The sequence below is a fragment of the Escherichia sp. WS1265 genome, from assembly GCF_046487585.1.
GTDB lineage: Bacteria > Pseudomonadota > Gammaproteobacteria > Enterobacterales > Enterobacteriaceae > Escherichia > Escherichia coli.
In genome coordinates this window covers 115,343-173,013 of record NZ_JBJQJE010000007.1, presented here as the reverse complement: position 1 = coordinate 173,013, position 57,671 = coordinate 115,343, and the positions used below count along the sequence as shown (strand labels likewise).

The window sequence follows — 57,671 nt, the reverse complement described above, 5'->3', positions numbered from 1 at the left end:
CAACCGCGCGTAGTCGAACAACGCACAGGTTTGCTCCAGCGCCAGCTCTTTTTCGCGATTCAATTTGCGGGCAATCACTTCCAGCGAATCATCACTGGTAATCGAACTGTGCAGGTGCAGCGCCGTGGCATTCGTTTTCTCCCGGCTAGCACTGTATTCGCCAATTAACGCCATACGCAATTCAGTAAATCCTTGCGCACCGAGCTTCTGGGCAAACTTCACAATACTCGACTGGCTGATGCCGAGCTGTTTCGCCATCTTGCGCGAAGAGACGGATTTCAGCTCACTCACGTTGGCCCGCAGAAAGTCAGCAATTTTTTGCTCGTTCTCGGTAAATTCACTTTCCGCATTGCGTATTTTCGTCAGGTACAACATCTTCCACTCCCTCACCACATCCTGCGCGCAGCATAGCACACGGATTTTGCCCTTTGACGCTCTTCACACTCTGTGATTTCAGACTCAATGATTCCTTTAAAACTAGCAAATTGAGATATATGATTCCATCAATATGCAATTATTTGATTGTGAATACTAAGGTCACCACTGATGCAACTTGAAAAGATGATTACCGAAGGCTCGAATGCCGCCTCGGCTGAAATTGACCGCGTTTCGACGCTGGAAATGTGCCGGATTATCAACGATGAAGATAAAACCGTACCACTCGCCGTTGAGCGCGTACTGCCGGATATTGCAGCGGCGATCGATGTTATTCACGCCCAGGTGAGCGGCGGCGGCCGTCTGATTTACATCGGTGCGGGGACCTCTGGTCGTCTGGGTATTCTTGATGCCAGTGAATGTCCGCCGACCTACGGCGTGAAACCGGGCCTGGTAGTTGGTTTGATTGCTGGCGGCGAATATGCCATTCAGCACGCGGTGGAAGGCGCGGAAGATAGCCGGGAAGGCGGCGTTAACGATCTGAAAAATATTAATTTAACGGCACAGGATGTGGTGGTCGGTATTGCCGCCAGCGGTCGTACGCCGTATGTGATTGCCGGACTGGAATACGCCCGCCAGCTCGGTTGCCGCACAGTGGGAATTTCCTGTAATCCGGGGAGCGCCGTTTCAACCACCGCAGAGTTTGCCATTACACCGATTGTAGGTGCCGAAGTGGTTACCGGTTCTTCGCGGATGAAAGCAGGTACAGCGCAGAAACTGGTGCTCAATATGCTCTCCACCGGGCTGATGATTAAATCCGGCAAAGTGTTCGGCAACCTGATGGTCGATGTGGTCGCCACCAACGAAAAACTGCATGTGCGCCAGGTCAATATCGTCAAAAACGCTACCGGATGTAGCGCAGAGCAAGCGGAAGCGGCATTGGTTGCCTGCGAGCGCAACTGTAAAACGGCCATTGTGATGGTGCTGAAAAATCTCGATGCCGCAGAAGCTAAAAAACGCCTGGATCAACACGGCGGCTTTATTCGTCAGGTTTTAGACAAGGAATAACCCATGGCCAAAGAGATCAGCAGTGAACTTCTGAACACCATTCTTACCCGGGTCGGTGGACCGGGAAATATCGCCAGTTGTGGTAACTGTATGACGCGCCTGCGTCTGGGTGTACATGACAGTTCACTGGTTGATCCCGATATCAAAACGCTGGAAGGCGTGAAGGGCGTCATTTTGACCAGCGACCAGGTCCAGGTCGTTTTTGGGCCAGGTAAAGCGCATCGCGCCGCAAAAGCGATGAGCGAGTTGATGGGCGAAGCACCGGTACAGGATGCCGCAGAAATCGCCGCTCAAAATAAACGTCAGTTAAAAGCCAAACAAACCTCCGGCGTGCAACAATTTCTCGCCAAATTCGCCACCATCTTCACGCCGCTGATCCCCGGTTTTATTGCCGCTGGTCTGTTGCTGGGAATAGCGACGTTAATTGCCACGGTGATGCACGTTCCGGCAGATGCTCAGGGCACGCTACCCGATGCGCTGAATTTTATGAAGGTGTTCAGCAAAGGCCTGTTCACCTTCCTGGTGATTCTGGTGGGCTATAACGCCGCCCAGGCATTTGGCGGCACGGGTGTCAATGGCGCAATTATCGCCGCGCTCTTTTTGCTCGGTTATAACCCAGCTGCAACCACGGGTTACTACGCCGGATTTCACGATTTCTTTGGTCTGCCTATCGATCCACGCGGCAATATTATCGGCGTGTTGATTGCCGCGTGGGCCTGCGCCCGCATCGAAGGCATGGTGCGCCGCTTTATGCCGGACGACCTCGACATGCTGTTGACCTCGTTAATCACCCTGCTGATCACCGCTACGCTGGCCTACCTGATCATTATGCCGCTGGGCGGCTGGCTGTTTGAAGGCATGTCGTGGCTGTTTATGCACCTGAACAGTAATCCGCTCGGTTGTGCGGTTTTAGCCGGGCTGTTCCTGATCGCCGTGGTGTTTGGCGTGCATCAGGGCTTTATTCCTGTTTACCTCGCGTTAATGGACAGTCAGGGATTCAACAGCTTATTTCCCATCCTTTCGATGGCAGGCGCGGGCCAGGTGGGCGCGGCGCTGGCACTCTACTGGCGGGCGCAACCGCACAGTGCATTACGCAGTCAGGTACGCGGGGCGATTATTCCCGGCCTGCTGGGCGTTGGCGAACCGTTGATTTATGGCGTCACCCTGCCCCGCATGAAACCGTTTATTACCGCCTGTTTAGGCGGCGCGGCGGGCGGTTTGTTTATCGGATTGATAGCCTGGTGGGGTCTGCCGATGGGCTTAAACAGCGCCTTTGGGCCGTCTGGTCTGGTGGCGCTGCCGCTGATGACTTCCGCACAAGGCATCCTTCCGGCAATGGCGGTTTATGCTGGCGGGATTCTGGTGGCATGGGTTTGCGGGTTTATTTTCACCACGCTCTTTGGCTGCCGTAACGTCAATCTGGACTGATATCATGAAACGGACAATGCTCTATCTTTCTCTGCTGGCTGTCAGCTGTAGCGTCAGCGCCGCAAAATACCCTGTTCTGACAGAAAGTAGTTGATCAAGTGTATGCGGCGTTAAAGCAGTAATAAAAAGGCCAGTCAGTTGTGTTACTGGCTGGCCTTTAATCAATGAATCAGAAACGCTTACAGCGCCATCAGCTTGTCCAGCGACGGTGCGAAGTAATAGCCGCCAGTGACCGGTTTGGTAAAACGCAACATCGCATCACGTTTGCCATCGGTATCGCCAAACATGCTCAGCAGTTGCTGCTCAATGTTATGCAGACGCGCGCAGTAGGCACAGAAGTACAGACCGTGCGTACCGCTGGCGGTGCCGTACGGCAGGCTCTGTCGAACAATCTTCAGCCCTTTGCCATCTTCTTTCAGATCAACGCGGGTCAGGTGAGAGGTTTCCGGACGTTCGTCGCCGTCAATCTCTTCGTTGGCCTCTTTGGTGCGCCCGATCATCATCTCCTGATCGTGAACGCTCATCCGGTTGAGCTGCTTGAGGTTGTGCTCCCAACGCTGCACAAACACATAGCTGCCGCCTGCATCCACGCCGTCTTTGATAACCGCCACTTCGCGGCGCGTCTCTTCACCCGCCGGGTTTTCAGTACCGTCAACGAAGCCGCTCAGGTCACGCTCTTCAACCCAACGGAAGCCGTGGATCTCTTCTTTCACTTCAATGCAGTCACCAAAGGCTTCCATCGCCGCCTGAGCGACAGAGAAGTTTACGTCGTGACGCAGAGAAAGAATGTGGATCAACACATCGAACTGGGTCGTCGGCGCAAGGCCTTTACCGTAGCCCGGAAAATCTTTCAGCTCTTCGGCCCCAACGCCGCCGCTCAGAGCGCGCCAGGTGTTGTTACCAAAGGCAACCACCGCACCAAGATGCGCATCCGGGAATTTCGCTTCAAAAGTTGCCAGTTTATCGGCAAATGTTTTACTGGCCGCACGCAGGGCGTCAACTTCCCCTTTCACGTTGGCTTCGATCCAAATCGCCGCGCGGCAATGTTCTGGCAAAATGCCACTCTGAACCTGAGACATTGTTCCTCCTGAAAATAAGAATGCCACGCAATCCGTGGCATTGTTGGGCGCTATTTTACGTGTTTTTTCGCGGCGGCGGTTTGTTCAGACGCAAATTAACGCCGCCAGATAATTTTACTGACTTTCCAGTTTTTCAGGGTATCGTCCGAAGGCATTAACCCTTCAGGACCACTCCATTCCCCGCTGAACTGGTAGCTAATATGTTGACTGCCTTCGGCTTTACATTCGACGGCACGATTATCATCACCATCAGCTTTTTGGCAATTGCCAAATGCTTTGCTGTAAAGGTCGCTAAACGGTGTACCGATTTTAACACCGGTGTCAGCAGGAATATCGCTATCCAGCACATCAATGCGGCTGATCGTACCCTGATCGCCGTTAATCACCATCGCCACGTTGTCGCCTTTCATCACTTCAAAAAAGCGCACCACGTTGCCGTTCGCGGTTTTCATTCCGCTGCGCAGGCGATAATCGCCATCAAGCGCATCGGCAATGGCTTGTTCTTGCAGTGGTGTGGACGCCGTTAATTCACCAACGCCCTGCTCGCTCACTTTGGTGGACGACCCAAACCAGTTCCACGGGTTAGCGGCAGACCAGTTAACTGACGACATCGTGGAACAGCCGGTCAGCATCAACGGCATAGCGCATAACATTAAACGCAGCGATTTCATGTCACTTCCTTTGGTTATTCAATAACGTTGCTTGGAGTGCAAATTCACCAAAAAGTGCCGTTATTCTTTTTCTTCATTAAAACAAGCGCGTAAACGTCGATTGGTCAGCAGCCAGATTAACGCCACAATATCCGCCACTACCAGCGACAGACCGATACCGCTAACGGATTCACCGTTCAGCCACAGCCACGGTTGCCAGCAAAGTAAAACCACTTGCGCCAACAGCAACAGAAAATAGAGCACATGCCAGATACGGGGAAATGAAGCCCGCCGACCACTCAGCAAAAACGCCAGCACCGCCGGAATGCCGGGAATCAACCCCAGCCAGAAATTATCGTGATCGGGATAAAACAGATTTAGCAGCGCAGTACCCTGCTCGCGCGACGCACCGGCAATGACAAACAGCACCCAGGTTCGCGCCTGAAGCAATAGCACAAGCCAGAAGAGCAAGGGTAAACGCAGGCGACCGTGCGCATCATAATGGACAGGATGAAACTCAGTACTCTTCATCTTCAATCAAACGCTTACCCAGACTCAGCACGTCGGCGTGTTCATATCCCAGGCGTTCATACATTCCGAGCACCATGTCGTTATCTTCCGGCACATTGATCTGAATTTTCGGGCAGCCGCGAGCAATCAGCTTTTTCTCCAGCCGGTTAAGCAACGCATTGGCAATCCCACGCCCACGAAACTCTGGATGCACGCCAAGATAATAAGCAGACCCGCGATGCCCGTCATAACCGCCCATCACCGTTCCGACCACTTCACCGTTCACCTCAGCGACCAGAAACAAACTGACGTCATGGTTCATCTTACGCTCGATGTCCATTTCCGGATCGTTCCACGGACGCAGCAAGTCGCAACGCTCCCAAAGGGTGATGACCTCTTCGAAATCTTCCTGGCGAAATACGCGTATCTCCATGGTATTCGTTACCTTTTTGCGGGTTAAAAGGCTGATTATGGCGTGAACGGTCGAATTAGCCAATATCTGACGAAAATCGGTTGAAAAAGTGGCATAATGGGGAGTTGTCAACTATTGAAATGAAAAGTAAAACAATTCTCAACAGCAAACCGTCGTAACGGATTACGCGATACGATATAACATCTGGAACTTTATTATTACAACTCAGGCCGTATGAGCACTTTTAAACCACTAAAAACACTCACTTCGCGCCGCCAGGTGCTGAAAGCCGGTTTGGCTGCCCTGACGTTGTCAGGAATGTCGCAAGCCATCGCCAAAGACGAACCTTTAAAAACCAGCAACGGACACAGCAAGCCGAAAGCAAAAAAAAGCGGCGGCAGACGTGTCGTTGTTCTCGATCCAGGCCACGGCGGGATTGATACCGGAGCGATCGGACGCAACGGTTCGAAAGAAAAACATGTGGTGCTGGCGATTGCTAAAAACGTCCGTTCCATTTTGCGTAATCATGGGATTGATACGCGTTTAACGCGTTCTGGCGATACGTTTATCCCACTTTACGATCGCGTTGAAATCGCCCATAAACATGGCGCAGATCTGTTTATGTCAATTCATGCCGACGGCTTTACCAACCCGAAAGCTGCCGGTGCTTCGGTATTTGCCCTCTCTAACCGCGGTGCAAGTAGCGCAATGGCGAAATACCTGTCTGAACGCGAAAACCGCGCCGATGAAGTTGCTGGTAAAAAGGCGACTGACAAGGATCACCTATTGCAGCAAGTGCTGTTTGATCTGGTGCAAACCGATACTATTAAAAACAGCCTGACACTCGGCTCGCATATTCTGAAGAAGATTAAGCCGGTGCATAAACTGCACAGCCGCAACACCGAACAAGCCGCGTTTGTGGTGTTGAAATCGCCGTCGGTTCCTTCGGTGCTGGTGGAAACCTCGTTTATCACCAACCCGGAAGAAGAGCGGCTGTTAGGCACGGCGGCATTTCGCCAGAAAATCGCCACAGCGATTGCCGAAGGCGTGATCAGTTATTTTCACTGGTTTGACAACCAGAAAGCACACTCGAGAAAGCGGTAAGTGATGAAACCCGACGCACACCAGGTTAAACAGTTTCTGCTCAACCTTCAGGATACAATTTGTCAGCAGCTGAGCGCCGTCGATGGCGCAGAGTTTGTCGAAGATAGCTGGCAGCGCGAAGCTGGCGGCGGCGGACGTAGCCGGGTGTTGCGTAATGGTGGTGTTTTCGAACAGGCGGGCGTCAACTTTTCACATGTCCACGGTGAGGCGATGCCTGCTTCCGCCACCGCTCATCGTCCGGAACTTGCCGGGCGCAGTTTCGAGGCGATGGGCGTTTCACTGGTAGTGCATCCGCATAATCCGTATGTTCCCACCAGCCACGCGAATGTGCGCTTTTTTATTGCCGAAAAACCGGGTGCCGAACCCGTCTGGTGGTTTGGCGGCGGCTTCGATTTAACCCCTTTCTATGGATTTGAAGAAGACGCCATTCACTGGCACCGCACCGCCCGTGACCTGTGCCAGCCATTTGGTGAAGACGTTTATCCCCGTTACAAAAAGTGGTGCGACGAATACTTCTACCTCAAACATCGCAACGAACAGCGCGGCATTGGCGGGCTGTTCTTTGATGATCTGAACACCCCAGATTTCGACCACTGTTTTGCCTTTATGCAAGCGATAGGTAAAGGCTACACCGACGCTTATTTACCAATTGTAGAGCGGCGTAAAGCGATGGCCTACGGCGAGCGCGAGCGCAATTTCCAGCTTTATCGGCGCGGTCGCTATGTCGAATTCAACCTGGTATGGGATCGCGGCACGCTGTTTGGCCTGCAAACCGGCGGGCGCACCGAGTCGATCCTGATGTCAATGCCGCCGCTGGTACGCTGGGAGTATGATTATCATCCAGAAGATGGCAGCCCGGAAGCGGCGTTAAGTGAGTTTATTAAGGTCAGGGATTGGGTGTAACTCCCTCACCCCCATTCCCGCATCCGCTGATGCAGCGTCAACGACGGCTTCTCGGCAAACAGCTGCTGGTAATCCGTGGCAAATTGCCCCAGATGCCAGAATCCCCACTGCATGGCGGCGTCTTTTACCGTTGTGCTTTGCGACCAAGGGCTTATCAGTTCGCGGCGTACGGCGTTCAGGCGAATGCGTTTCAGCCACGCATTTGGGCCAATGCCTAAAATAGCGTGAAACGCGTTTTGTAGCGTGCGGCGGCTGACATGCAGTTGATTACACAAGTCCAGCACCGTCACCGGTTCGGACATGTTTTCCAGCACATATTCACGGGCGCGGGAAAGCAACCGACGGTAACTCTGATGACTGATGCTTTCCGCCGTCACCATTGGCTGCGCTTCTTCCAGCATCGCCCCCATCGCCATGAGCAAATTATCCCCCAGCACTTTACGCACAGCAGGCTGATGAAGATTTTCCGGGTTCTCGCAAAATGTCGCCAGCGCCTGTTGGACAAAGCCCCACAGCGCGGCTTTATGCTGTTCTTTCACTTCCAGCGCCGACTGGCTACGCAGCATATGTAATACCCGATCCGGATTATGCAAAAAGTTAGCCTGACGGGTGATGACATCTTCAGAAAGCACTACGCCCAGGATCGTGTAATCGTCCGGCGTACTTAATTCAAACTCGGTGCCGCCAGGGCGCGTCGCAATTTCTGCGCTTCCCAAACATTGCGAACCGATAAATCCCTGCTCACCGCGCGTCGCCGGAATGCCAAACCAGAACGAGTTCGGCCAGACCAGGCACGACTGACGCAGCGCCAGACCGGTGTATTCACGAAAAACCTGAATATCATCGAGTAGAATTTCCGTAAATTCACCATGAAACTTGCCCGGATGCAGCTGATCGTAAATCTGCTGCCAGGCGGTAATCGTCAAAGCATGTTCATAGACATCCGTTGTCTGTCGTTGATGAACATTATCCACTTCGACCTTCGGCGTGAGCTTCAGGTTTTCGGGTAAGGGTTCATGATAAAGATGGTGCAAATTGGCTGTACGGGTCTTTTTCATGATGTTAATGCCGGGTGTTGTAGGACACCCGGCACCTCCGACAGGTTAATGGGGCTTGAGACGATAACGACTACTGCGTTTACGTAACGTCCCGGCAGAAAAGAGCTGTTCGAGCGCATTTCTGGCTTTTTCGAGCGGCCAGCCAAAGTGGGCTGCCACTTCTCCTGCCGTCATTCCCTGACGTACTGATGTTAACAGCGCCAACAACTCGTCAGCAGATTCCGCGACGATAACTGGCGCGTCGGGTTCCTTTACGGGTTGCTTAGGCTGGCGGTTAAAGCCAGTAACCAGCCACTGGGTGTCATCGTCTGGCCGACCGATCTCCTTGCGGCTGATGACACGCCCGGTACGCATCGCGGCAGCACAACCTGCGTCCAGCGCCGCACGACACGCCGCCAGATCGCCTTCCACCACCAGCGTTAGGCGACCAGGGTCAAGCACTTCGTGACTGAGCAGACGAACGTTAGCTGCTTTGAGCATGGCATCAGCTGCATCTATCGCGGCGACCATGCCGTCCACTTCCAGCAATCCCAGTGCATTGATCATCGGCAACCTCCGTTACGCACGCTGGATTGGATTACGCGCGATTTCCAGCACTGCATCGGTAAAGGCGTTACAGGCTGCTTTACACGCGGCCTGGCTACCGGTTAAAAATGCTGCCGAGTAGTTGGTTTCAGACGGCGGCGGGACATAGGTCACCAGCTGCACGTCGGCAGATTTCAGGGCTGCATCAATGCCATAGGTCGCTTCCAGCGGCGGTGCCACCAGATACGCCATCGGATCGCCAAGCGTGATCCCGGCGGTTGATGAGAGATAAGAACCGGTACGCGAAACTACATGTGCCAGGAAGGCTGTATTTTCTGCGTCATTAGCCCACTGGAAAGCAGCGCCATTTTCAATATGCGCAACCATCGCATCCAGACCTGCACGCACTTCCGCCGGGTTTGGCCCACCAAGCATAATCAGCACTTCACCGGCAGTCGGTGACGGTCCGTGTGCAGCGCCCGCATACAGCGAGCGACCATACACCACTTCCACCATCGCCTGTTTGGTCGCTTCGTCAGCCGCAATGTAGGTTACGTCATCGGAGTCGGCAGAAATCAGCCCAAGGCTACGAATATGCGGCGGCAATTTCAGTTCACGCGCAAATTCGGCGTTAACGGAGGCAATCACCCGCATGGCGGTGACCGACGGTCGAATCAAATCTAAAGCTGGCATGATGCCTCCTTATCGGGTCATGTTGATGCCGGATGCTTTCTGCTCCAGCATACGTTTCGCCAAATCCACAATGACGGCTGCGGCTTCAACCGGCGGCGTGCCGCCCTGGTGAATGTTAGAGATACAGGTGCGATCGGCCTCAACGGTGGTTGCCATACGCGGCGAGTAAACGGCGTAGCAGGAGAGGCTTTCTGACTGCCCTAATCCCGGGCGTTCCCCCACCAGCAGGATCACCACTTTCGCGCCGAGGATCTCACCGATCTGATCTTCAATCTTCACGCGACCATAACGAACAAAGAATGGTGTACCGACTTTCAGCCCGGACTGTTTCAGGCCCGCCATCAGCGGTGGCAGGATCTCTTCGTAGTTCACGGTGATCGCATCAGTTGACAGGCCATCAGAAATAACGACCTGTACGTCCGGATTAGCAACACACTGTGCTTTAAGGGCTTCAACAGCTTCTGCACACAGACGACGGCCCATATCCGGGCGAGTCAGGTAGAGATTTTTGTCGCTAATTTCAGAGCGGACTTCCAGCAAGCCCTGCGCTTTCACCCACTCTTCCGGCACTTCTTTCAGTACGGTATCTTTCGAACGAGAGTGATCGGCCAGGAAACGCAGCAACGCCTGGGTACGCGGACGCGGACCGGCACGACCGGTACAAACGCGGGCCACGGTGCTGCGACGCAGTTCTGTTAATACGTCTGCGCGATGCGGGTTTTCAACGCCAATCCACGCTTTTGTTTCCGCAGAGCCTAAATCCAGCGCGCAGCTTTCCGAGGTCACCGGTGCCGCACAGGTGGTGGTGGCGCACTTTGCTTCTGACGGCGCGGGGGCCGCTTGTCCCATTGACGCCATCACGCTGCGTACAATTTCTTCAATCTGTTTTTGATCCATGATGTGTTATCTCCGCGTCATCAGAAGAACAGTGACGGATCGCCCGCCCGTTTGGTCAGGCGACCGTTTGCCATAATGCCCATGCTTTCCAGCCAGCGTTCAAACTCCGGTGACGGGCGCAAGTTGAGTAACTGACGCACAGTGGCAGTGTCGTGGAATGCGGTGGTCTGATAGTTGAGCATGATGTCATCGCCCAGCGGCATCCCCATGATGTAGTTGCAGCCTGCGGTGGCGAGCAGGATCATCAGGTTTTCGTTGAGGTTCTGGTCAGCGTCAGCGTGGTTGGTGTAGCAGCAGTCACAGCCCATAGAGATGCCGCTCAGCTTACCCATAAAGTGATCTTCTAAGCCCGCACGGATAATCTGGCGGTCGTTGTAGAGATACTCCGGCCCAATAAAGCCGACCACGGTGTTGACGATAAACGGATCGTAATGACGCGCCAGCCCATAGTTACGTGCTTCCATCGTCACCTGGTCTGCGCCGAAGTTAGCGCCAGCGGACAGCGCAGAGCCTTGTCCAGTTTCGAAGTAGAGGCAGTTTTCCCCGGCGATACGGTTGAACTCCGCGCCCACTGCGCGTGCTTCATCGAGCATCGCCAGTTCCACGCCAAACTCTTTCAGCCCTTTTTCGCTGCCGCAGATACTCTGGAAAATCAGCCCGCCTGGTGCGCCACGACGGATCGCTTCAATCTGGGTGGTGACGTGCGCCAGCACGCAGCCCTGGGTCGGAATGTTGAATTTGTCGATCACGCCGTAAATGGTGTCCAACACGCGGCTTAAGTTTTCCACGTCGTCCGTCACCGGGTTGACGCCGATCACCGCATCGCCCACCCCGAAGGAAAGCCCTTCGTAGATTTGCGCAGCGATACTTTGCACGTCGTCACGGGTGTCATTTGGCTGCAAACGGGCGCTGAAGGTGCCCGGAATACCGATGGTGGTATTGGCCTTTTTGATCACCGGCATTTTCTTCGCGCCGTAGATCAGGTCCGCGTTGGAGCAAATCTTCGCTACCGCCGCGACCACTTCCGAGGTCAGCCCTTTGCGGGTAAAGGCAATGTCGTCCACGCTGGTTTCATCGCTCAGCACATACTCACGCAGTTCGCTGATGCTCCAGTTTTTAATCTGGTTGTAGGCCGTTTCGTTAACGTCGTCCTGAATCAGTCGCGTCACGCAGTCATCTTCATAGGCAATCACCGGATTATTGCGGATGTCCGCTACGGTCATTTCCGACAACACCTGCTTTGCCGCCACGCGCTCCTGTGAGCTTGCCGCTGCAACGCCCGCCAGCACATCCCCCGAACGCAGTTCGTTGGCTTTAGCCAGCACCTCTTTTACATCCTTAAACTGATATACATTGCCGAACAATGTGGTCTTTAGTTTCATAAGTCGTTCCCTCAGGAAGGAAATGCGAGTGATTTCACCGTCACCGGCACAACCGATCCGCCAAAAAGAGGCGTACCAATGTCGATATAGTCCCCCGCGCGGACAATCACTTCGTCAATGACTGCCAACGGGAGTTGTTGTAGCTGTGGGCGCAATAACATGCCCAGAGCTTTACCAAAGTCCTGCCCGGCCACCACCAGCAGGGGATGCGGATTCGGAAAACGCGCGACGAAATCGACCAGCGCGTTGATGACCGTCAGTACCGCGGCGTAACGCACAGGCAGCGAGGCGGGAAGCGCCAGCACGTACGCGTCAGTTTTGGGGCAAAGATCCAGCTGAATCAGCGCCTGTTGCCAGGCACTGACCAGATCCGTTTCATCAATCGGGATCGCCACCGGCAAATTGCGCAGCGGCAGTTGTACGCCCTCCAGCCAGATTGTGCTGCCAGAGAGCGAAAGGGTATGTGCACCCGCGCCAATCACCGTGGCGCGTACGGTTTGCGCCGGAAACTGCACGTTCATCTCACGCAGGCGCGGATGGTCATGCAGCGCCGTTGCCAGAAGCGGGCCGATATCGGCAAAACAGAACGGATCGGCGGGCTGGTGGCGATAACATTCGCCCACGCCGCCAGAAAGCGTAATGATTTCGGGCGTAACACCTGCGGGCAGCAAACCGGTTTGCATCAATGCCTGCGCGAGCGGCGAGAGCGTTCCGTCAATCACTTCGACAATCAGCTCTGCCATCCGCCGGGTAACCTGCACCAGCTGCGCGCCGGTCAGCGAACGGGCGTCAGTGCCTGCACCGAAGCACTCATCCACAATCATCTGCCCCGGTTTATGAGCGTAAACCACGCGCCCCTGGCTGTCGGTTTCCAGCAGGCGACCGCCGACGTTGAGGCAGGCGGTGCCGCTGATTTTTCCGGCATCGAACAGGGCGTAGTTCGCGGTGCCACCGCCGATATCGATATTCAGGACCCGACACAGCCGTTGTTCAGAAAGGGTTTGCGCCCCGGCACCGTGACCGGCGATCACGGATTCGAGATGCGGCCCGGCGCTGGCGACGACAAAATCGCCCAGCGACTGGGAGAGCGTCATCACCGCCGGGCGAGCATTGCGGGTTTTCGCGCTTTCACCGGTGATGATGATGGCACCAGAATCAACGCTTTCCGGCGCAATGCCCGCAGCCTGGTATTGCTCGAGGATTAAGGTTTTCAGTTCCGCTTCTTTTAAACCACCCTGTTTATCGACAGGGGTAAAGAACACCGGGCTTTGCCAGCTAATTTCGCGTTTGATGAATTCGTAGCGCGGCACCTGCGACACCGCCGCACGGTTAACCAGCTCCAGGTGGGAGAAGATCACCTGGGTGGTGGTGGTGCCGATATCGATACCGACGCTCAGTAGCTGGCGAGTGTTCACGATTGTGCCTCCGCTTCGGTTTTAGCCGCGGTCGCGTCTTCTTTTGGCACCAGCATCATCGCCACGCCAATCGCCGTTACGCCGCCGATCAATTTGCCGACAATCATCGGGAAAATCATGGCGTTCATGTTGGCAGCGGCGAAGCCTAAGTGGTCGCCCAGGGCGAAAACAGCGGAAACGGCGAAGGCGCAGTTGATGACTTTGCCGCGGGTATCCATCTGCTTCATCATGCCGAACATCGGGATGTTGTTAGCAAGCGTTGCCACCATGCCAGCTGCCGCGATGTTGTTCATATTCAGCACTTTACCGACGCTCATCAGCGGTTTTTCAAACCAGCGGGTCAGCAGCAGCACCATCGGGTACGCCCCTAACAGAACGCAGGAGATAGAACCGATAACTTCAATGGCGCGCATCACTTCACCGGGTTTGTCGCCAGGGGCCATAAAGATAGGATCCAGACCGGGGATCAGTTCCCAGCCAAGGAGGAATTTCACTACCGCGGCAGCAAGACCGAGGGTGATCAATGCAACGAGGAATTTGGCGAAGATCTGGAAGCCGTTGATCATTTTTTCCGGGATGAATTTCAGCCCCAGCGCCACCAGCACCGCAACGATAAGTACCGGGATCATGTTCATCAGGATCAGCGCAAAGGTGAATTCCACCGGCTGACCGTTGATCTGCACACCGGAGTACATAGCAACCAGACCACCAGCAATACAGCCAATCGGAATGGTCACAATGCCCGCCAGCACGCCGAGCGCCAGATAACGACGGTCAGAAGGTTCGATAATGCCGAGCGCCACCGGAATGGAAAACACAATCGTTGGCCCCATCATCGACCCGAGAATTAACCCAGAGTATAGCCACGCTGCTACGTCGCCGCCCGCCAGCTCTTTGGCGAGGAAGAACCCGCCCATATCGCACGCCAGCAGTGTTCCGGCGAACATTGACGGGTTTGCGCCGAGCATTTCGTAAACCGGGATAATCACCGGCCCGAGTACGTGAGCCAGTACCGGTGCCAGCGCGGTCATACCGACCATCGCCAGGCCCAGAGCGCCCATTGCCATAAAGCCTTCTTCGAACTGACCGCCTGATCCTTCGATACTTTTACCGAACTTACCGAGGAAACGAGCAGAACCACCGAACTGCGACAGGATCCTGTCTACGGCAGCTATCAGCATAAAGAACATCATGATGTACATGATGATTTCGTTAATTCCCATCGCCTTTACTCCCTGTTAGTTGTTATTTATTGCCAATGCTGAAAGTGGGTTTTTCCCTCACTCTGGAAGCCGAGGGGCCGGGGTGAGGGTAATTGTTTGCACCGGCGCGACTCTGTTCCCCTCACCCTAACCCTCTCCCCAAAGGGGCGAGGGGACTGTCCGTACACTTTTATTGCGCCGCTGCGTACAGGCCGACAATCTGCTCCAGGCTGGCGGTACGCGGGTTGCTGCGCAGACAAATATCTTCCAGCGCGGCCTGCGCCCATGCGCCGTAATGCGCAGATGTCGCACCAATATCGCCCAGTCGTTTACCAATCCCGACTTCCGCAATCAGCTCACTTACCGCGTTAATAGCGTCACGATCGTCGGATTTTTTAGTTCGCAGCGCCCGACCAATCTGACTAAAGCGTTCACGACAAACCATCCGGTTAAATTCCATCACCGTTGGCAACAACATGGCGTTCGCCAGACCGTGCGGAATATGCAGCGCCGCCCCCGGCTGATGCGCCATCGCGTGGCATAACCCAAGCCCCGCACTGGAAAACGCCATTCCCGCCATGCATGAAGCCAGCAACATGCTCTCGCGCGCGGCAAGGTCATGACCGTAGCCCACCGCTTTCGGCAGTGATTTACCAATCATCGCGATTGCGCCAATCGCCAGGCTGTCGGTAAACGGTGTAGCGTTCAGCGCGCTGTACGCTTCAATAGCATGGGTTAACGCATCAATGCCGGTCATCGCCGTGACATGCGACGGCACGCCTTCGGTCAGCGCAGCGTCGAGAATCGCCACATCCGGCATCAGCGAGGCGTGGGCTAACACCTGCTTGCGCCCGCTCACAGCGTCGATAATCACCGTTACGTTGGTGGTTTCAGAGCCGGTTCCGGCGGTCGTTGGAATGGCAATCAACGGCAGGCGCGGTTGCAGAATGCTGGTTTCTGACATTTCTGCCAGCGTGCTATCGGGATTCGTCACCAGCAACGCCACGGCTTTTGCCGCATCCAGCACCGAGCCACCACCAAACGCGATCACCCCATCGCAACCCGATTCACGCAACTGCGCCACGGCTGCACACACGTCGGTGATGCACGGTTCGCCCACCGGACATGGCCAGAGCGTCATGGCGATACCTTTAACGGCCAGGCTACGCGTCAGCCCGGCGGTCATCCCCGCCTGATGCAAAAAGCTGTCTGCCATCACGAACAGATGTTTCAGCCCACGCGTTTGCGCTTGCTGCCCGCAACTGCTCATCGCGCCCGGACCGCAAAGCGTCACCGGTGGAACGCTAAATGTTTTTACCCGTTGCAGATTCAGGGTATCGAACGCCTGAAAGAGCGCGGTCTGCAATTCATTTTGCATAGATCCCCTCCGCTTTCTCTCGCCCGCTACTGGCGATCGCCAGCGGGGTCATAAACAAACTGTGCTGCGGTAAATGCACCTGTAACGCCGGGAATTGTTTGCGAAACAGTTCCGCAACGCCCGGTTGCATACAGGAGCCGCCCGCCAGCCATAAATCAGTAATGCCCTGCCCTTCAATATGCCGGGCGACAATGTCCGCCATTTTTTCGTACACCGGTTTCACCGCAGGCCAAATCTCTTCACCGTGACCGCGCTTGTACTGCTCTGCCTCTTCCAGCGGAATACGGCGATTTCCGGCGAGAGTCAGAGAGATGTGATGTCCGCCAGTGGCTTCATCCGCCGAGTACGTCACCTTGCCCTTTTTCACGATGGCAATGCCGGTAGTGCCACCGCCGATATCCACTACGCCTGCGTTATCCAGTTGCAGTAGATCCGCGACTGCGGTTGGCTCATCCAGCACATGGCTCACTTCCAGTCCGGCAGACTCCAGCACGTTGATGGAAATACGCGGGTCCGTACCAGGAGGAAATGAGGTCGCCGCATGGCTAAAACGGCGACCGAATTGCTGCTCAAGAGTGTCGAGATGGCGACGAACAATGGTGACCGCACCGAAGAAATCCCAGACGATGCCGTCGCGGACCACATCAGCCCAGTCGAGGCATACCGCCACCGGCTGACCGTCGCGGTCGACAACCATCGACACCACATCGCAGGTGCCCAGATCCACCCCCAGCCACAGCGGAGATTCCGTCGCGGCGGGCGTCTGGTTACACAGCGTTGCCGCCGTTTGCAGACGTGGGGTCAGCCATTGTTCGTCGTGCGCCATCTGTTACTCCTTAAACAATGCGAAACGCATCGACTAATACACAGCGACGCAGACGGACAAACGTCCGCGCGCTGGTTACCCCTTCACCGGTTGGTGTGGTGATGGTCATGGTGGTCCAGCCTTCCCCGCCCAGCCCCAGCCCGGCAATGCACGGTCCGTTCTTAACGAAAATGCTGGTATCAATGGCATTCGCCATCTGGTTCATGTTCTCGATATTGCGCGAGTGCATTGCCGCCGTGTGGTGGCAACCGCCTTCCAGTTTCACCGCCAGCGCAATGGCATCCGCCACGTTGGCGACGCGCACAACGGGCAGCACCGGCATCATCAGTTCGGTCACGGCAAACGGATGTTCTGCGGTGGTTTCTACAAACAGCAGTCGCGTTTGTTCCGGAACTGTAAGGCCGATTGCCGCCGCGATTTTCGCCGCATCACGACCAACCCAGTCACGGCTGACGGTGCCTTTTCCGCGCTCGTCGATATTTTTCAGCAACACCGGTTGTAGCTGCTGCGCCTGCTCTGCGGTCAGTTTCACCGCGTGCTGGCTTTCCATCAGACGCATCAGTTCATCGGCTACGCTATCCACAACAATCAGTACCTTTTCGTCGGCACAAATGATGTTGTTATCGAAAGACGCGCCTTTGACGATGGACTGAGCTGCACGGGCGAGGTCAGCGGTTTCATCCACCACTACCGGCGGGTTGCCAGCACCTGCGGCAATCAGACGTTTATTGGTGTGTTTACGCGCCGCTTCCACTACCGCTTCGCCGCCGGTCACCACCAGCAGGCCGATACCCGGGAACTTGAACAAACGTTGCGCGGTTTCGATATCCGGATTGGCCACAGTAACCAGTAAGTTTTCCGGCCCGCCTGCGGCAACAATCGCCTGGTTGAGCAGCGTGATCGCCCGCTGGGAGACTTTTTTCGCCGCCGGATGCGGGGCAAAAATGACGCTGTTGCCCGCGGCAATCAGGCTGATGGCGTTATTAATGACGGTTGCCGCCGGGTTAGTGGAAGGCGTCACCGAAGCCACCACGCCCCAGGGTGCGTTTTCAATCAGGGTCAGGCCGTTGTCACCGGTCAGCACCTGTGGTGAGAGGCACTCAACGCCTGGTGTGCCGCGCGCCTGAGCGACGTTTTTGGCAAATTTATCTTCGACGCGGCCCATGCCGGTTTCACTGACGGCAAGTTCCGCTAAATCTCTGGCGTGTTTTTCGCCTGCTTCACGAATGGCAGCAATGGCTAACTGGCGCATTGCCACGCTCTTTAACCCTTGCTGGGCAATTTTGGCTGCCGCAACGGCGTCATCCAGGGACGCGAAAACGCCCATCTCATGAACGGCGGCAGGCGGCGTGTCACTGCTTTGCATTTTCAGCAGTACCGCTTTCACCACCTGTTCAATATCCTGTTGATTCATGATGTTCTGCCTTATTTGTGGAAAATTACCTGACCGCCAGTCACCACCTCATCGACGATGCCAATCACGCACAGATCGACCGGTGACGTTTCGCTTTTATGCGCCTGGCGGGCAGAACTGCCACTCACCAGCAACACCCACTCCCCGGTTCCCGCGCCAATATTGTCGATGGCGACGGCGCATTGCCCGTCAGGATTACCTTGTGGATCAATCATTTCCACCATCAGCAATTTGTCATGCGCCAGTCCGTGATGGCGTACGGTACAAACAATTTGTCCAGTGACGACTGCCAGTTTCATACCCGCCTCCGTGGCGTATTTCAGGTAAAAGCTCCCCCTACCCTCCGCGGAAGGTAAACTGAAAAAGGAGAGAGCGTGACGCCCGAATCGACGTCACACAGGGTGATTACAGGTTGCTGCTATCGCCTTTCAGGCCGATCGGGAAGACTTCTTCCAGGTCGCCGTGCGGACGCGGGATAACGTGTACAGATACCAGCTCGCCGATACGCTGTGCCGCTGCAGCACCTGCGTCGGTCGCGGCTTTACAGGCTGCAACATCACCACGAACCATGGCAGTACACAGGCCGCCGCCAATCTGCTTAACACCAACCAGCTTGACGCGCGCAGCTTTCACCATCGCGTCAGAAGCCTCAATCAGTGCAACCAGGCCCCGGGTTTCGATCATTCCTAATGCTTCCATTGTGCTTTCCTCTTTATCAGGGTCCAGAACGGGACCGTTCATTCAACCAGTGTTTGTAAACTGCTTTCACGGTTTACTTCTGTCTGACGCGGCACAGCTGCCACCAGCGCCAGCTCGATAATTTCCTGCACGCTACAACCACGAGAGAGATCGTGCATCGGCGCGGCAAGTCCTTGTATCAATGGCCCGACGGCACGATATCCGCCGAGTCGTTGTGCGATTTTGTAGCCAATATTTCCGGCTTCCAGCGACGGAAAAACCATCACATTGGCCTTGCCTTGTAGCGGGCTGGCAGGCGCTTTTTGCGCCGCCACTTCCGGCACGAAGGCGGCGTCAAACTGCAACTCGCCATCGACTACCAACTGCGGCGCGCGCTCACGGACGATTTCTGTCGCCTGCTGGACATTGGCAACGCAGGGGTGACGGGCGCTGCCGTTACTGGAAAACGACAACATCGCCACGCGCGGCTCTTCTCCGGTGATGGCGCGCCAGGTTTCGGCGCTGGCAAGCGCGATATCCGCCAACTGCGCCGCCGTCGGCTGTGGCACCACGCTGCAATCGGCAAAACCCAACGCCGGACCGCTGTACTGTGGCAGCATCAGGAAAATGGATGAGAGCGTTTTACAGCCTGGCTGCAAGCCGATAATGCGTAATCCGGCACGCAGCACATTCGCCGTGGAAGAGAGGTTGCCCGCGATACAGACATCCGCTTTACCGGCGCTGACCATTGCTGCGGCGAACATCAGCGGGTCGGTAAGTTTTTCCAGCGCATCCGGCGGCGTTTTTTCGCCCGCACGGGCCAGCCAGCGGAGAGCAAATTCTTCCCGCATTGCGAGGTTGCCATGCGGATCTATCACCTGTAGCCCGTCCATCGCCACGCCGTGACTGAGCGCAAACTGACGAAGTTCAAACGGATTGGCGACCAGAATGGGCGTTGCCAGGCCTTGTTGATGCAAATATTGCGCGGCTTTCAGCACACGTTGGTCTAACGCATCCGGAAATACCACTCTGGCGGGCGCTCGCAACGCCAGTTCACGACAACGTTCAATAATCATTGCGTTTCTCCCAGTCGTTGTTGGATCTGCTTCACCGTTAGCGGCTGCTTCGCTACGCTCAGGATCATCATCACGTAGACCGTGCTGGAAAGGCGGTTCAGCGCCTGCAAGATGTCCGGGCGTAATACTTCAAAGCTGCGGGTGATAAACACCTGCGCCGCTACGGTTTCGGTTTCCCGCACTTTGGTGCGTAGCAGATTCAGCAACGCCGCATCGCGCCCGTGGCTGGCTTCCGGCACCAGATGATCGTGACCAAGATAACGCAACGGCTGATGAGAAAGCCGGTGCAGATCTTCGTCAGAAAGCCCGACAATCGCTTGATCGCCCAGCGGTTCCCCCAGCGCATCGGCACGCATAATGTTGCCAAGACGCGAACGGATATCCGCCAGCCACGGCTGCCACGGTTCCGCCAGTTCAATTTGCAGCCACACTGCCAGCGCAATGGTGCTGTCGAGAACCGCGCGAAAACCCAGACGCGGATCGCTTTTGGCAACCATTTTTTCCGCCGACAGGTGAGTCAGCGTATCCGGCTTTTTCGCCACCGGCTGGCGGCACAGTTCGCAGCACGCCTGCGGATGTTCATCGCTACTGGTCAGCCCATGAACGGGCTGCGGCTGCTGCTGTTCATCGTCAACAAACAGGCGGCCCTGCTTGTCAATAAACTTGATGCGCAGATGGCGGCTTTCCAGCAACTCCCGGGCAGAGGGCGTCAGGCGACTGTCCGCAGGGAGATGGATCTCTGCGCCTTCGCTGAGCGTATGGTTCGCTCTTAGCCATGCTTCGGTGATGAAATCTTTCATAGGGATTGCCAGTTAGCCGGCCAGGCGACATACAGGAATTTCACGCTGGATGTCGTACCAAATTCGATGCTGGAGCCTTTCGGGATAAACATCACGTCGCCTGCTTTGGCGATCATGGTTTCGCCTTCGTGGCGAACGTGCAGTTCCCCTTCCAGTACCATGTCGATTTCGTCATAGTTCAGGGTCCACGGGAAGAAGGCGTTCTCCCACTGCATAAAACCAGCGGCCATGCTGCTGCCGTCGTCTCCGGTGACCAGATCCGTTAATCCGACGCAGTGTGGCTGTGCGCCGTCAAAACGACCAAACTTGACGCTGCTGCCATCAATAACTTTGATGCCGCCTTTGCCGGTAACCGATTTGAAACTCGGCTGCATTGCACCCTGCTCCAGTGACTGTTTTTCCTTCATCACTTTTTCCATCAGCTGCGCGACCAGGCTTTCGGTAAACTGGCCTTCCGGTAGCTGGGCGATGATGGTTTCGCGGATGCGCTGGCTTTCGGTTTTATCGGCTGGCACGCTGGCGGGAACGGACGCCGTTACCGGGGTCGATTCATCACATTCAGTGATGGTAAAACCCAGTAGATCTGCCACTTCACGGGCTTCCGGAGTAATAATGCTGGCGCGCAGAACCACGGACATTGCCTGTTCGCCGCGCGCGTGTGCTTCGCGAATATCATTCGCTGTGATGAGTTTTTTCACCTGCTTCCTCCTGTTTGGTGAGAGATGCCAGATAATCCACCAGTTGCTGCACGCTTTGCGGGTCGTGGCTGTTTAGCTCGAAAATCGGATCTTCGAAGCCCGTCTCAAGCAATAACTTTCGCGTTGCGGCGACGTCAGCATCTGGCATGTCCGTTTTACTGATGACGGCGATTTGCCGTTTGCTGACGCCAATATCCAGCAACCCGGCAGGCAACCGACTTTCCGGGTCATTCGCGCCGTGGACATAGATCAGCATGTCCACATCCTGTAGCGTGGTAATTAAGGCGTGATACCAGCGGGGATGGCTAAAATATTCACCCGGCGTATCAATATCGCCCTTATCATTAAATTCTACGGCCTGCGTTTTTCTGGCGAGGGTATAATCTCCCTGCAACGCATTAAATAACGTTGTTTTTCCTGCCCCGACGGTACCCACAAACGCAATTCGTTTCATGAATGCCTCGTATTAACTTTTGGTCATTTCACAAAGCGTATAATTTAATAAAAGCCCTAAACCGCTGACGGTTTGTGATAACGCTTCTTCTACTGCACCCACCGAGCCATAAATCACCAACGCGCCGCTAAAACGGTCGAGAAAACCGATATGCACATCGGCGGCTTTTAGTGCTAAATCACCGGCGATCATCGCCGTTTCGCCGGGAGTTAGCGTCATAATGCCGATTGCGCCCGCATCAGGAACGCCGATTTTCTTCGCCAGTTCCTCGCCGGGATGCGCGATGAGATGCGCCAGTGTGACCTGTTTGCCGGGCACAAATTCCTGAATGATGCGTTCTTTATCCATGAGTCGCCGCCTGTGAAAAACTTTCGTGTATCGTGACAATTTTTCGTCAGAGTAAATAACAAAATTCGGCAAGCGCGTTTAAAAGGTGAGGTAGATCACTAAGAATGGAGAGATATTTACTGTTATGAATAAACTTTCATATGCGAGGCATGAATATAAATAAAATAATATCGAGATATTTTATATACTGCTTTTTTTATTATTCGCAAACTCAGTAATAAGCTTTGCTAATATATTTCAGGAAAACCGCTTACCCTGAATATTCAGGGTAAGCGTGAGAGTTAAGAATGAATTACAGCGGTTGGGTTTGTGCTTCAACCACGGCTAGCGCCACCATGTTGACGATACGACGTACCGATGCGATCGGCGTTAACACGTGAACCGGTTTCGCCACGCCCATCAGCACCGGGCCGACAGTCACACCTTCCGAGCTGGAAACGCGCAATAAGTTGTAACTAATGCGGGCAGCTTCCATGTTCGGCATCACCAGAATATTAGCGGAACCTTTCAAAGGGCTGTCCGGCATACGGTCGCTGCGAATCGCTTCCACCAGCGCTGCATCGCCGTGCATTTCACCATCAATCATCAGTTCTGGTGCACGTTCCCTGACCAGTTCCAGCGCCTGACGCATTTTGCTCGACGACGGGCAGTCAGAAGAACCAAAGTTGGAGTGCGACAACAGAGCCACACGCGGCTCAATGCCAAAACGACGAACAGTTTCTGCCGCCATCAAGGTGATCTCCGCCAGCTCTTCTGCGTCTGGTTCGTCATTGACGTAGGTATCGGCAATAAAGGTGTTACCACTCGGCAGCAGCAGCGCGTTCATGGCACCTGCGGTGTGAACGCCATCGCGATAACCAAAGACATTTTTTACCACGCTAAAATGTTCATGATAATCGCCCACCGTACCGCAGATCATTGCATCGGCTTCGCCACGCTGAACCATGATTGCGCCGATCACTGTCGGATTACTGATCAGCGCACGCTGAGCCTGTTCCTGAGTGACACCGCGACGCTTCATGATCTGGAAGTATTCAGTCCAGTACTCTTTAAAGCGCGGATCGGATTCGTTATTGACGATCTCAAAATCAACACCCGCTTTGATCTGCAAGCCCAGTTTCTGAATGCGCATTTCGATCACGTTCGGACGACCGATAAGGATCGGTTTCGCCAGCCCCAGCGTTACCAGTTCCTGAGTGGCATGCAGAACGCGCGCCTCTTCCCCTTCCGGCAGAACGACGCGCTTCGGCGCTTTGCGAGCCTGGGAAAAAATCGGCTTCATAAACAGGTTGGTTTTGTAAACGAACTCCGTCAGCTTGTCGATGTAGACGTCGAAATCAGCAATCGGACGCGTCGCCACGCCCGACTCCATCGCGGCTTTAGCGACCGCAGGAGCGATCTTAACGATCAAGCGCGGATCAAACGGTTTTGGAATGATGTATTCCGGACCAAAGCTCAGATCCTGATCGCCATAAGCTGAAGCCACCACTTCACTCTGTTCCGCATGGGCCAGTTCTGCAATCGCGCGTACTGCCGCCAGTTTCATCTCTTCATTGATAGCCGTTGCGCCAACGTCCAGCGCGCCACGGAAGATGAACGGGAAGCAAAGAACGTTGTTCACCTGGTTCGGGTAGTCGGAACGACCGGTGCAGATGATGGCATCCGGACGCACTTCTTTCGCCAGCGGCGGCAGAATTTCCGGTTCCGGGTTCGCCAGCGCCAGGATCATTGGCGCTCGAGCCATTTTCTTCACCATTTCCTGGGTCAGCACTTTCGGGCCGGAACAGCCGAGGAAAATATCCGCGCCTTCAATCACATCATCGAGGGTACGTTTGCCGTCATCCACCACCGCATATGCGGCTTTGGTTTCCGCCATGTTTGGCTCACGGCCCTGATAGATAACGCCTTTTGAGTCGCAAACCACGATGTTATGTTTTTGCAGACCCAGCGCTACCAGCAGGTTCATACAGGCGATTGCTGCGGCACCCGCGCCGGAAACCACCATCCGCACGTCAGAGATGTTTTTCTCCACCACGCGCAAACCGTTGAGGATGGCGGCAGTGCTGATGATTGCCGTGCCGTGCTGATCGTCGTGGAATACCGGAATATTCATCCGCTCGCGCAGTTTCTGTTCAATATAGAAACATTCTGGCGCTTTAATGTCTTCGAGGTTGATGCCGCCGAAGGTCGGTTCAAGCGCGGCGACGACTTCAATAAATTTGTCCGGGTCGAGTTCATCAACTTCAATGTCAAATACATCAATCCCGGCGAATTTCTTAAACAGAACACCCTTGCCTTCCATCACCGGTTTGCCTGCCAGCGCGCCAATGTTGCCTAACCCCAGCACCGCCGTACCGTTAGAGATCACCGCTACCAGGTTACCGCGCGCGGTATATTTGTAGGCTTTTAACGGGTCTTTTTCGATTTCAAGACAAGGTGCGGCAACGCCTGGTGAGTAGGCCAGCGCCAGATCGCGCTGCGTTGCCAGAGGCTTGGTTGGAGAAACCTGGATTTTCCCTGGAACTGGAAATTCATGGAAATCAAGTGCACTTTGTTTTAACTGGTCATCCATTTGGTTGTTCCTTTCACGTAACGTTCACAAATAAAGTGTGTGGGCAACAGCCCCTGCCCACAACGTGGCGCACATTATTACCTTGCCGGAGTCTACAGACTTTGAGCAAGTCCAAACTCTCACCATTAATATAATGTTTTGGTAATAATCCTATAACACTGATGTTACCTGCTTAATCCAGCAATACCATGCCTGTCTGCTATGCTTTTTTGATGCGTTTAGCGAAATTTCTCAGAAGTGTGAATTAACGCACTCATCTAACACTTTACTTTTCAAGGAGTATTTCCTATGAACGAGTTAGACGGCATCAAACAGTTCACCACTGTCGTGGCAGACAGCGGCGATATTGAGTCCATTCGCCATTATCATCCCCAGGATGCCACCACCAATCCTTCGCTGTTACTCAAGGCTGCCGGATTATCACAATATGAGCATTTAATAGACGATGCTATCGCCTGGGGTAGAAAAAATGGCAAGACCCAGGAACAACAGGTGGTCGCAGCGTGTGACAAACTGGCGGTAAATTTCGGTGCTGAAATTCTCAAAATCGTACCCGGTCGCGTGTCAACAGAAGTTGATGCACGCCTCTCTTTTGATAAAGAAAAGAGTATTGAGAAGGCGCGCCATCTGGTGGACTTGTATCAGCAACAAGGCGTTGAGAAATCACGCATTCTGATCAAGCTGGCTTCGACCTGGGAAGGAATTCGCGCGGCAGAAGAGCTGGAAAAAGAAGGTATTAACTGCAACCTGACGCTGCTGTTTTCTTTTGCACAGGCGCGGGCCTGTGCAGAAGCAGGCGTATTTCTGATTTCGCCGTTTGTCGGGCGTATTTATGACTGGTATCAGGCACGCAAGCCGATGGACCCGTATGTGGTGGAAGAAGATCCGGGCGTTAAATCGGTGCGCAATATCTACGACTACTATAAGCAACACCACTATGAAACCATTGTGATGGGCGCGAGCTTCCGTCGCACCGAACAAATCCTCGCCTTAACCGGCTGCGATCGACTGACTATCGCACCGAATTTGCTGAAGGAGCTGCAGGAAAAAGTTTCGCCAGTGGTACGTAAATTAATCCCACCTTCTCAGACGTTCCCACGCCCAGCTCCCATGAGCGAAGCGGAGTTCCGTTGGGAGCACAATCAGGATGCGATGGCGGTAGAAAAACTGTCTGAAGGCATTCGTCTGTTCGCCGTTGATCAACGCAAACTGGAAGATCTTCTTGCCGCCAAACTATAAACCAGCCACGGAGTGTTATATGTCCCGAAAAGACCTTGCCAATGCGATTCGCGCACTCAGTATGGATGCGGTACAAAAAGCCAATTCTGGTCATCCCGGCGCGCCGATGGGCATGGCTGATATTGCCGAAGTGCTGTGGAACGATTTTCTTAAACATAATCCTACCGACCCAACCTGGTATGATCGCGACCGCTTTATTCTTTCCAACGGCCACGCGTCGATGCTGCTCTACAGTTTGCTGCATCTGACCGGTTACGACCTGCCGCTGGAAGAGCTGAAGAACTTCCGTCAGTTGCATTCAAAAACCCCAGGTCACCCGGAGATTGGCTATACGCCAGGTGTTGAAACCACCACCGGTCCACTTGGACAAGGTTTGGCGAACGCCGTCGGACTGGCGATAGCAGAGCGTACACTGGCGGCGCAGTTTAACCAGCCGGATCATGAGATCGTCGATCACTTCACCTATGTGTTTATGGGCGACGGCTGCCTGATGGAAGGTATTTCCCACGAAGTCTGTTCGCTGGCGGGCACGCTGGGACTGGGCAAGCTAATTGGTTTTTACGATCACAACGGTATTTCCATCGACGGTGAAACCGAAGGCTGGTTTACCGACGATACAGCAAAACGTTTTGAAGCCTATCACTGGCATGTGATCCACGAGATCGACGGCCACGATCCGCAGGCGGTGAAGGAAGCGATCCTTGAAGCGCAAAGCGTGAAAGATAAGCCGTCGCTGATTATCTGTCGTACAGTGATTGGCTTTGGATCGCCGAATAAAGCAGGTAAGGAAGAGGCGCATGGCGCACCGCTGGGGGAAGAAGAAGTGGCGCTGGCACGGCAAAAACTGGGCTGGCACCATCCGCCATTTGAAATCCCTAAAGAGATTTATCACGCCTGGGATGCCCGCGAAAAAGGCGAAAAAGCGCAGCAGAGCTGGAATGAGAAGTTTGCCGCCTATAAAAAGGCTCATCCGCAACTGGCAGAAGAGTTTACCCGTCGGATGAGCGGTGGTTTACCGAAGGACTGGGAGAAAACGACTCAGAAATATATCAATGAATTACAGGCAAATCCGGCGAAAATCGCTACCCGTAAGGCTTCGCAAAATACGCTTAACGCTTACGGGCCGATGCTGCCTGAGTTGCTCGGAGGTTCGGCGGATCTGGCTCCCAGCAACCTGACCATCTGGAAAGGTTCTGTTTCGCTGAAGGAAGATCCGGCGGGCAACTACATTCACTACGGGGTGCGGGAATTTGGCATGACCGCTATCGCCAATGGCATTGCGCACCACGGCGGCTTCGTGCCGTATACCGCGACGTTCCTGATGTTTGTTGAATACGCCCGTAACGCCGCGCGGATGGCGGCACTGATGAAAGCGCGGCAGATTATGGTTTATACCCACGACTCAATTGGCTTAGGGGAAGATGGTCCGACCCACCAGGCTGTTGAGCAACTGGCCAGTTTGCGCTTAACGCCAAATTTCAGCACCTGGCGACCGTGCGATCAGGTGGAAGCAGCGGTGGGCTGGAAGCTGGCCGTTGAGCGCCACAACGGACCGACGGCACTGATCCTCTCCAGGCAGAATCTGGCCCAGGTGGAACGTACGCCGGATCAGGTTAAAGAGATTGCTCGTGGCGGTTATGTACTGAAAGACAGCGGCGGTAAGCCAGATATTATTTTGATTGCCACCGGTTCAGAGATGGAAATCACCCTGCAAGCGGCAGAGAAATTAGCGGGAGAAGGTCGCAATGTACGCGTAGTTTCCCTGCCCTCGACCGATATTTTCGACGCCCAGGATGAGGAATATCGGGAGTCGGTGTTGCCTTCTAACGTTGCGGCTCGCGTGGCGGTGGAAGCAGGTATTGCCGATTACTGGTACAAGTATGTTGGTCTGAAAGGGGCAATTGTCGGGATGACGGGTTACGGGGAATCTGCTCCGGCGGATAAGCTGTTCCCGTTCTTTGGCTTTACCGCCGAGAATATTGTGGCAAAAGCGCATAAGGTGCTGGGAGTGAAAGGTGCCTGATGGTGATCGCCGGATGCTGTATGTTCCCCTCACCCTAACCCTCTCCCCAGAGGGGCGAGGGGACGGTCCATGCGCTTTTTAGGGGCGCATCTGGGATTTTGTTTAACGGGTGATCCACAACGTGGGCCAGGCGTCTGGCCCATGCCAGTTATCACAGGTGGGTTCTGCGGCGTAACGCACCAGGCGAAAACGCTGACCGTCAAAGCGCCAGCGCGCCTGAATGCCACAATCGCTTAATCCGCGCCCTTTTGCTAAGGTCACCAGTTTACGCGATTTTTCATCGAATGTTGCGTTCATCAGTTCCAGTTCATTCGTCTCCTGACCGCTGTTGAACGGCAAACGTAACCGAACCGGGCGCGAGGCCAGTGGCTTTTTACGCGACACAATCCAGGCCAAATTAATGGTGTTATAGGCCCCTGCCTCACAGCTAATCATCATCAGCGCTTTATCATCGGTCAGCGCAGTGACATTTACCTCTCGACGCAATGAATCAAGCGAGCAGCGCAGACCATTCATCCGCCAGTTTCCATAATCCAGCAAATCGTTGCGTTCTTCGAGTGAGAGTGGCGTCGGCGTTGGGTTAACCACCGCGACCTCTTTCAGCGCAGGCGCGGGCGGTACGCTGAGCGGCGGTTCGTCCCCTTTCTTTATCCACGCGGTTTCACTGCCAACGCGCTTTTGCTGAGCATCAATAAACAACAACGCCGCTTTTAAGCCATTCAGAGAAATGGTCTGATTGCCATCGCGTAAGGTGATTGCCTTCCCTTCCTGAATCAGCTGCAAAAACGCGGTGATGGTTGCCGTATCATCGGTTACTAATAACCATGGTGAAATCCGCCACTTGTCACCACTTAACGCCAACGGCTCGCCATCTAACAGCAGCCGTGGCGCTATCTCCCCTTCTGACGCATCCGGCGACTTCAATCCGCCGCGCTCAATACGTAAAACGGCATCGGTATGCGCCCCGGCGCTGCGGCTCAGGGTCATCACCAGTCCATTATGATCGCCCGTATTGCGCGCCACACAAAAATTTTGATTATTACAGGTGACCTGCCAGTCGGAAAACGCCCGTTGCGCTGGTGCCGCCCACACCAAAGACGTCGGCAACAAAGCGAAAAAAAAGAGAAGGAAAATGCGATAGCGCATGGACGGTACGACCCCAGAAGTTCAAACAAACAGCACAAGTCGTATCTTCGTTGCGCAGGTAGCGCGGCTCAATCGGATTTGTCGGATTGAGCCAACAATAAACAACGAAATATTATTGTTATTTTTCAGTCCATTAAATGTGACGTTTGCAAATAGTTAAGCAATAACAACGTCTTACCGTCACGTATCTCGCCGGTTTTGATCATCTCCAGCGCCTGGCTGAACGGCAGCTCGAGCACTTCAATATCTTCATCTTCGACACCGCCACCGGCGTTAGCGCGCTGATTGTCACTGTATTCGGCGATAAAAAAGTGGATTAGCTCAGTCACACCGCCTGGGGACATATACAGTTCAAATAATTTGCGCACTTCGCCCACTTCATAGCCCGTCTCTTCAATCGCTTCTTTGCGAATGCACACTTCCGGTTCGTCGTTATCCAGCAGCCCGGCGCAGGTTTCAATCAGTTGCCCGCTTTCATTGCCATTAACCCAGGTAGCGACACGGAACTGACGAATCAGAACCACGGTCTTTTTCTTCGCGTTGTACAGGAGGATCGTCGCACCATTACCGCGATCGTAAACTTCACGTTTATGACGGATAACTTCGCCATCTTTGCGCGTGAGATCGTAAGTAATGTTGTGCAGGGTGAAATAGTTATCGGAGAGAATTTTGTCTTTAATGAGGGTGATTTGTTGCGTCATACCGACTCCACAGCGCGAAATGAACAATTATCTTACGCTGTGAAGCCGGGTTTGTCTGCGCAGGCTATCAGTGAGATTTGACTGATTTTACCCCCAGCCAGTCAATAATCCCCTGTGCCGCATGACGTCCTTCTGCCATTGCGGTAACCACCAGATCCGCACCACGCACGGCGTCACCACCGGCGAAGATTTTCGGATTCGTGGTCTGATAACGGTACTGGCTTTCCACATTCGCGATGATGCGGCCCCATTTGTCTACCGTTACACCGTGCGATTCCAGCCACGGCATCCCGTGTGGATTGAAGCCAAACGCCATAATCACCGCGTCGGCTGGCATGACAAATTCACTGCCTTCCACCGGCACTGGACGCCGACGCCCCTGGGCATCCGGCTCGCCAAGACGCGTGCGCAGGAAACGAATTCCGCAAACGTGACCTTGCTCATTCAGCTCAAGCGCCACCGGCTGGACGTTAAATTCAAAGTTGGCCCCCTCTTCGCGGGCGTTCTTCACCTCTTTCTTCGAGCCTGGCATGTTAGCTTCATCACGACGATAAGCGCAGGTGACGTTACTCGCGCCGTGGCGCAGCGCGGTACGCACACAGTCCATCGCGGTGTCGCCGCCGCCCAGTACCACGACGTTGAGTCCGGCGGTATTGATAAACGGCTCTTCCGGTAGCTCTTCGAGTCCCATCACCTGTTTAGTGTTGGCGATGAGGAACGGCAGCGCGTCATAAACGCCTGGCGCATCTTCATTGGGTAAACCCGCTTTCATGGAACGGTAAGTGCCTACGCCAACGAAGACCGCGTCGTATTGTTCCAAAAGCGAATCCAAAGAGACATCTTTACCCACTTCACAATTGAGTTCGAAGTGAATCCCCATCGCGCTGAAGATTTCCCGACGGCGTGCCAGCAGGGATTTATCCAGTTTGAAAGAAGGAATGCCGAAAGTGAGCAAGCCACCAATTTCTGGATGGCGATCGTACACCGTCACCGCCACGCCATTGCGGGTCAGAACATCCGCACAGGCCAGCCCTGCCGGACCCGCACCGATAATCGCCACCCGCTTGTCCACTTTGGTGACATGGCTTAAGTCAGGACGCCAACCTTTCGCCAACGCCTGATCTGAAATGTAGCGTTCAATGTTGCCGATAGTTACTGCACCGTGCTCATCGCGAATAGTACAGGCTCCTTCACACAAACGGTCTTGCGGACAAACGCGTCCGGTAATTTCCGGCAGAGTGTTGGTCTGGTGAGAAAGCTCGACGGCGGCGTCGATGTTTCCGGCTTTCACCAGTTCAATCCACTGCGGAATATGGTTATGCAGCGGGCAGGTCCATTCACAAACGCTGTGCTCGCCGCACTTAAGGCAGCGCGAGGCTTCCCGTTGTGCCTGATCGGCACGGAATGGCAGATAAATTTCATCAAAACCGGTTTTACGCGCTTCAATCGCCAGTTTGTCCGGCTCGCCACGCGCGGGCGTTGCCTGCATTTGCTCGACTTTACTCATTACCGGCATTTCTTGAGCCGCGGTACTGGCATGCCACGGTTGATGTTCCTGACGTGCGGTACGCAAGCGGCGGGATTTCGCCATGCCGGAGAGTGCGGCATCAGTGACCAGTTGCAGCGCGTCTGCCGGGCAATTCTCGACACAGGCAGGACCGTTTTCGCGCCCTGCACAAAGGTCGCATTTATGCGCCGTGGCTTTTACTTTTCCTGCCGCGACGGGGGTAAGGACGATTTGCATCGTACCAAATGGACAGGCCACCACGCAGGATTTACAGCCAATACACTTTTGCTGATTGACCTGAATGCTGTCATCAACGTGGCTGATTGCGCCATTAGGGCAGCTACGGGCGCAGGGCGCATCTTCGCAATGGTGACAGGTCACTGCACTACGTTGCTGCTGATGTTTGATAACCGTAATTCGGGGATGAAAATGGTGTTGGCTCAAGACATGTTGTTCATCATTGTGAGCCATGACACAGGCGATTTCACAAGCATGACACCCCAGACATTGCTGACTGTTGGCCATAATAAAACGATTCATAACGACCTTCTTTTTTGGTTGTAAAAACCTTATTCTTTATATGAGTGTTGTTATTACCCGACTTACAGGGGAATCGGCAATGTTCATGTGCCCAGAATAAGTAACTATTTCGCTATAAACTGTGGCAGATCAAATAATCCCATCACTGACTAAATTGTGTTTCAGCGAACTGGAACATTAATGATTTTTTGTGGAGAAGACGCGTGTGATTGTTAAACGACCCGTCTCGGCCAGTCTGGCCCGGGCCTTTTTTTACATTGTGCTGCTGTCGATTCTTTCCACGGGTATCGCTCTGCTAACTCTGGCGAGCAGTTTGCGCGACGCTGAGGCTATCAATATTGCCGGATCGCTGCGTATGCAGAGTTACCGCCTGGGCTACGACTTGCAAAGTGGCAGTCCACAACTCAATGCACATCGCCAGTTATTTCAGCAGGCACTGCATTCACCGGTATTAACCAATCTCAACGTCTGGTATGTGCCAGAAGCAGTAAAAACCCGCTATGCGCATCTGAATGCCAACTGGCTGGAGATGAATAATCGGCTCAGCAAGGGCGACTTGCCGTGGTATCAGGCCAATATTAATAATTATGTTAATCAGATAGACCTGTTCGTGCTGGCTTTACAGCACTACGCTGAACGCAAAATGCTGCTGGTGGTGGCAATTTCCCTGGCTGGCGGCATCGGTATTTTCACGCTGGTCTTTTTTACTTTGCGCCGCATACGCCATCAGGTGGTTGCCCCGCTGAATCAGCTGGTTACCGCCAGTCAGCGTATTGAACACGGGCAGTTCGACTCGCCGCCGCTGGATACCAGCCTGCCGAATGAGCTTGGCCTGCTTGCAAAAACCTTTAACCAGATGTCGAGCGAGCTACATAAATTGTACCGTTCGCTGGAGGCGTCAGTAGAAGAAAAGACCCGCGATCTCCACGAGGCCAAGCGTCGTCTGGAGGTGTTGTATCAGTGTTCGCAGGCGCTGAACACCAGCCAGATTGATGTGCATTGTTTCCGCCATATTTTGCAGATTGTTCGCGACAATGAAGCGGCTGAATATCTGGAGTTAAATGTCGGTGAAAACTGGCGGATTAGCGAAGGGCAACCAAACCCGGAATTGCCGATGCAGATTTTACCGGTGACAATGCAAGAGACGGTTTACGGCGAACTGCACTGGCAAAATAGTCACGTTTCATCATCAGAACCGCTGCTTAATAGCGTTTCGTCGATGCTGGGACGCGGTTTGTACTTTAATCAGGCGCAGAAGCATTTTCAGCAGTTATTGTTGATGGAAGAACGTGCGACCATCGCCCGCGAATTGCACGACTCGCTGGCTCAGGTACTTTCTTACTTACGTATCCAGTTGACGTTACTGAAGCGTTCGATACCGGAAGATAATGCCACCGCACAAAGTATCATGGCCGATTTTTCCCAGGCGTTGAATGATGCTTATCGGCAGTTACGCGAGCTGTTAACTACTTTCCGCCTGACGCTGCAGCAGGCGGATCTCCCCTCCGCGTTGAGGGAAATGCTGGATACGTTACAAAATCAAACCAGCGCCAAACTGACCCTCGACTGCCGTCTGCCAACCCTGGCGCTGGATGCGCAAATGCAGGTGCATTTGTTGCAAATTATTCGCGAAGCGGTGCTGAATGCGATGAAGCACGCCAACGCCAGCGAAATCGCCGTTAGCTGCGTCACCGCGCCGGATGGCAATCACACAGTCTATATTCGCGACAACGGGATTGGCATCGGTGAACCGAAAGAACCCGAAGGCCATTATGGTCTGAATATCATGCGTGAACGCGCGGAAAGATTGAGTGGGACGCTGACTTTTTCGCAACCTTCCGGCGGCGGCACGTTAGTGAGTATTAGCTTTCGCTCCGCGGAGGGTGAGGAAAGCCAGCTGATGTAATGCCTCCGACTGACCAAAGAATACTGGCACTTAAGGTTCAGTATAAAAGGGCATGATAATTTACATTAACTCCTTTTTTTCTCCACGATTGGCTCGTACCTTGCCGCTACAGTGAAGCAAGTCAAGCCTACAACGATACGCAGAAACACGAGGTCCTCTTTTAATGGCGAATTTCTTTATTGATCGCCCCATTTTTGCCTGGGTGCTGGCAATCCTGTTGTGTCTGACAGGGACCCTGGCGATTTTTTCATTGCCCGTTGAACAATACCCCGATCTCGCGCCACCGAATGTGCGAGTGACCGCTAACTATCCCGGCGCATCGGCCCAGACGCTGGAAAACACCGTGACCCAGGTTATCGAGCAAAATATGACCGGTCTCGATAATCTGATGTATATGTCATCTCAGAGCAGCGGCACCGGTCAGGCATCTGTCACTTTAAGTTTTAAAGCAGGCACCGATCCGGACGAAGCCGTGCAGCAAGTACAAAACCAGCTGCAATCTGCCATGCGAAAGTTACCGCAGGCAGTGCAAAATCAGGGCGTGACGGTGCGTAAAACCGGCGATACCAACATTCTGACCATTGCCTTCGTCTCTACCGATGGTTCGATGGATAAACAGGATATTGCCGATTACGTTGCCAGTAATATTCAGGATCCGTTAAGCCGCGTGAATGGCGTTGGGGATATCGATGCCTATGGTTCGCAATATTCCATGCGTATATGGCTGGACCCGGCGAAACTCAACAGTTTCCAGATGACGGCTAAAGATGTCACTGATGCCATTGAGTCACAGAACGCGCAGATTGCGGTTGGGCAACTTGGTGGTACGCCTTCCGTCGATAAGCAGGCGCTCAACGCCACCATTAACGCCCAGTCACTGCTGCAAACACCAGAACAGTTCCGCGATATCACCTTGCGGGTGAATCAGGACGGCTCAGAGGTAAGGCTGGGCGATGTCGCCACCGTCGAAATGGGGGCAGAGAAATACGATTATCTTAGCCGCTTCAATGGTAAGCCAGCCTCCGGGTTGGGGGTAAAACTGGCCTCCGGCGCGAACGAAATGGCGACAGCGGAGCTGGTGCTCAATCGTCTCGACGAGCTGGCGCAGTATTTCCCGCACGGACTGGAATACAAGGTGGCGTATGAAACCACCTCGTTTGTTAAAGCCTCCATTGAAGACGTGGTGAAAACGCTGCTGGAAGCTATCGCTCTGGTTTTCCTCGTTATGTATCTGTTCCTGCAAAACTTCCGCGCCACGCTGATACCCACTATCGCCGTGCCGGTGGTGTTGATGGGAACCTTCTCCGTACTTTACGCCTTCGGTTACAGCGTCAACACCTTAACCATGTTCGCAATGGTACTGGCGATCGGTCTGCTGGTGGATGACGCCATCGTGGTGGTGGAAAACGTCGAACGTATTATGAGTGAGGAAGGACTCACTCCTCGCGAAGCCACACGTAAATCGATGGGGCAGATCCAGGGGGCACTGGTCGGGATTGCGATGGTGCTTTCGGCGGTATTTGTACCAATGGCCTTCTTCGGCGGCACCACCGGTGCCATCTATCGCCAGTTCTCTATTACCATTGTTGCGGCGATGGTGCTGTCAGTACTGGTAGCGATGATCCTCACTCCGGCTCTGTGTGCCACGCTACTTAAGCCACTGAAAAAGGGTGAGCATCACGGGCAAAAAGGCTTTTTTGCCTGGTTTAACCAGATGTTTAACCGCAACGCCGAACGCTACGAAAAAGGGGTGGCGAAAATTCTCCACCGCAGCCTGCGCTGGATTGTGATTTATGTCCTGCTGCTTGGCGGCATGGTGTTCCTGTTCCTGCGTTTGCCGACGTCGTTCTTACCGCTGGAAGACCGTGGCATGTTTACTACCTCGGTACAATTGCCCAGCGGTTCAACCCAACAACAGACCCTGAAAGTCGTTGAGCAAATCGAGAAATATTACTTCACCCATGAAAAAGACAACATCATGTCGGTGTTTGCCACTGTTGGTTCTGGCCCTGGGGGTAACGGGCAAAACGTGGCGCGAATGTTTATCCGCCTGAAAGACTGGAGCGAACGCGACAGTAAGACCGGCACCTCGTTTGCCATTATCGAGCGTGCAACGAAGGCGTTTAACAAGATTAAAGAAGCTCGCGTTATCGCCAGCAGCCCGCCAGCAATTAGCGGTCTTGGCAGTTCTGCGGGTTTTGATATGGAGTTGCAGGACCACGCTGGAGCAGGTCACGATGCGCTGATGGCAGCACGTAACCAGTTGCTGGCGCTGGCGGCGGAAAACCCGGAGCTAACCCGTGTGCGCCATAACGGCCTCGACGACAGTCCGCAGTTGCAGATTGATATCGACCAGCGTAAAGCTCAGGCGCTGGGCGTTGCTATCGACGATATTAACGACACACTGCAAACCGCCTGGGGTTCGAGCTATGTGAATGACTTTATGGATCGCGGTCGCGTGAAGAAAGTCTATGTGCAGGCAGCTGCGCCGTATCGCATGCTGCCAGATGACATTAATCTCTGGTATGTCCGAAATAAAGATGGCGGCATGGTGCCCTTCTCTGCTTTCGCGACCTCACGCTGGGAAACAGGCTCGCCGCGTCTGGAACGCTATAACGGTTATTCTGCGGTAGAGATTGTCGGGGAAGCCGCACCGGGGGTCAGTACTGGTACGGCGATGGATATTATGGAATCGTTAGTGAAGCAGCTGCCAAACGGCTTTGGTCTGGAGTGGACGGCGATGTCGTATCAGGAGCGGCTTTCCGGCGCGCAGGCTCCGGCGCTGTACGCCATTTCCTTGCTGGTGGTATTCCTGTGTCTGGCGGCGCTGTATGAAAGCTGGTCGGTGCCGTTCTCGGTAATGCTGGTCGTGCCGCTGGGGGTTATCGGCGCGCTGCTGGCAACCTGGATGCGCGGGCTGGAAAACGACGTTTACTTCCAGGTGGGCCTGTTAACGGTCATTGGTTTATCGGCGAAAAACGCCATCCTGATCGTCGAGTTTGCTAACGAGATGAACCAAAAAGGCCACGACCTGTTTGAAGCGACGCTCCACGCCTGCCGTCAGCGTTTACGCCCGATTCTGATGACCTCGCTGGCATTTATCTTCGGCGTATTGCCAATGGCAACCAGCACGGGTGCCGGTTCCGGTGGTCAGCATGCGGTGGGTACTGGCGTAATGGGCGGGATGATTTCGGCCACTATTCTGGCTATTTACTTCGTGCCGCTGTTCTTTGTGCTGGTGCGCCGCCGCTTCCCGCTGAAGCCGCGCCCGGAATAAGCAATAAAAAAGGCGACATGCCAATGTGTCGCCTTTTTCAACTTTCCGATTAAGAACTTGCTCAGCAGGTTCTTGCTTTTTGTACTTTGTCTCAGGAATTACTTACGAAGCATAACTTCGATAAAGTCTTTCCAGTTCCCCAGTTCACGTTCAATCATAACAACCTCTCTTATAATTATGGGTATTCTACGGAAACAATATACCGTGGTGAAGCTAATTTACTCGATTGCTGCGATGACTACCTCCGGGGGGACAAATCTTATGTAAATACTATGGTCCTGCGGTGATGATTTGTATGTGATACACAGCAACATTTCGAGATATTCATACGGCATCTAATACTGATTTAATTCTGGTTAAAATACAGACAGATAACAAGATGAATATTCTTAATGTTTACGTTAAAAATGTTTAATATTATTTAATAGTTGTTAATTTGAATACTTCGATAATGTTATATTTCCTGATAATCATTTGCAGGCAAAATGTTTTCACCCTTAAATGAGTATTTATTCTCATAAATCGAAAAAGGATTCATTATGGTTACACTTTACGGTATCAAAAATTGTGACACCATTAAAAAGGCTCGCCGTTGGCTGGAAGCCAATAACATCGACTATCGTTTTCATGATTACCGCGTCGATGGGCTGGACAGCGAATTATTGAACGGTTTTATCAACGAATTAGGCTGGGAAGCGTTACTCAACACCCGTGGTACAACCTGGCGTAAACTGGACGAAACCACCCGCAATAAAATCACTGATGCGGCCTCTGCGGCGGCATTAATGACTGAAATGCCTGCAATTATCAAACGTCCATTGCTCTGCGCGCCTGGTAAGCCTATGCTGCTGGGTTTTAGTGATTCCAGTTATCAGCAATTTTTCCATGAGGTGTAGTCTATGTCGTGCCCGGTTATTGAGCTGACACAACAGCTTATTCGCCGCCCTTCCCTGAGTCCTGATGACGCAGGATGTCAGGCTTTGTTGATTGAACGTTTGCAGGCGATCGGTTTTACCGTTGAACGCATGGATTTTGCCGATACGCAGAATTTTTGGGCATGGCGTGGGCAAGGTGAAACGTTGGCCTTTGCCGGGCATACCGACGTGGTGCCGCCTGGCGACGCCGATCGTTGGATCAATCCGCCGTTTGAACCCACCATTCGTGATGGCATGTTATTCGGGCGCGGTGCGGCAGATATGAAAGGCTCGCTGGCAGCGATGGTGGTAGCGGCAGAACGCTTTGTCGCACAACATCCCAACCATGCAGGTCGACTGGCATTTCTGATCACTTCTGATGAAGAAGCCAGTGCCCATAACGGTACGGTAAAAGTCGTCGAAGCGTTGATGGCACGTAATGAGCGTCTCGATTACTGCCTGGTTGGCGAACCGTCGAGTATCGAAGTGGTAGGTGATGTGGTGAAAAATGGTCGTCGCGGATCGTTAACCTGCAACCTCACCATTCATGGCGTGCAGGGGCATGTTGCCTACCCACATCTGGCTGACAATCCGGTACATCGCGCAGCACCTTTCCTTAATGAATTAGTGGCTATTGAGTGGGATCAGGGCAATGAATTCTTCCCGGCGACCAGTATGCAGATTGCCAATATTCAGGCGGGAACGGGCAGTAACAACGTTATTCCGGGTGAACTGTTTGTGCAGTTTAACTTCCGCTTCAGCACCGAACTGACTGATGAGATGATCAAAGCGCAGGTACTTGCCCTGCTTGAAAAACATCAACTGCGTTATACGGTGGAATGGTGGCTTTCCGGGCAGCCATTTTTGACCGCGCGCGGTAAACTGGTGGATGCGGTCGTTAACGCGGTTGAGCACTATAATGAAATTAAACCGCAGCTACTGACCACAGGCGGAACGTCCGACGGGCGCTTTATTGCCCGCATGGGGGCGCAGGTGGTGGAACTCGGGCCGGTCAATGCCACTATTCATAAAATTAATGAATGTGTGAACGCTGCCGACCTGCAGCTACTTGCCCGTATGTATCAACGTATCATGGAACAGCTCGTCGCCTGATGAGTGGTTCTGCAAGAGGAAATAAGCATGGACTGGCTGGCTAAATATTGGTGGATTCTGGTGATTGTCTTTTTGGTAGGCGTCCTGCTGAACGTGATTAAAGATCTCAAGCGCGTCGACCATAAGAAATTTCTCGCCAACAAGCCGGAGCTTCCCCCGCATCGTGATTTCAACGATAAGTGGGACGATGACGACGACTGGCCGAAAAAGGATCAACCGAAGAAGTAAGCTGAGCGGCCGGATAAGGCGTTCACGCCACATCCGGCCATGATGCCTGATACAGTCTTATCAGGCCTACCCGGTTATTATTACATCATTTCAATCACATCATCATTGCCAGGCTTACCGCCACTTAGCGCTTCGTCGAAATAATGTTTCGGAATGGTATAACGCAAGTGATCCAGGGCAAATTGCATACTGCGATTGTCGATCGCATGGCCTAAATCCTCCACGATATCCAGCGTCACGTCACCACCGGCACTGATTAACGCTTCCTGCGCCGCAACCGCATGCGCCAGATCGATAACCGGATCTTCACCACCATGAATCAAGTGAATTGTCGTGGCTGTAGACGCGGTTTCCGGCAGACTGGCATAGCGTCCGTTAAAGGCAATGACGCGCGAAGCAAGGCCCGGTTCGGCTTTAATGCTCTCCAGCGCCATAATCGCGCCTTGAGAGAAACCGATTAGTGCCGTGGCGTTAGCCCCTACTCCGCTCTGTTTCTGCCAGTATCGCACCGTCTCAATAAACGTCGGCATGATGGCATCCACACGCGCCTGGCGATTATCTTCCGTAATACCCTGCACCGAAAACCACTGACGCCCCGCCGGATTACCGCTCGGCTCCGCGCCTCCGACACTCACCACCAGCGCATCAGGAAATAGCGGCGCAAACCAGCTGCCTATTTCCCCCATTGCCACCGGGTTATCCCCGACACCGTGGAAAAGCAGTAACAACTGTTGCGCAGGTTTATCCGGGCTTTGAACAACAAAATGGTCATGTTTCATGGCGAACTCCTTAACTGATGTCATTAATTTTACGCCGCTGACTCACAATGACCATGGGAGAAAATTGAAGGAGTCAGTGAAAAAATTACCATTGCGTTATGCGATCGCGCAAACGCTCAGTGCGAACATCATTAAGTGCGAACAGCGCCTGCGCGGCTTCTTCGCGTTGACGGACCAGTAACAGCTTACGGCCTGAAAGTTTAAGTGTGGTACATAACTGCGCGTCACTGGCGTTTTTCTGTAAACGCCCACGCAGCGCCGGTAATGCCAGTTCGCTGGTTTGTAACAGACGCATTAAGCAACCTAACGACGTTAATAGCGGACGATGAGCGAAAGCAAAACCGGCCAGTTCAAGCCAGTCGTCGTCAGAAAGGACGGCATCGTTTAGTGGATCAACAGGGAGCGTTTCGCCATTCCACTGCGCGAGAGCTTGCGCATCGCGACGTAAACGGTAATGCTCACGTTCAGCCAGCTGTTTACCCGCATCACTCATCGGTAACAGCGCCATCGCCGTATAGCAACCGCTGCTGGCTTCACGATGATTACCCATTCGCACCAGCACAAAACCGCAGCGTTGCCAGAAACGCCATAACTCCCTGGTGTAACCAAAACTCACTGAAAGATAGTCGAGGTCATGCGTATATTGCAAAGCACCAGCAATAAGTTGCCGCCCTGTGCCTTCCCGCTGACGAGCCGGATGAACTGCTATCCGGCTGACCCGCCGTCCGCGCAATGTCGCCGCCAGTGGATTGCTGCCGTGCGCCGCCAGCGACTGGGCCACCAGATTACCCCGCGGGCGACGAAAACCCGCCCATACCGCCTGACTGAGTTCTTGAGATAATCCGCCCTCATCCACCAGCCACAGCGCTCCGGCAATCTCGTTTTCGCCAGCCGCCTGTAAAAAATGTTGACCTGGTGCATCCATCATGCGGCGTAAATCCAGCGGCGAAGTCCGGTAGTGCGCACCAGACAATAATTGATAAACCTTTAACGGCGTTTCTGGCTCACTTCGCCATAACGTCTGTTCAAATGCGGCAATGACGATATTGCCTTGTGGTGTATGGGTGAAGTTTTCATCGTCAAACACCAGTGCCTCACTAACCATTTTTTCCAGCGGGCATCCCTGCGCCCAGCGGATCGGCTGTTGCAGTTCAAAACGGTGTAAATGCGGAAAGCGAGCGCAAAATTTCAGCAAAAAACCACGTCCGGTGCCTTCGTAGCCCTGCACCGTAGTGGTTAACAACGTTCGAGGAAAACGCGATACCAGTTGATGCAACAACGGCGCAGGTATGGCTGCGGCTTCATCGACCACCAGCCAGTCGGCTTGCTCATCGCTGGCTAACAAGGCATCCGGCGCAATAAAGCGAAACTTCTCGCCCGCAAATTGTGCCAGTACATCCGTTGCCGCTTTTGCGGGCGCGGTGACAATCGCACTACCCGCAATACGAGAAATGAGTTGCCCTGCCAGCGCCGATTTACCGCGCCCACGCGCAGCCGTTACCACCGCCACGCCCAATGGCATGGTCAGTAGCTGCTGTAAGAGTTGCTGTTGTTCTGGCTGTGGTGCGCCGGTCGCGGGGTGCCAGTCAGTACGGGGAGTAAAATGCGCCAACGTGAACGGCTGGTTCTGCCGCCAGAGGATAGCGTCGTTATTCGCCGTAAGTACGCGTTTGAGATGCTGGACAAAATGCGGCGTCGCAATAGGGTCAGGGCAATCACTCCAGCGCAGCGAGTCGGCATCAGGTTGGTTTTCCCACTCTTCCCATACAGGGAGTAACAACACCAGCCAGCTTCCCGCTTTCAACGTTCCGCTAAGTGCGGCAAAGGAAGCGGCATCAAAGCCGTGACGGGCGTCGAATACCGCATGCCGGAACTCGCGCCCAAGTAAAGTTTGTAGCGCCGAGGGAAAACAGTGGTTTTCAGCATCTGGCTGCGGCGAAATCCACAGCCAGTCGCCAGGTAAGGCATCACGCAACTTAAGCGCATGATCAAAACACCAACCCTCTTCCCCGCTCAACACCAGCAAGCGGCGGATCCCTTCACGTTTCATTTGCGCTGTTAATGTGTGAAGCGCAGTCAGTTCAGCCATCCCTGCCCCGGAAGTTAAATGCTTTTACCAAAAGTATTGCATTGTGCCGGATCACCGCTGTCGAAACCACGTTTAAACCAGCTGTAGCGTTGCTGAGAAGTGCCATGAGTGAAACTGTCTGGTACTACTCGCCCCTGACTTTGCTGTTGTAAACGGTCATCGCCGATGGCCTGCGCCGCGTTCAGCGCCTCTTCCAGATCGCCGGTTTCCAGAACGCCTTGCTGCTGCATACTATGCCCCCAGACACCAGCAAAACAGTCGGCCTGGAGTTCCATACGCACAGATAAGCGGTTCACTTCCGCCTGCGTCGCGTTTTGTTGCAGTTGACGAACTTTCGGCTCGATGCCTAACAGTTTCTGCACATGATGACCGACTTCATGGGCGATAACGTACCCCTGGGCAAAATCGCCATCCGCGCCAAGTTTGTCTTTCATTTCATCATAGAAGGAGAGATCGATATAAACCGTGCCATCCGCCGGGCAATAGAACGGTCCCATAATGGACTGGCCCGCCCCGCAGCCGGTGCGCGTCATTCCACGGTACATGACCAGCTTCGGTTGCTGATAGGTTTTACCCATCTTCTCGAATTGCTGTCCCCAGGTGTCTTCCGTGGTTGCCAGAATCACCGAAGTGAATTTTGCGGCTTCGTCTTCATTAGGACTAATTGACCGTGTTGATTGCTGTTGGGAAACCGGCTGTCCGGTCATCAACCCGGTTAAATCAACGCCATAGTAGCCTGCAACCAGCACGACTATCAGTAAAATCAGCCCGCCTTTACCGCTTGGCAGGCGAAAACCTGGACCGCCCATTGACGGACCACCAGAGCTGTTGCGCCTGTCTTCAACATTGTCACTTTCACGTCGCCCTTGCCAACGCATAGATACCTCAACAATATATTCATTATAGAAATGATCGTAGGTGGTTCAGAGGAAGATTACCACAGGAAAGCGGGATGAAATGGCGGAGGAATGAGCGTTCAATGCACATCTTCCGAGAGCGGTTGTCTTGCCGTGCCAGCTGCACGGCAAGATGATGAACAGAAAAATCAGTCCAGCTGTACACCCAGGCGGCGGGCGACGGCTTCATAGGCTTCGATCAGGCCACCGAGGCTCTGGCGGAAACGGTCTTTGTCCATTTTCTCCAGCGTTTCTTTGTCCCACAGGCGGCTACCGTCCGGGGAGAACTCATCGCCCAGTACCACTTCACCTTTGTACAGGCCAAACTCCAGTTTAAAGTCGACCAAAATCAGACCAGCATCATCGAACAGTTTTTTCAGCACGTCGTTCGCTTTGTAGGTCAGCTCTTTCATACGCGCCAGGTTCTCTTTGCTCACCCAGCCAAAGGTTTCGCAGTAAGATTCGTTGACCATCGGATCGTGCATGGCGTCGTTTTTCAGGAACAGATCGAACAGCGGCGGGTTCAGCTCAATACCTTCTTCGATTCCAAGACGTTTCACCAGAGAGCCAGCAGCACGGTTACGCACGACACACTCAACCGGCACCATATCCAGCTTTTTGACCAGACATTCGGTATCGGAGAGCAGACGCTCCATTTGAGTCGGGATACCCGCTTCAGCCAGTTTGCTCATAATGAAGTAGTTGAACTTGTTGTTCACCATACCTTTGCGATCAAACTGCTCAATGCGCGCGCCATCCCCTGCTGACGTATCATTGCGGAATTCGAGCACCAACAGGTCCGGGTTTTCCGTGCTGTATACGGTTTTCGCTTTACCACGATACAACTCAGCTTGCTTTTGCATCTTTATCACTCCTGGGTGTGAATTAACGTTTTAAAATCTTTTGCTGTCTGGTGTGCCGGATGTTTTGTCAGATGCGGCAAGAACGCCTTATCCGACCTACGTCCGACAAACAAATTTTGTGCGAATTACCGCTAAAATCGCATTTTTCTGCCGACGCACACGTTTGCGTATCATATCAGAAAAAAGGGCCGGATGACTCCAGCCCTGTATTTTTACTTGCTAAACGCAGCCTGGAAGACAGCTACCAGCGCGTCGTTCTGACTCTGAGTCAGAGTATGACCTTTCGGATCGATGAACTGTAGGCTGCTGCGGTTATCTAAATCGCCAACCTGCAGTTTATAGTCACCGGATGCCAGGCCTGGATCGCTCGCGCCCAGTTCCTGCCAGTCGCTGTCAGACAGCGGCTTGTAAGTTACGGCCATGTTGCCCTGCGAACGGGTGCTGTCGGTCACTTTCATGCCCACTTTTTCCAGCGCCGCTGGCAGACGTTGCCAAACCACATTGAACGGCCCGCGTACGACCAGCATTGGTAAACCGGTGTCATCAGCTGCACTTTGTACGTCCATAGTGGTGGAGGCACGATTTTGCGCAGCGTTCGCGGCGTCAGTGGCAGATTTATCCAGACCGGCGGAAATAACGTTCATCATCTCCGTGCTGTAACGCTGCATGGAAGCCGCGTCTGCAACCGGTTTGCCCGCCTGTTCCAGGTTCAGCAGTTTAACCGTAACCGCCTGCTGATAACCCTGCGGCTTAACAGAGATTTGATAACGACCACGATACTGCTCGTCTTCGTCCAGACGGTTCCATTGTACCCAATCGGTGGTCAGTGTCTGACCAGCATCATCACGTTGGGTGATGGTGTAGTTTTTCGCCTGCAGCACGCTAACCACCTGCGGCCACAGAGTATTGCCACGACCATTTTCCACCAGCAATGAAGCGGTATCGCCCGTGAACTGGGTACGCGCGCCAGAAACCAGTGCCAGCGGCTGGGCTGGTGGACGAATGTCCAGCGCCTTACCGACAGCACCACTACCGTTGGTCACCGGGATTGCATAATCACCGGAGGTCACCGGCAAAATCATTCCAGCCGGGGCATGAAGCTCCGCAAGCGGTGCCGCTTCCAGGTAGGCTTCATCACCACTGACCTGACGCTTATAGCGTGAGTCAGAACTACAGGCAGCGAGTAATAAAACAAGCGAAACACCCGCAACCTTTGCCAGGCGCGACTTTTGAACAGAGTAAGCCATCAAATCTCCCTAAACTTTACAGCAAACCGGCATGCTTAAGCGCCGCTCTGACCGTCTCACGACCACTGTCGGTGATTGGTGTCATTGGCAGGCGCAGCGTATCGGTCGCCACAAGACCCAGTTCCTTACATGCCCATTTCACCGGGATTGGATTGGGTTCGACAAATAGTTTGTTGTGTAATGGCATCAGACGCTGATTAATAACGCGTGCCTCGGCAAAATGCCCTTCTGCTGCCAGTTTGCACATCTGGGCCATATCACGCGCTGCGACGTTAGCCGTAACGGAAATAACCCCATGACCGCCTAATTGCATGAAGTCCAGCGCGCTCGCATCATCGCCGCTCAGCAGAACAAAATCATCTGAAACCAGCTCTTTGATCTGGTTTACACGCGTTAAGTTCCCTGTTGCCTCTTTGATTCCGATAATATTTTTTACTTTCGCCAGACGGCCCACCGTTTCCGGGAGCAGATCGCAGCCAGTACGGGACGGCACATTATACAGAATTTGCGGCAGGTCAGTATGCTCAGCGATGGCTTTGAAATGCTGATACAAACCTTCTTGCGACGGACGATTGTAGTAAGGGGTTACCGTCAGGCAGCCGACGATACCACTGTCATTGAAGCGCTGCGTCAGGCTAATGGCTTCCGCAGTAGCGTTAGCGCCGGTTCCGGCAATCACCGGAATGCGCCCGTCAGCCAGCTCCAGCGTCATCATCACCACATCAGCATGTTCGTCATGATTTAAGGTAGCGGACTCGCCAGTGGTGCCAACAGAAACGATCGCCGAAGTACCGCTGGCGACATGATAATCAATCAGTTTTTTCAAGCTAGCCCGACAGACATTACCTTTTTCATCCATCGGAGTAACAATCGCGACAATACTTCCCGTGAACATGGGCCATCCTCTGTGCAAACAAGTGTCTCAATGGTACGTTTGGTATGGCATTAAAAGCAAGCAGACAGAACCGTTCTGATTGTTGTATGCATGTTTTTTTTATGCTTTCCTTAAGAACAACTCACCCCTTAAAGGAATAACCAGTTTGACACTGTCATCGCAACATTATCTGGTGATCACTGCGTTGGGTGCCGATCGCCCTGGAATTGTGAACACCATCACCCGTCATGTCAGTAGTTGCGGCTGTAATATTGAAGACAGTCGCCTGGCGATGCTGGGAGAAGAGTTCACGTTTATCATGCTGCTTTCCGGTTCATGGAATGCCATTACTCTGATTGAATCAACGTTACCGTTGAAAGGTGCCGAGCTGGATCTTTTAATCGTGATGAAGCGCACGACGGCGCGTCCGCGTCCGCCAATGCCAGCATCTGTCTGGGTTCAGGTCGATGTGGCAGACTCCCCGCATTTAATTGAACGCTTCACAGCACTTTTCGACGCGCATCATATGAACATTGCGGAGCTGGTGTCGCGCACGCAACCTGCTGAAAATGAACGGGCTGCGCAGTTGCATATTCAGATAACCGCCCACAGCCCCGCATCTGCGGACGCAGCAAATATTGAGCAAGCGTTCAAAGCCCTATGTACAGAACTCAATGCACAAGGCAGTATTAACGTCGTCAATTATTCCCAACATGATGAACAGGATGGAGTTAAGTAATGAATCCACTGAAAGCCGGTGATATCGCACCGAAATTTAGCTTGCCGGATCAAGACGGAGAACAAGTTAATTTGACCGACTTCCAGGGACAGCGTGTTCTGGTTTATTTCTACCCGAAAGCCATGACCCCCGGCTGTACCGTACAGGCCTGCGGCTTACGCGATAACATGGATGAGTTGAAAAAAGCGGGCGTTGATGTGCTGGGTATCAGCACCGATAAACCCGAAAAACTCTCCCGTTTTGCGGAAAAAGAGCTGCTTAACTTTACACTCCTGTCTGATGAGGACCACCAGGTGTGCGAACAATTCGGCGTCTGGGGTGAAAAGTCCTTCATGGGCAAAACCTACGATGGTATTCATCGCATCAGCTTCCTGATTGACGCTGATGGCAAAATCGAACATGTCTTTGACGATTTCAAAACCAGCAATCACCACGACGTTGTGCTGAACTGGCTGAAAGAACACGCCTGATTCCTTTGCTCCATTCCGTGCTGGCTGCGCTTGCGGTCAGCATACCTCACTTCTCGTGATCAAGATCACATTCTCCCTTTCCCCTGCGACACGGGTGTCGAATCCATTTATTGCTGAACGTTAATGACCATCATTTTTGTACCGTTCAGAATCCAGTTAACACATAACTTATTGAATATACTAAATTAATCAGACTGGCATCCTTTATGCAATATGAAATGCAATGTTTCATATCATTTTCAAGGAGCCGACATGAACCGCTTTGTGGTGGCCGAACCACTGTGGTGTACAGGATGTAATACCTGTCTCGCTGCCTGTTCGGACGTGCATAAAACGCAAGGTTTACAGCAACACCCGCGCCTGGCCCTGGCGAAGACGTCAACACTCACTGCCCCTGTCGTGTGTCATCACTGTGAGGAAGCCCCTTGCCTGCAGGTCTGCCCGGTCAATGCCATCTCCCAGAGGGATGATGCGATCCAACTCAACGAAAGCCTCTGTATAGGCTGCAAGCTTTGTGCCGTGGTCTGCCCATTTGGCGCAATCAGCGCTTCAGGAAGCCGTCCGGTGAATGCCCCTGCGCAATATGTTTTTCAGGCTGAGGGCTCACTCAAAGACGGAGAAGTAAACGCGCCGACCCAACATGCTTTGCTGCGCTGGGAACCGGGTGTCCAGACCGTCGCGGTGAAATGCGACCTGTGTGATTTCTTGCCAGAAGGTCCGGCCTGCGTTCGCGCTTGCCCGAATCAGGCGTTACGGCTGATCACCGACGATAGCCTGCAACGTCAGATGAAAGAAAAACAGCGCCTTGCCGCAAGCTGGTTTGCCAATGGCGGGGAGGATCCCCTTTCCCTCACTCAGGAGCAACGCTAATGGATGCCCTGCAATTATTAACCTGGTCGCTGATCCTCTATCTGTTTGCCAGTCTGGTTTCGCTGTTTTTACTCGGTCTGGACAGACTGGCTATTAAGCTTTCCGGCATCACATCGCTGGTGGGTGGCGTGATTGGCATCATCAGCGGAATTACGCATTTACATGCAGGCGTAACTTTAGTCGCCCGTTTTGCCACGCCTTTTGACTTTGCCGATTTAACCCTACGAATGGATAGCCTCTCGGCATTTATGGTGCTGGTTATCTCCTTGCTGGTGGTGGTTTGTTCTCTCTATTCATTGACTTATATGCGCGAATACGAGGGCAAAGGCGCGGCGGCGATGGGCTTCTTTATGAATCTTTTCATCGCATCGATGGTTGCCCTGCTGGTGATGGACAACGCTTTTTGGTTCATCGTGCTGTTTGAAATGATGTCGCTGTCTTCCTGGTTTCTGGTCATTGCCAGGCAGGATAAAACGTCGATCAACGCTGGCATGCTCTACTTTTTTATCGCCCACGCCGGATCGGTGCTGATAATGATCGCCTTCTTGCTGATGGGGCGCGAAAGCGGCAGCCTCGATTTTGCCAGTTTCCGCACGCTTTCACTTTCTCCGGGGCTGGCGTCGGCGGTGTTCCTGCTGGCCTTTTTCGGTTTTGGCGCGAAAGCCGGGATGATGCCGTTGCACAGCTGGTTGCCGCGCGCTCACCCTGCCGCACCATCGCACGCTTCGGCGTTGATGTCTGGCGTAATGGTCAAAATCGGTATTTTCGGCATCCTGAAAGTAGCGATGGATCTGCTGGCGGAACAGGATATCAAACGGCTGCTGGCCTGGAGTACCGTCGAAAACGTCGGCATTATTTTGCTGGCGGTCGGTGTGGCGATGGTCGGTCTGTCACTGCACGACCCGCTGCTCACCGTTGTTGGACTGCTCGGCGCGCTGTTTCATCTGCTCAACCATGCGCTGTTCAAAGGGCTGCTGTTTCTCGGCGCGGGTGCGATTATTTCGCGTTTGCATACCCACGACATGGAAAAAATGGGGGCACTGGCGAAACGTATGCCGTGGACAGCCGCAGCATGCCTGATTGGTTGCCTCGCGATATCAGCCATTCCTCCGCTGAATGGTTTTATCAGCGAATGGTACACCTGGCAGTCGCTGTTCTCACTAAGTCGTGTGGAAGCCGTAGCGCTACAACTTGCGGGTCCTATTGCTATGGTGATGCTGGCAGTCACTGGTGGGCTGGCAGTAATGTGCTTCGTCAAAATGTACGGTATTACTTTTTGTGGAGCGCCGCGCAGTACACACGCTGAAGAGGCACAGGAAGTGCCAAATACGATGATCGTCGCCATGCTACTGCTCGCGGCACTCTGCGTATTCATTGCGCTTAGTGCCAGTTGGCTGGCACCGAAGATAATGCATATTGCCCATGCGTTTACCAATACCCCTCCCGTCACTGTCGCCAGCGGAATAGCACTTGTACCCGGCACGTTTCATACACGGGTCACTCCCTCATTACTGTTGCTGTTACTACTGGCGATGCCTTTGCTGCCTGGCCTTTACTGGCTGTGGTGTCGTTCGCGCCGCGCAGCGTTTCGTCGCACAGGAGATGCCTGGGCATGCGGCTACGGCTGGGAAAATGCGATGGCCCCGTCAGGCAATGGCGTGATGCAGCCGCTGCGTGTGGTCTTTTGTGCGCTATTTCGTCTACGACAACAGCTCGACCCTACGCTGAGGCTAAATAAAGGTCTTGCGCACGTCACCGCCAGGGCTCAGAGCACAGAATCCTTCTGGGATGAGCGGGTGATCCGCCCCATCGTGAGCGCCACCCAACGGCTGGCCAAAGAAATACAGCATCTGCAAAGCGGCGACTTTCGTCTCTATTGCCTGTATGTGGTTGCCGCACTGGTTGTGCTGCTAATCGCTATTGCCGTCTAAGGAAATCACCATGAGACAAACTCTTTGCGACGGATATCTGGTCATTTTTGCGTTAGCACAGGCCGTGATTCTGCTGATGCTAACCCCGCTTTTTACGGGTATTTCCCGGCAGATACGCGCGCGAATGCACTCCCGCCGCGGACCGGGGATCTGGCAGGATTATCGCGATATCCACAAACTGTTTAAACGCCAGGAAGTTGCGCCGACATCTTCAGGTCTGATGTTCCGCCTGATGCCGTGGGTATTAATCAGCAGCATGCTGGTGCTGGCGATGGCCCTACCACTATTTATTACCGTTTCCCCTTTTGCGGGCGGCGGCGATCTGATCACCCTTATCTATCTTCTTGCCCTGTTTCGTTTTTTCTTTGCTCTTTCCGGGCTGGATACCGGAAGCCCCTTTGCGGGAGTCGGTGCCAGTCACGAGTTGACGCTCGGCATTCTGGTCGAACCCATGCTCATTCTCTCACTGCTGGTATTGGCGCTGATAGCGGATTCCACGCATATCGAGATGATCAGCAAGACGCTGGCGACGGGCTGGAACTCGCCGCTAACTACCGTACTGGCGTTACTGGCCTGTGGTTTTGCCTGCTTCATTGAGATGGGAAAAATTCCCTTTGATGTTGCTGAAGCAGAACAGGAATTACAGGAAGGCCCGCTGACCGAATATTCCGGTGCCGGGCTGGCGCTGGCGAAATGGGGGCTGGGGCTGAAACAGGTCGTGATGGCAGCACTGTTTGTGGCCCTGTTTCTGCCCTTTGGGCGCGCGCAAGAACTTTCTCTCGCCTGCCTGCTGACTTCACTTGTCGTTACGCTGCTCAAGGTTTTGCTGATTTTTGTTCTGGCCTCTATCGCAGAAAACACGCTGGCACGCGGGCGTTTTTTACTCATTCACCATGTGACCTGGCTTGGCTTCAGCCTTGCTGCGCTTGCCTGGGTCTTCTGGTTAACCGGTCTGTAAGGAGCACTGACGGAATATGGAAAATCTTGCTCTGACGACGTTAATGCTGCCTTTTATCGGCGCACTGGTCGTTTCGTTTTCGCCACAACGTCGGGCCGCCGAATGGGGGATTTTGTTCGCCGCGCTGACCACGCTGTGCATGTTGTCGCTGATCTCCGCGTTTTATCAGGCCGATAAAGTTGCCGTCACGTTGACGTTGGTCAACGTGGGGGATGTGGCGTTGTTTGGCCTGGTCATTGATCGCGTGAGTACGCTGATTCTGTTTGTGGTGGTGTTCCTCGGTTTGCTGGTCACGATCTACTCCACGGGTTATCTGACGGATAAAAATCGCGAACACCCGCATAACGGCACGAATCGTTATTACGCATTTTTGCTGGTGTTTATCGGCGCGATGGCGGGACTGGTACTCTCCTCGACGCTGCTCGGTCAGTTGTTGTTTTTTGAAATTACGGGCGGCTGCTCCTGGGCGTTGATCAGTTATTACCAGAGCGATAAAGCGCAGCGTTCAGCACTAAAAGCGTTGCTTATTACCCATATCGGTTCGTTGGGGTTGTATCTTGCCGCCGCCACGCTGTTTTTGCAGACCGGAACGTTTGCGCTTAGCGCGATGAACGAGTTACACGGCGATGCACGTTATCTGGTTTATGGCGGCATCCTGTTTGCCGCGTGGGGGAAATCGGCCCAGCTACCGATGCAAGCGTGGCTACCGGATGCAATGGAAGCGCCAACACCGATCAGCGCCTATCTCCACGCCGCATCGATGGTGAAAGTGGGCGTTTACATTTTTGCCCGCGCCATTATCGACGGCGGCAATATCCCGCATGTGATTGGCGGCGTTGGCATGGTCATGGCACTGGTCACCATTCTTTACGGCTTCCTGATGTATTTGCCACAGCAGGATATGAAGCGGTTGCTGGCCTGGTCGACCATCACTCAACTTGGCTGGATGTTCTTCGGCTTGTCGCTCTCCATCTTCGGCTCGCGGCTGGCACTGGAGGGCAGCATCGCCTACATCGTCAACCACGCGTTCGCTAAAAGCCTATTTTTCCTTGTAGCAGGTGCGCTGAGTTACAGCTGCGGCACGCGCTTGTTGCCGCGTCTGCGTGGCGTATTGCACACCCTGCCGTTGCCTGGCGTGGGTTTCTGCGTGGCAGCGCTGGCAATTACCGGCGTGCCGCCATTCAACGGCTTCTTCAGTAAATTCCCGCTGTTTGCTGCCGGTTTTGCGTTGTCAGTGGAGTACTGGATCCTGCTGCCCGCCATGATTCTGCTGATGATTGAATCGGTCGCCAGTTTCGCCTGGTTTATTCGCTGGTTTGGTCGCGTCGTGCCTGGCAAACCGAGCGAGGCCGTCGCCGATGCCGCACCGCTGCCAGGATCAATGCGCCTGGTGTTGATTGTACTGATTGTGATGTCGCTGATTTCCAGCGTAATCGCCGCGACCTGGTTGCAGTAAGGAGATGATGAATGACCGGTTCTATGATCGTAAATAATCTGGCGGGACTGATGATGCTGACATCGCTGTTTGTGATTAGCGTCAAAAGCTATCGCCTGTCATGCGGATTTTACGCCTGCCAGTCGCTGGTGCTGGTGTCTATTTTCGCCACTCTCTCGTGCCTGTTCGCCGCAGAGCAACTGCTGATCTGGTCCGCCAGCGCCTTTATCACCAAAGTGCTGCTGGTACCGTTAATCATGACTTACGCTGCACGAAATATTCCCCAGAACATCCCGGAAAAAGCGTTATTCGGTCCGGCAATGATGACACTGCTCGCGGCGTTAATTGTCCTGCTTTGCGCATTTGTCGTTCAGCCCGTGAAGCTACCGATGGCTACCGGGCTGAAACCGGCGCTGGCGGTAGCGTTAGGTCATTTTCTGCTTGGCCTGCTATGCATTGTCAGCCAGCGCAATATCCTGCGGCAAATTTTTGGTTACTGCCTGATGGAAAACGGCTCCCATCTGGTGCTGGCGCTTCTTGCCTGGCGGGCACCGGAACTGGTGGAAATTGGTATCGCTACCGACGCCATCTTCGCCGTCATTGTGATGGTGTTACTGGCAAGAAAAATATGGCGTACCCACGGCACGCTGGACGTGAACAACTTGACCGCGCTGAAGGGATAATGAGATGAGTTATTCTGTGATGTTCGCTTTACTCCTGCTCACGCCGCTGCTTTTTTCGCTGCTCTGTTTTGCCTGCCGGAAACGGGGGCTCTCTGCGACTTGTACGGTGACTGTATTACATAGCTTAGGGATCACACTGCTGCTGATTCTGGCACTCTGGGTGGTCCAAACTGCCGCTGATGCGGGAGAAATATTCGCTGCGGGACTGTGGCTTCACATTGATGGTCTGGGCGGTTTGTTCCTCGCCATTCTTGGTGTGATTGGCTTTCTCACCGGTGTTTACTCGATTGGCTACATGCGTCATGAAGTGGCACACGGCGAGCTTTCACCCGTTACGCTGTGCGATTACTACGGTTTCTTCCATCTGTTTTTGTTCACCATGCTGCTGGTTGTTACCAGCAATAACCTGATTGTGATGTGGGCGGCAATTGAAGCCACCACCTTAAGCTCGGCGTTTCTGGTAGGCATTTACGGTCAGCGTTCATCGCTGGAAGCTGCATGGAAGTACATCATTATTTGTACTGTTGGTGTCGCTTTTGGTCTGTTCGGTACCGTGCTGGTATACGCCAACGCCGCCAGCGTTATGCCGCAGGCAGAAATGGCGATATTCTGGAGCGAGGTTCTTAAGCAATCGTCCTTGCTTGACCCAACATTAATGCTGTTGGCCTTTGTGTTTGTGCTAATTGGCTTTGGCACCAAAACCGGGCTATTCCCCATGCACGCCTGGCTGCCAGATGCTCACAGTGAAGCGCCGAGTCCGGTCAGCGCCCTGCTCTCCGCCGTATTGCTGAACTGCGCGCTGTTGGTGCTTATTCGCTATTACATCATTATTTGCCAGGCCATCGGCAGCGATTTCCCCAACCGGTTGTTGCTCATCTTCGGCATGTTGTCGGTTGCCGTGGCGGCATTTTTCATTCTGGTACAGCGGGACATTAAGCGTCTGCTGGCGTACTCCAGCGTGGAGAACATGGGACTGGTCGCGGTGGCGTTAGGCATTGGCGGGCCGCTGGGAATTTTTGCCGCGCTGCTGCACACCTTAAACCACAGTCTGGCCAAAACGCTGTTGTTCTGCGGTTCCGGCAATGTACTGCTCAAGTACGGCACGCGCGATCTCAACGTCGTCTGTGGGATGCTCAAAATCATGCCATTTACCGCCGTGTTGTTTGGCGGCGGTGCGCTGGCGCTGGCCGGGATGCCGCCCTTCAACATTTTTCTTAGCGAATTTATGACCGTTACCGTCGGACTGGCTCGTAATCACCTGTTGATTATCGTCCTGCTGTTATTGCTGTTAACGCTGGTGCTGGCGGGCCTGGTACGGATGGCTGCGCGGGTGTTAATGGCGAAACCGCCGCAGGCCGTTAACCGGGGTGAACTTGGCTGGTTGACCACCTCGCCAATGGTGATTCTGCTGGTCATGATGCTGGCGATGGGAACGCATATTCCACAACCTGTCATCAGGATCCTGGCGGGCGCTTCCACTATAGTCCTCTCAGGGACGCACGACCTGCCTGCACAACGTAGCACCTGGCATGATTTTTTGCCTTCAGGCACCGCATCTGTTTCGGAGAAACACAGTGAACGTTAATTCATCGTCAAATCGTGGCGAAGCGATTCTCGCCGCCCTGAAAACGCAGTTCCCCGGCGCGGTGCTGGATGAAGAGCGACAAACGCCTGAACAGGTCACCATTACGGTGAAAATCAATCTGCTGCCTGACGTTGTGCATTATCTTTATTATCAACATGATGGCTGGCTTCCGGTCCTGTTTGGCAACGACGAGCGGACACTTAACGGTCATTACGCGGTTTATTATGCCCTTTCTATGGAACGGGCCGAAAAATGCTGGATCGTGGTGAAGGCACTGGTCGATGCCGACAGTCGGGAGTTTCCGTCAGTCACACCGCGCGTCCCTGCCGCGGTCTGGGGCGAGCGAGAAATTCGCGATATGTACGGGCTGATTCCGGTTGGCCTGCCGGATCAGCGTCGGCTGGTGTTGCCCGATGACTGGCCGGAAGATATGCATCCGCTGCGCAAAGACGCGATGGATTATCGACTGCGCCCAGAACCGACGACTGATACCGAAACGTATCCGTTTATCAACGAGGGCAACAGCGATGCGCGGGTGATCCCTGTCGGCCCGCTGCATATCACCTCCGATGAACCAGGTCACTTCCGCTTGTTTGTGGATGGCGAGCAAATTGTCGATGCTGATTACCGCCTGTTTTATGTCCATCGCGGCATGGAGAAACTGGCAGAAACGCGGATGGGCTACAACGAAGTGACCTTCTTATCCGACCGCGTGTGTGGGATTTGCGGTTTTGCCCACAGTGTGGCCTATACCAACTCGGTTGAAAATGCACTGGGGATTGAGGTGCCGCAACGAGCGCATACTATTCGCTCGATTCTGCTGGAAGTCGAACGGCTGCATAGTCATTTGCTCAACCTTGGCCTCTCCTGCCATTTTGTTGGATTTGATACCGGCTTTATGCAATTTTTCCGCGTGCGGGAAAAGTCGATGACGATGGCGGAATTGCTGACCGGGTCGCGTAAAACCTACGGTCTGAATCTGATTGGTGGTGTTCGCCGCGATATTCTCAAAGAGCAACGTCTGCAAACGCTGAAACTGGTGCGCGAGATGCGCGCCGACGTGTCGGAGCTGGTAGAGATGCTGCTTGCCACGCCGAATATGGAACAACGCACTCAGGGCATTGGCATTCTCGACCGACAAATCGCCCGTGATTATAGCCCTGTCGGGCCGCTGATCCGCGGCAGTGGTTTTGCCCGTGATTTGCGCTTTGATCACCCCTACGCCGACTACGGCAATATTCCCAAAACGCTGTTTACCTTTACCGGCGGCGATGTCTTCTCCCGCGTGATGGTCCGTGTCAAAGAGACGTTTGATTCGCTGGCAATGCTGGAATTTGCCCTCGACAACATGCCGGATACCCCACTGCTGACCGAAGGCTTTAGCTATAAACCTCACGCATTCGCGCTGGGCTTTGTTGAAGCGCCACGTGGTGAAGACGTGCACTGGAGCATGCTCGGTGATAACCAAAAATTGTTCCGCTGGCGCTGTCGTGCCGCCACCTACGCCAACTGGCCAGTGCTGCGTTACATGCTGCGCGGCAATACCGTTTCTGACGCACCGCTGATTATCGGTAGCCTTGATCCCTGCTACTCCTGTACCGACCGTGTGACGCTGGTTGATGTGCGCAAGCGCCAGTCAAAAACCGTGCCGTATAAAGAGATCGAACGCTACGGCATTGATCGTAACCGTTCGCCGCTGAAGTAAGGACAGAAGATGCTGAAGTTACTGAAAACTATTATGCGCGCCGGAACCGCGACGGTGAAATATCCCTTCGCGCCACTGGAGGTCAGCCCAGGCTTTCGCGGGAAACCGGACCTGATGCCCAGCCAATGTATTGCCTGCGGTGCCTGCGCTTGTGCTTGTCCGGCAAATGCGCTGACTATCCAGACCGACGACCAGCAAAATACGCGCACCTGGCAGCTCTATCTGGGGCGTTGTATTTACTGCGGACGTTGTGAAGAAGTGTGCCCGACCAGAGCCATTCAGCTTACCAATAACTTTGAACTGACCGTCACCAATAAAGCCGATCTCTATACCCGCGCGACGTTCCATCTACAACGTTGCAGCCGTTGCGAACGCCCGTTTGCCCCGCAAAAAACCGTCGCACTGGCTGCAGAACTGTTGGCACAGCAACAAAATGCACCACAAAACCGCGAAATGTTACGGGCGCAAGCGAGCGTCTGCCCGGAATGCAAACAGCGCGCGACGCTGATCAACGACGACACAGATGAACCGCTGGTGGCTAAGGAGCAGCTATGAGTCCAGTGCTTACGCAACATGTCAGCCAGCCCATCACGCTGGACGAGCAAACGCAAAAGATGAAGCAGCATTTGCTACAGGATATCCGTCGCTCGGCTTACGTTTATCGCGTCGATTGCGGCGGCTGTAACGCCTGCGAAATCGAAATTTTTGCCGCCATCACACCCGTATTCGACGCAGAACGTTTTGGCATTAAGGTTGTTTCATCACCGCGTCACGCCGATATTTTGTTATTTACTGGCGCAGTCACCCGGGCGATGCGTATGCCTGCACTTCGGGCATATGAGTCTGCCCCCGATCATAAAATCTGTGTTTCCTACGGCGCGTGTGGTGTCGGCGGCGGTATTTTCCACGATCTCTACAGCGTCTGGGGCGGCAGCGACACCATTGTCCCCATTGATGTTTGGATCCCCGGCTGCCCGCCAACACCGGCCGCCACCATTCACGGTTTCG

The 57,671-nt window shown here is 53.8% G+C and carries 55 protein-coding genes and 1 pseudogene (2 of these 56 running past the window's edge); 23 read left to right on the top strand and 33 right to left on the bottom strand.

Translation table 11 applies throughout. The features are described from left to right. Window positions 1-375 carry the start of an HTH-type transcriptional regulator MurR gene (gene murR / locus ACJHX3_RS09535; RefSeq protein WP_000966440.1) on the bottom strand. The gene continues 483 nt to the left of window position 1, outside the view, so the window shows 375 of its 858 coding nt (coding positions 1-375); the start codon lies at window positions 373-375; its stop codon lies off the left edge, out of view. Window positions 376-546: 171 nt separating this feature from the next. Here murR and murQ point away from each other — a divergent pair, with 171 nt between their 5' ends. The 3 genes and pseudogenes from murQ to ACJHX3_RS09520 form a co-directional block, all read left to right on the top strand. Beyond that, the gene (gene murQ, locus ACJHX3_RS09530) at window positions 547-1,443 is read left to right on the top strand and encodes an N-acetylmuramic acid 6-phosphate etherase (protein WP_001175603.1); all 897 of its coding nucleotides are present in this window, start codon (window positions 547-549) and stop codon (window positions 1,441-1,443) included. Window positions 1,444-1,446: 3 nt separating this feature from the next. Continuing rightward, window positions 1,447-2,871: a PTS N-acetylmuramic acid transporter subunit IIBC gene (gene murP / locus ACJHX3_RS09525; protein ID WP_094308036.1), complete on the top strand. Its 1,425-nt coding sequence runs from the start codon at window positions 1,447-1,449 to the stop codon at window positions 2,869-2,871. A 4-nt stretch (window positions 2,872-2,875) separates the two neighbouring features. Then, window positions 2,876-2,962, top strand: a pseudogene (locus ACJHX3_RS09520) (hypothetical protein); the annotation flags it as partial. An 88-nt stretch (window positions 2,963-3,050) separates the two neighbouring features. Here the strand turns inward: ACJHX3_RS09520 and yfeX are convergent. From yfeX to ACJHX3_RS09500, 4 genes are all read right to left on the bottom strand, one after another. Then, the gene (yfeX, locus tag ACJHX3_RS09515) at window positions 3,051-3,950 is read right to left on the bottom strand and encodes a porphyrinogen peroxidase (protein ID WP_000084590.1); all 900 of its coding nucleotides are present in this window, start codon (window positions 3,948-3,950) and stop codon (window positions 3,051-3,053) included. Window positions 3,951-4,045: 95 nt separating this feature from the next. Beyond that, complete coding sequence (locus ACJHX3_RS09510) at window positions 4,046-4,621, bottom strand: RpoE-regulated lipoprotein (protein ID WP_000838945.1); 576 nt, start codon at window positions 4,619-4,621, stop codon at window positions 4,046-4,048. Between the two features lie 60 nt (window positions 4,622-4,681). Further along, window positions 4,682-5,131: a DUF2919 domain-containing protein gene (locus ACJHX3_RS09505; RefSeq protein ID WP_001308832.1), complete on the bottom strand. Its 450-nt coding sequence runs from the start codon at window positions 5,129-5,131 to the stop codon at window positions 4,682-4,684. Next, entirely contained in the window at window positions 5,118-5,543 is a 426-nt protein-coding gene (locus tag ACJHX3_RS09500) for a GNAT family acetyltransferase (protein WP_000406000.1), read from the bottom strand. Before ACJHX3_RS09500 ends, ACJHX3_RS09505 begins: the two co-directional genes overlap by 14 nt. 213 nt (window positions 5,544-5,756) lie before the next feature. Between ACJHX3_RS09500 and amiA the strand changes: the two genes are divergently transcribed. Together amiA and hemF are read left to right on the top strand one after the other, a co-directional pair. Continuing rightward, the gene (gene amiA / locus ACJHX3_RS09495; RefSeq protein ID WP_094308037.1) at window positions 5,757-6,626 is read left to right on the top strand and encodes an N-acetylmuramoyl-L-alanine amidase AmiA; all 870 of its coding nucleotides are present in this window, start codon (window positions 5,757-5,759) and stop codon (window positions 6,624-6,626) included. 3 nt (window positions 6,627-6,629) lie between these two features. Further along, the gene (hemF, locus tag ACJHX3_RS09490) at window positions 6,630-7,529 is read left to right on the top strand and encodes an oxygen-dependent coproporphyrinogen oxidase (RefSeq protein WP_024174124.1); all 900 of its coding nucleotides are present in this window, start codon (window positions 6,630-6,632) and stop codon (window positions 7,527-7,529) included. Window positions 7,530-7,534: 5 nt separating this feature from the next. Here the strand turns inward: hemF and eutR are convergent, their stop codons facing one another. From eutR to maeB, 18 genes are all read right to left on the bottom strand, one after another. Further along, on the bottom strand, window positions 7,535-8,587 hold the full coding sequence (gene eutR, locus ACJHX3_RS09485; protein WP_000753709.1) for an HTH-type transcriptional regulator EutR: 1,053 nt from the start codon (window positions 8,585-8,587) through the stop codon (window positions 7,535-7,537). A gap of 45 nt (window positions 8,588-8,632) precedes the next feature. After that, window positions 8,633-9,133, bottom strand: coding sequence for an ethanolamine utilization microcompartment protein EutK (gene eutK / locus ACJHX3_RS09480; RefSeq protein ID WP_001295463.1), 501 nt, complete (start codon window positions 9,131-9,133; stop codon window positions 8,633-8,635). Between the two features lie 12 nt (window positions 9,134-9,145). Further along, a complete protein-coding gene (gene eutL, locus ACJHX3_RS09475; RefSeq protein WP_001111038.1) occupies window positions 9,146-9,805 on the bottom strand; it encodes an ethanolamine utilization microcompartment protein EutL in 660 nt (219 codons plus the stop codon). A gap of 9 nt (window positions 9,806-9,814) precedes the next feature. Continuing rightward, window positions 9,815-10,702: an ethanolamine ammonia-lyase subunit beta gene (gene eutC, locus ACJHX3_RS09470; RefSeq protein ID WP_094308038.1), complete on the bottom strand. Its 888-nt coding sequence runs from the start codon at window positions 10,700-10,702 to the stop codon at window positions 9,815-9,817. Between the two features lie 20 nt (window positions 10,703-10,722). Then, window positions 10,723-12,084: an ethanolamine ammonia-lyase subunit alpha gene (eutB, locus tag ACJHX3_RS09465; RefSeq protein WP_000769961.1), complete on the bottom strand. Its 1,362-nt coding sequence runs from the start codon at window positions 12,082-12,084 to the stop codon at window positions 10,723-10,725. Between the two features lie 11 nt (window positions 12,085-12,095). Continuing rightward, window positions 12,096-13,499: an ethanolamine ammonia-lyase reactivating factor EutA gene (gene eutA, locus ACJHX3_RS09460; RefSeq protein WP_001097496.1), complete on the bottom strand. Its 1,404-nt coding sequence runs from the start codon at window positions 13,497-13,499 to the stop codon at window positions 12,096-12,098. Further along, window positions 13,496-14,722 carry an ethanolamine utilization protein EutH gene (gene eutH, locus ACJHX3_RS09455; RefSeq protein WP_094308039.1) on the bottom strand — a complete coding sequence of 409 codons (1,227 nt, stop codon included), beginning with the start codon at window positions 14,720-14,722 and terminating at the stop codon, window positions 13,496-13,498. The genes eutA and eutH overlap by 4 nt, the downstream gene beginning before the upstream one ends. Window positions 14,723-14,891: 169 nt before the next feature. Further along, window positions 14,892-16,079: an ethanolamine utilization ethanol dehydrogenase EutG gene (eutG, locus tag ACJHX3_RS09450; RefSeq protein WP_001178771.1), complete on the bottom strand. Its 1,188-nt coding sequence runs from the start codon at window positions 16,077-16,079 to the stop codon at window positions 14,892-14,894. Continuing rightward, window positions 16,069-16,905 carry an ethanolamine utilization protein EutJ gene (gene eutJ, locus ACJHX3_RS09445; protein ID WP_024216656.1) on the bottom strand — a complete coding sequence of 279 codons (837 nt, stop codon included), beginning with the start codon at window positions 16,903-16,905 and terminating at the stop codon, window positions 16,069-16,071. Before eutJ ends, eutG begins: the two co-directional genes overlap by 11 nt. Window positions 16,906-16,915: 10 nt before the next feature. Continuing rightward, window positions 16,916-18,319: an aldehyde dehydrogenase family protein gene (locus ACJHX3_RS09440; RefSeq protein WP_024216655.1), complete on the bottom strand. Its 1,404-nt coding sequence runs from the start codon at window positions 18,317-18,319 to the stop codon at window positions 16,916-16,918. Between the two features lie 11 nt (window positions 18,320-18,330). After that, window positions 18,331-18,618: an ethanolamine utilization microcompartment protein EutN gene (gene eutN / locus ACJHX3_RS09435; protein WP_000762198.1), complete on the bottom strand. Its 288-nt coding sequence runs from the start codon at window positions 18,616-18,618 to the stop codon at window positions 18,331-18,333. A gap of 106 nt (window positions 18,619-18,724) precedes the next feature. Continuing rightward, window positions 18,725-19,018 (bottom strand): ethanolamine utilization microcompartment protein EutM, encoded by a 294-nt coding sequence (gene eutM / locus ACJHX3_RS09430; protein WP_000387713.1) that lies wholly within the window; start codon window positions 19,016-19,018, stop codon window positions 18,725-18,727. Between the two features lie 38 nt (window positions 19,019-19,056). After that, entirely contained in the window at window positions 19,057-20,073 is a 1,017-nt protein-coding gene (gene pta / locus ACJHX3_RS09425) for a phosphate acetyltransferase (protein WP_024216654.1), read from the bottom strand. Then, entirely contained in the window at window positions 20,070-20,873 is an 804-nt protein-coding gene (gene eutT / locus ACJHX3_RS09420) for an ethanolamine utilization cob(I)yrinic acid a,c-diamide adenosyltransferase EutT (protein ID WP_024216653.1), read from the bottom strand. The genes pta and eutT overlap by 4 nt, the downstream gene beginning before the upstream one ends. Further along, window positions 20,870-21,571, bottom strand: a complete 702-nt coding sequence (eutQ, locus tag ACJHX3_RS09415; RefSeq protein WP_000733927.1) for an ethanolamine utilization acetate kinase EutQ — start codon at window positions 21,569-21,571, stop codon at window positions 20,870-20,872. Before eutQ ends, eutT begins: the two co-directional genes overlap by 4 nt. Further along, window positions 21,546-22,025, bottom strand: a complete 480-nt coding sequence (eutP, locus tag ACJHX3_RS09410; RefSeq protein WP_024216652.1) for an ethanolamine utilization acetate kinase EutP — start codon at window positions 22,023-22,025, stop codon at window positions 21,546-21,548. Before eutP ends, eutQ begins: the two co-directional genes overlap by 26 nt. A gap of 12 nt (window positions 22,026-22,037) precedes the next feature. Then, window positions 22,038-22,373: an ethanolamine utilization microcompartment protein EutS gene (gene eutS, locus ACJHX3_RS09405; protein ID WP_001401155.1), complete on the bottom strand. Its 336-nt coding sequence runs from the start codon at window positions 22,371-22,373 to the stop codon at window positions 22,038-22,040. Window positions 22,374-22,665: 292 nt separating this feature from the next. Further along, complete coding sequence (gene maeB, locus ACJHX3_RS09400) at window positions 22,666-24,945, bottom strand: NADP-dependent oxaloacetate-decarboxylating malate dehydrogenase (protein ID WP_000342645.1); 2,280 nt, start codon at window positions 24,943-24,945, stop codon at window positions 22,666-22,668. Window positions 24,946-25,233: 288 nt separating this feature from the next. Here maeB and tal point away from each other — a divergent pair, with 288 nt between their 5' ends. Together tal and tkt are read left to right on the top strand one after the other, a co-directional pair. Further along, window positions 25,234-26,184, top strand: coding sequence for a transaldolase (gene tal / locus ACJHX3_RS09395; protein WP_001003734.1), 951 nt, complete (start codon window positions 25,234-25,236; stop codon window positions 26,182-26,184). A 19-nt stretch (window positions 26,185-26,203) separates the two neighbouring features. Then, the gene (gene tkt, locus ACJHX3_RS09390; RefSeq protein WP_000087280.1) at window positions 26,204-28,207 is read left to right on the top strand and encodes a transketolase; all 2,004 of its coding nucleotides are present in this window, start codon (window positions 26,204-26,206) and stop codon (window positions 28,205-28,207) included. A 102-nt stretch (window positions 28,208-28,309) separates the two neighbouring features. Here tkt and ACJHX3_RS09385 read toward each other — a convergent pair whose 3' ends face one another. The 3 genes from ACJHX3_RS09385 to aegA form a co-directional block, all read right to left on the bottom strand. Then, a complete protein-coding gene (locus tag ACJHX3_RS09385; protein ID WP_094321840.1) occupies window positions 28,310-29,353 on the bottom strand; it encodes a DUF1176 domain-containing protein in 1,044 nt (347 codons plus the stop codon). 125 nt (window positions 29,354-29,478) lie between these two features. Beyond that, window positions 29,479-30,054 (bottom strand): GDP-mannose pyrophosphatase NudK, encoded by a 576-nt coding sequence (gene nudK / locus ACJHX3_RS09380; RefSeq protein ID WP_094308042.1) that lies wholly within the window; start codon window positions 30,052-30,054, stop codon window positions 29,479-29,481. A gap of 67 nt (window positions 30,055-30,121) precedes the next feature. Beyond that, window positions 30,122-32,101, bottom strand: coding sequence for a formate-dependent uric acid utilization protein AegA (aegA, locus tag ACJHX3_RS09375; RefSeq protein ID WP_094321839.1), 1,980 nt, complete (start codon window positions 32,099-32,101; stop codon window positions 30,122-30,124). Window positions 32,102-32,306: 205 nt separating this feature from the next. On the opposite strand from aegA, the gene narQ reads away from it, so the two are divergent. Next, a complete protein-coding gene (gene narQ, locus ACJHX3_RS09370) occupies window positions 32,307-34,007 on the top strand; it encodes a nitrate/nitrite two-component system sensor histidine kinase NarQ (protein WP_001445869.1) in 1,701 nt (566 codons plus the stop codon). Window positions 34,008-34,170: 163 nt separating this feature from the next. Continuing rightward, a complete protein-coding gene (gene acrD / locus ACJHX3_RS09365; RefSeq protein WP_001273136.1) occupies window positions 34,171-37,284 on the top strand; it encodes a multidrug efflux RND transporter permease AcrD in 3,114 nt (1,037 codons plus the stop codon). A gap of 98 nt (window positions 37,285-37,382) precedes the next feature. Here the strand turns inward: acrD and ypfM are convergent, their stop codons facing one another. Next, window positions 37,383-37,442, bottom strand: a complete 60-nt coding sequence (gene ypfM / locus ACJHX3_RS09360; protein ID WP_001386977.1) for a protein YpfM — start codon at window positions 37,440-37,442, stop codon at window positions 37,383-37,385. A gap of 381 nt (window positions 37,443-37,823) precedes the next feature. Between ypfM and ACJHX3_RS09355 the strand changes: the two genes are divergently transcribed. The 3 genes from ACJHX3_RS09355 to ACJHX3_RS09345 are packed head-to-tail and all read left to right on the top strand — an operon-like array spanning window position 37,824 to window position 39,539. Next, window positions 37,824-38,180 carry an ArsC family reductase gene (locus tag ACJHX3_RS09355; RefSeq protein WP_000258247.1) on the top strand — a complete coding sequence of 119 codons (357 nt, stop codon included), beginning with the start codon at window positions 37,824-37,826 and terminating at the stop codon, window positions 38,178-38,180. A 3-nt stretch (window positions 38,181-38,183) separates the two neighbouring features. Further along, window positions 38,184-39,311: a succinyl-diaminopimelate desuccinylase gene (gene dapE, locus ACJHX3_RS09350; protein ID WP_001277792.1), complete on the top strand. Its 1,128-nt coding sequence runs from the start codon at window positions 38,184-38,186 to the stop codon at window positions 39,309-39,311. A gap of 27 nt (window positions 39,312-39,338) precedes the next feature. After that, window positions 39,339-39,539, top strand: a complete 201-nt coding sequence (locus tag ACJHX3_RS09345; protein WP_000383836.1) for a YpfN family protein — start codon at window positions 39,339-39,341, stop codon at window positions 39,537-39,539. Between the two features lie 80 nt (window positions 39,540-39,619). Here the strand turns inward: ACJHX3_RS09345 and ypfH are convergent, their stop codons facing one another. The 6 genes from ypfH to dapA form a co-directional block, all read right to left on the bottom strand. Beyond that, complete coding sequence (ypfH, locus tag ACJHX3_RS09340) at window positions 39,620-40,318, bottom strand: esterase (protein ID WP_000679814.1); 699 nt, start codon at window positions 40,316-40,318, stop codon at window positions 39,620-39,622. Window positions 40,319-40,403: 85 nt separating this feature from the next. After that, window positions 40,404-42,407 (bottom strand): tRNA cytosine(34) acetyltransferase TmcA, encoded by a 2,004-nt coding sequence (gene tmcA / locus ACJHX3_RS09335; RefSeq protein WP_087891229.1) that lies wholly within the window; start codon window positions 42,405-42,407, stop codon window positions 40,404-40,406. Between the two features lie 14 nt (window positions 42,408-42,421). Next, a complete protein-coding gene (locus ACJHX3_RS09330; protein ID WP_001267503.1) occupies window positions 42,422-43,285 on the bottom strand; it encodes a neutral zinc metallopeptidase in 864 nt (287 codons plus the stop codon). A gap of 167 nt (window positions 43,286-43,452) precedes the next feature. Next, complete coding sequence (gene purC, locus ACJHX3_RS09325; RefSeq protein ID WP_001295467.1) at window positions 43,453-44,166, bottom strand: phosphoribosylaminoimidazolesuccinocarboxamide synthase; 714 nt, start codon at window positions 44,164-44,166, stop codon at window positions 43,453-43,455. Window positions 44,167-44,378: 212 nt separating this feature from the next. Continuing rightward, window positions 44,379-45,413, bottom strand: coding sequence for an outer membrane protein assembly factor BamC (gene bamC / locus ACJHX3_RS09320; RefSeq protein WP_001297320.1), 1,035 nt, complete (start codon window positions 45,411-45,413; stop codon window positions 44,379-44,381). Between the two features lie 16 nt (window positions 45,414-45,429). Further along, the gene (gene dapA / locus ACJHX3_RS09315) at window positions 45,430-46,308 is read right to left on the bottom strand and encodes a 4-hydroxy-tetrahydrodipicolinate synthase (protein WP_001295469.1); all 879 of its coding nucleotides are present in this window, start codon (window positions 46,306-46,308) and stop codon (window positions 45,430-45,432) included. A gap of 145 nt (window positions 46,309-46,453) precedes the next feature. Between dapA and ACJHX3_RS09310 the strand changes: the two genes are divergently transcribed. The 11 genes from ACJHX3_RS09310 to hyfI form a co-directional block, all read left to right on the top strand. Further along, window positions 46,454-47,026, top strand: a complete 573-nt coding sequence (locus ACJHX3_RS09310; RefSeq protein WP_000176187.1) for a glycine cleavage system transcriptional repressor — start codon at window positions 46,454-46,456, stop codon at window positions 47,024-47,026. Then, window positions 47,026-47,496, top strand: coding sequence for a thioredoxin-dependent thiol peroxidase (gene bcp / locus ACJHX3_RS09305; RefSeq protein WP_001068682.1), 471 nt, complete (start codon window positions 47,026-47,028; stop codon window positions 47,494-47,496). Before ACJHX3_RS09310 ends, bcp begins: the two co-directional genes overlap by 1 nt. A gap of 252 nt (window positions 47,497-47,748) precedes the next feature. Continuing rightward, window positions 47,749-48,366: a hydrogenase 4 subunit HyfA gene (gene hyfA / locus ACJHX3_RS09300; protein ID WP_001366628.1), complete on the top strand. Its 618-nt coding sequence runs from the start codon at window positions 47,749-47,751 to the stop codon at window positions 48,364-48,366. Continuing rightward, on the top strand, window positions 48,366-50,297 hold the full coding sequence (locus ACJHX3_RS09295; RefSeq protein ID WP_094308044.1) for a hydrogenase-4 subunit B: 1,932 nt from the start codon (window positions 48,366-48,368) through the stop codon (window positions 50,295-50,297). The genes hyfA and ACJHX3_RS09295 overlap by 1 nt, the downstream gene beginning before the upstream one ends. A gap of 10 nt (window positions 50,298-50,307) precedes the next feature. After that, window positions 50,308-51,255, top strand: coding sequence for a hydrogenase 4 subunit HyfC (hyfC, locus tag ACJHX3_RS09290; RefSeq protein WP_094308045.1), 948 nt, complete (start codon window positions 50,308-50,310; stop codon window positions 51,253-51,255). Window positions 51,256-51,271: 16 nt separating this feature from the next. Next, window positions 51,272-52,711, top strand: a complete 1,440-nt coding sequence (gene hyfD, locus ACJHX3_RS09285) for a hydrogenase 4 subunit HyfD (RefSeq protein ID WP_094308046.1) — start codon at window positions 51,272-51,274, stop codon at window positions 52,709-52,711. 11 nt (window positions 52,712-52,722) lie between these two features. Then, window positions 52,723-53,373: a hydrogenase 4 membrane subunit gene (gene hyfE, locus ACJHX3_RS09280; protein ID WP_000147991.1), complete on the top strand. Its 651-nt coding sequence runs from the start codon at window positions 52,723-52,725 to the stop codon at window positions 53,371-53,373. A 4-nt stretch (window positions 53,374-53,377) separates the two neighbouring features. Further along, complete coding sequence (hyfF, locus tag ACJHX3_RS09275) at window positions 53,378-54,958, top strand: hydrogenase 4 subunit F (protein WP_094321838.1); 1,581 nt, start codon at window positions 53,378-53,380, stop codon at window positions 54,956-54,958. Further along, window positions 54,948-56,663 (top strand): hydrogenase 4 catalytic subunit HyfG, encoded by a 1,716-nt coding sequence (gene hyfG, locus ACJHX3_RS09270; RefSeq protein ID WP_094308048.1) that lies wholly within the window; start codon window positions 54,948-54,950, stop codon window positions 56,661-56,663. The genes hyfF and hyfG overlap by 11 nt, the downstream gene beginning before the upstream one ends. Before the next feature lie 9 nt (window positions 56,664-56,672). After that, window positions 56,673-57,218, top strand: a complete 546-nt coding sequence (gene hyfH / locus ACJHX3_RS09265; protein ID WP_000916072.1) for a hydrogenase 4 subunit H — start codon at window positions 56,673-56,675, stop codon at window positions 57,216-57,218. Beyond that, window positions 57,215-57,671: the 5' portion of a hydrogenase 4 catalytic subunit HyfI gene (gene hyfI, locus ACJHX3_RS09260; protein ID WP_000075547.1), read on the top strand. It continues 302 nt past the right edge of the window; 457 of the gene's 759 nt are visible here — the first part of the coding sequence; its start codon is at window positions 57,215-57,217; its stop codon lies beyond the right edge, outside the window. The genes hyfH and hyfI overlap by 4 nt, the downstream gene beginning before the upstream one ends.

Coding starts and splice junctions, on each gene's coding strand:
- eutS (WP_001401155.1), bottom strand. CDS start 22,373: ATGGATAAAGAACGCATCATTCAGGAATTTGTGCCCGGCAAACAGGTC.
- murP (WP_094308036.1), top strand. CDS start 1,447: ATGGCCAAAGAGATCAGCAGTGAACTTCTGAACACCATTCTTACCCGG.
- ACJHX3_RS09345 (WP_000383836.1), top strand. CDS start 39,339: ATGGACTGGCTGGCTAAATATTGGTGGATTCTGGTGATTGTCTTTTTG.
- hyfA (WP_001366628.1), top strand. CDS start 47,749: ATGAACCGCTTTGTGGTGGCCGAACCACTGTGGTGTACAGGATGTAAT.
- tal (WP_001003734.1), top strand. CDS start 25,234: ATGAACGAGTTAGACGGCATCAAACAGTTCACCACTGTCGTGGCAGAC.
- eutB (WP_000769961.1), bottom strand. CDS start 12,084: ATGAAACTAAAGACCACATTGTTCGGCAATGTATATCAGTTTAAGGAT.
- eutN (WP_000762198.1), bottom strand. CDS start 18,618: ATGAAACTGGCAGTCGTCACTGGACAAATTGTTTGTACCGTACGCCAT.
- bcp (WP_001068682.1), top strand. CDS start 47,026: ATGAATCCACTGAAAGCCGGTGATATCGCACCGAAATTTAGCTTGCCG.
- ACJHX3_RS09355 (WP_000258247.1), top strand. CDS start 37,824: ATGGTTACACTTTACGGTATCAAAAATTGTGACACCATTAAAAAGGCT.
- eutK (WP_001295463.1), bottom strand. CDS start 9,133: ATGATCAATGCACTGGGATTGCTGGAAGTGGACGGCATGGTCGCCGCG.
- eutR (WP_000753709.1), bottom strand. CDS start 8,587: ATGAAAAAGACCCGTACAGCCAATTTGCACCATCTTTATCATGAACCC.
- eutC (WP_094308038.1), bottom strand. CDS start 10,702: ATGGATCAAAAACAGATTGAAGAAATTGTACGCAGCGTGATGGCGTCA.
- ACJHX3_RS09330 (WP_001267503.1), bottom strand. CDS start 43,285: ATGCGTTGGCAAGGGCGACGTGAAAGTGACAATGTTGAAGACAGGCGC.
- ACJHX3_RS09500 (WP_000406000.1), bottom strand. CDS start 5,543: ATGGAGATACGCGTATTTCGCCAGGAAGATTTCGAAGAGGTCATCACC.
- eutT (WP_024216653.1), bottom strand. CDS start 20,873: ATGAAAGATTTCATCACCGAAGCATGGCTAAGAGCGAACCATACGCTC.
- eutG (WP_001178771.1), bottom strand. CDS start 16,079: ATGCAAAATGAATTGCAGACCGCGCTCTTTCAGGCGTTCGATACCCTG.
- ACJHX3_RS09385 (WP_094321840.1), bottom strand. CDS start 29,353: ATGCGCTATCGCATTTTCCTTCTCTTTTTTTTCGCTTTGTTGCCGACG.
- pta (WP_024216654.1), bottom strand. CDS start 20,073: ATGATTATTGAACGTTGTCGTGAACTGGCGTTGCGAGCGCCCGCCAGA.
- dapA (WP_001295469.1), bottom strand. CDS start 46,308: ATGTTCACGGGAAGTATTGTCGCGATTGTTACTCCGATGGATGAAAAA.
- maeB (WP_000342645.1), bottom strand. CDS start 24,945: ATGGATGACCAGTTAAAACAAAGTGCACTTGATTTCCATGAATTTCCA.
- eutH (WP_094308039.1), bottom strand. CDS start 14,722: ATGGGAATTAACGAAATCATCATGTACATCATGATGTTCTTTATGCTG.
- hyfE (WP_000147991.1), top strand. CDS start 52,723: ATGACCGGTTCTATGATCGTAAATAATCTGGCGGGACTGATGATGCTG.
- hyfD (WP_094308046.1), top strand. CDS start 51,272: ATGGAAAATCTTGCTCTGACGACGTTAATGCTGCCTTTTATCGGCGCA.
- ypfH (WP_000679814.1), bottom strand. CDS start 40,318: ATGAAACATGACCATTTTGTTGTTCAAAGCCCGGATAAACCTGCGCAA.
- eutM (WP_000387713.1), bottom strand. CDS start 19,018: ATGGAAGCATTAGGAATGATCGAAACCCGGGGCCTGGTTGCACTGATT.
- ACJHX3_RS09510 (WP_000838945.1), bottom strand. CDS start 4,621: ATGAAATCGCTGCGTTTAATGTTATGCGCTATGCCGTTGATGCTGACC.
- eutL (WP_001111038.1), bottom strand. CDS start 9,805: ATGCCAGCTTTAGATTTGATTCGACCGTCGGTCACCGCCATGCGGGTG.
- dapE (WP_001277792.1), top strand. CDS start 38,184: ATGTCGTGCCCGGTTATTGAGCTGACACAACAGCTTATTCGCCGCCCT.
- purC (WP_001295467.1), bottom strand. CDS start 44,166: ATGCAAAAGCAAGCTGAGTTGTATCGTGGTAAAGCGAAAACCGTATAC.
- eutP (WP_024216652.1), bottom strand. CDS start 22,025: ATGAAACGAATTGCGTTTGTGGGTACCGTCGGGGCAGGAAAAACAACG.
- yfeX (WP_000084590.1), bottom strand. CDS start 3,950: ATGTCTCAGGTTCAGAGTGGCATTTTGCCAGAACATTGCCGCGCGGCG.
- hemF (WP_024174124.1), top strand. CDS start 6,630: ATGAAACCCGACGCACACCAGGTTAAACAGTTTCTGCTCAACCTTCAG.
- amiA (WP_094308037.1), top strand. CDS start 5,757: ATGAGCACTTTTAAACCACTAAAAACACTCACTTCGCGCCGCCAGGTG.
- bamC (WP_001297320.1), bottom strand. CDS start 45,413: ATGGCTTACTCTGTTCAAAAGTCGCGCCTGGCAAAGGTTGCGGGTGTT.
- aegA (WP_094321839.1), bottom strand. CDS start 32,101: ATGAATCGTTTTATTATGGCCAACAGTCAGCAATGTCTGGGGTGTCAT.
- tmcA (WP_087891229.1), bottom strand. CDS start 42,407: ATGGCTGAACTGACTGCGCTTCACACATTAACAGCGCAAATGAAACGT.
- hyfH (WP_000916072.1), top strand. CDS start 56,673: ATGCTGAAGTTACTGAAAACTATTATGCGCGCCGGAACCGCGACGGTG.
- acrD (WP_001273136.1), top strand. CDS start 34,171: ATGGCGAATTTCTTTATTGATCGCCCCATTTTTGCCTGGGTGCTGGCA.
- ACJHX3_RS09295 (WP_094308044.1), top strand. CDS start 48,366: ATGGATGCCCTGCAATTATTAACCTGGTCGCTGATCCTCTATCTGTTT.
- murQ (WP_001175603.1), top strand. CDS start 547: ATGCAACTTGAAAAGATGATTACCGAAGGCTCGAATGCCGCCTCGGCT.
- tkt (WP_000087280.1), top strand. CDS start 26,204: ATGTCCCGAAAAGACCTTGCCAATGCGATTCGCGCACTCAGTATGGAT.
- hyfC (WP_094308045.1), top strand. CDS start 50,308: ATGAGACAAACTCTTTGCGACGGATATCTGGTCATTTTTGCGTTAGCA.
- hyfF (WP_094321838.1), top strand. CDS start 53,378: ATGAGTTATTCTGTGATGTTCGCTTTACTCCTGCTCACGCCGCTGCTT.
- nudK (WP_094308042.1), bottom strand. CDS start 30,054: ATGACGCAACAAATCACCCTCATTAAAGACAAAATTCTCTCCGATAAC.
- ACJHX3_RS09505 (WP_001308832.1), bottom strand. CDS start 5,131: ATGAAGAGTACTGAGTTTCATCCTGTCCATTATGATGCGCACGGTCGC.
- eutJ (WP_024216656.1), bottom strand. CDS start 16,905: ATGGCGCACGACGAACAATGGCTGACCCCACGTCTGCAAACGGCGGCA.
- ACJHX3_RS09440 (WP_024216655.1), bottom strand. CDS start 18,319: ATGAATCAACAGGATATTGAACAGGTGGTGAAAGCGGTACTGCTGAAA.